General features: G+C 71.7%; 51 protein-coding genes and 1 pseudogene (1 of these 52 cut by a window edge). 27 read left to right on the top strand and 25 right to left on the bottom strand.

Annotation, left to right across the window (positions count from 1 at the left end):
* The 4 genes in view from ACGFI8_RS42135 to ACGFI8_RS42120 are tightly spaced (at most 19 nt apart) and all read right to left on the bottom strand, a layout consistent with a single transcriptional unit that may run on beyond the window.
* On the bottom strand, window positions 1-636 hold the 5' portion of the coding sequence (locus ACGFI8_RS42135; RefSeq protein WP_392813331.1) for a carbohydrate ABC transporter permease. The gene continues 288 nt to the left of window position 1, outside the view; 636 of the gene's 924 nt are visible here — the first part of the coding sequence; it begins with the start codon at window positions 634-636; the stop codon falls past the left edge of the window.
* On the bottom strand, window positions 633-1,904 hold the full coding sequence (locus ACGFI8_RS42130; RefSeq protein WP_392813330.1) for a carbohydrate ABC transporter permease: 1,272 nt from the start codon (window positions 1,902-1,904) through the stop codon (window positions 633-635). The genes ACGFI8_RS42135 and ACGFI8_RS42130 overlap by 4 nt, the downstream gene beginning before the upstream one ends.
* Window positions 1,905-1,915: 11 nt before the next feature.
* Entirely contained in the window at window positions 1,916-3,211 is a 1,296-nt protein-coding gene (locus ACGFI8_RS42125; protein ID WP_392813328.1) for an ABC transporter substrate-binding protein, read from the bottom strand.
* A 19-nt stretch (window positions 3,212-3,230) separates the two neighbouring features.
* Window positions 3,231-3,716, bottom strand: coding sequence for a TOBE domain-containing protein (locus ACGFI8_RS42120; protein ID WP_392813327.1), 486 nt, complete (start codon window positions 3,714-3,716; stop codon window positions 3,231-3,233).
* Window positions 3,717-4,106: 390 nt separating this feature from the next.
* Between ACGFI8_RS42120 and ACGFI8_RS42115 the strand changes: the two genes are divergently transcribed.
* The gene (locus ACGFI8_RS42115) at window positions 4,107-5,183 is read left to right on the top strand and encodes a uroporphyrinogen-III synthase (RefSeq protein WP_392813325.1); all 1,077 of its coding nucleotides are present in this window, start codon (window positions 4,107-4,109) and stop codon (window positions 5,181-5,183) included.
* Window positions 5,184-5,246: 63 nt separating this feature from the next.
* Here the strand turns inward: ACGFI8_RS42115 and ACGFI8_RS42110 are convergent, their stop codons facing one another.
* Complete coding sequence (locus tag ACGFI8_RS42110; protein ID WP_392813324.1) at window positions 5,247-6,371, bottom strand: glycosyltransferase; 1,125 nt, start codon at window positions 6,369-6,371, stop codon at window positions 5,247-5,249.
* 81 nt (window positions 6,372-6,452) lie between these two features.
* A complete protein-coding gene (locus ACGFI8_RS42105; protein WP_392813322.1) occupies window positions 6,453-8,891 on the bottom strand; it encodes an alpha/beta hydrolase family protein in 2,439 nt (812 codons plus the stop codon).
* A gap of 36 nt (window positions 8,892-8,927) precedes the next feature.
* On the opposite strand from ACGFI8_RS42105, the gene ACGFI8_RS42100 reads away from it, so the two are divergent.
* Window positions 8,928-9,086, top strand: coding sequence for a hypothetical protein (locus tag ACGFI8_RS42100; protein WP_392813321.1), 159 nt, complete (start codon window positions 8,928-8,930; stop codon window positions 9,084-9,086).
* A gap of 182 nt (window positions 9,087-9,268) precedes the next feature.
* On the opposite strand, the gene ACGFI8_RS42095 is transcribed toward ACGFI8_RS42100, so the two are convergent.
* Together ACGFI8_RS42095 and ACGFI8_RS42090 are read right to left on the bottom strand one after the other, a co-directional pair.
* Entirely contained in the window at window positions 9,269-9,844 is a 576-nt protein-coding gene (locus ACGFI8_RS42095; RefSeq protein WP_392813320.1) for a hypothetical protein, read from the bottom strand.
* Window positions 9,845-10,146: 302 nt separating this feature from the next.
* Entirely contained in the window at window positions 10,147-11,043 is an 897-nt protein-coding gene (locus ACGFI8_RS42090) for a DMT family transporter (protein ID WP_392813318.1), read from the bottom strand.
* A gap of 280 nt (window positions 11,044-11,323) precedes the next feature.
* On the opposite strand from ACGFI8_RS42090, the gene ACGFI8_RS42085 reads away from it, so the two are divergent.
* The 4 genes from ACGFI8_RS42085 to ACGFI8_RS42070 all read left to right on the top strand — a co-directional run bounded on the left by ACGFI8_RS42085 (window position 11,324) and on the right by ACGFI8_RS42070 (window position 17,900).
* A complete protein-coding gene (locus ACGFI8_RS42085; RefSeq protein WP_392813316.1) occupies window positions 11,324-12,310 on the top strand; it encodes a YihY/virulence factor BrkB family protein in 987 nt (328 codons plus the stop codon).
* 49 nt (window positions 12,311-12,359) lie between these two features.
* Window positions 12,360-13,262 carry a DMT family transporter gene (locus ACGFI8_RS42080; RefSeq protein WP_392813314.1) on the top strand — a complete coding sequence of 301 codons (903 nt, stop codon included), beginning with the start codon at window positions 12,360-12,362 and terminating at the stop codon, window positions 13,260-13,262.
* Window positions 13,263-13,362: 100 nt separating this feature from the next.
* Window positions 13,363-16,008 (top strand): glucosidase, encoded by a 2,646-nt coding sequence (locus ACGFI8_RS42075; RefSeq protein WP_392813313.1) that lies wholly within the window; start codon window positions 13,363-13,365, stop codon window positions 16,006-16,008.
* A complete protein-coding gene (locus ACGFI8_RS42070) occupies window positions 16,005-17,900 on the top strand; it encodes an amylo-alpha-1,6-glucosidase (RefSeq protein ID WP_392813312.1) in 1,896 nt (631 codons plus the stop codon). Before ACGFI8_RS42075 ends, ACGFI8_RS42070 begins: the two co-directional genes overlap by 4 nt.
* Window positions 17,901-17,913: 13 nt before the next feature.
* Here ACGFI8_RS42070 and helR read toward each other — a convergent pair whose 3' ends face one another.
* From helR to ACGFI8_RS42050, 4 genes are all read right to left on the bottom strand, one after another.
* Window positions 17,914-20,052, bottom strand: coding sequence for an RNA polymerase recycling motor ATPase HelR (helR, locus tag ACGFI8_RS42065; RefSeq protein ID WP_392813311.1), 2,139 nt, complete (start codon window positions 20,050-20,052; stop codon window positions 17,914-17,916).
* A gap of 143 nt (window positions 20,053-20,195) precedes the next feature.
* Window positions 20,196-21,617, bottom strand: a complete 1,422-nt coding sequence (locus ACGFI8_RS42060) for a serine/threonine-protein kinase (RefSeq protein ID WP_392813309.1) — start codon at window positions 21,615-21,617, stop codon at window positions 20,196-20,198.
* 151 nt (window positions 21,618-21,768) lie between these two features.
* Window positions 21,769-22,467, bottom strand: coding sequence for a response regulator (locus ACGFI8_RS42055; protein ID WP_392813307.1), 699 nt, complete (start codon window positions 22,465-22,467; stop codon window positions 21,769-21,771).
* Entirely contained in the window at window positions 22,464-23,696 is a 1,233-nt protein-coding gene (locus tag ACGFI8_RS42050) for a sensor histidine kinase (RefSeq protein ID WP_392813306.1), read from the bottom strand. Before ACGFI8_RS42050 ends, ACGFI8_RS42055 begins: the two co-directional genes overlap by 4 nt.
* A gap of 164 nt (window positions 23,697-23,860) precedes the next feature.
* On the opposite strand from ACGFI8_RS42050, the gene ACGFI8_RS42045 reads away from it, so the two are divergent.
* From ACGFI8_RS42045 to ACGFI8_RS42035, 3 genes are read left to right on the top strand one after another with little or no spacing between them, the layout of a single operon-like run.
* Entirely contained in the window at window positions 23,861-24,283 is a 423-nt protein-coding gene (locus tag ACGFI8_RS42045) for a DUF6220 domain-containing protein (protein ID WP_392813304.1), read from the top strand.
* On the top strand, window positions 24,280-26,271 hold the full coding sequence (locus tag ACGFI8_RS42040) for a multicopper oxidase family protein (RefSeq protein ID WP_392813303.1): 1,992 nt from the start codon (window positions 24,280-24,282) through the stop codon (window positions 26,269-26,271). The genes ACGFI8_RS42045 and ACGFI8_RS42040 overlap by 4 nt, the downstream gene beginning before the upstream one ends.
* Window positions 26,272-26,281: 10 nt before the next feature.
* On the top strand, window positions 26,282-28,456 hold the full coding sequence (locus ACGFI8_RS42035) for an MMPL family transporter (RefSeq protein ID WP_392813302.1): 2,175 nt from the start codon (window positions 26,282-26,284) through the stop codon (window positions 28,454-28,456).
* 54 nt (window positions 28,457-28,510) lie between these two features.
* Here the strand turns inward: ACGFI8_RS42035 and ACGFI8_RS42030 are convergent, their stop codons facing one another.
* From ACGFI8_RS42030 to ACGFI8_RS42020, 3 genes are read right to left on the bottom strand one after another with little or no spacing between them, the layout of a single operon-like run.
* Window positions 28,511-29,089, bottom strand: coding sequence for a transcriptional regulator (locus tag ACGFI8_RS42030; RefSeq protein WP_392813300.1), 579 nt, complete (start codon window positions 29,087-29,089; stop codon window positions 28,511-28,513).
* Complete coding sequence (locus tag ACGFI8_RS42025; protein WP_392813299.1) at window positions 29,086-30,225, bottom strand: PEP/pyruvate-binding domain-containing protein; 1,140 nt, start codon at window positions 30,223-30,225, stop codon at window positions 29,086-29,088. The genes ACGFI8_RS42030 and ACGFI8_RS42025 overlap by 4 nt, the downstream gene beginning before the upstream one ends.
* On the bottom strand, window positions 30,222-30,617 hold the full coding sequence (locus ACGFI8_RS42020; RefSeq protein WP_392813297.1) for a DNA-binding protein: 396 nt from the start codon (window positions 30,615-30,617) through the stop codon (window positions 30,222-30,224). Before ACGFI8_RS42020 ends, ACGFI8_RS42025 begins: the two co-directional genes overlap by 4 nt.
* 333 nt (window positions 30,618-30,950) lie before the next feature.
* Here ACGFI8_RS42020 and ACGFI8_RS42015 point away from each other — a divergent pair, with 333 nt between their 5' ends.
* Together ACGFI8_RS42015 and ACGFI8_RS42010 are read left to right on the top strand one after the other, a co-directional pair.
* Window positions 30,951-31,445, top strand: coding sequence for a YcxB family protein (locus tag ACGFI8_RS42015; RefSeq protein WP_392813295.1), 495 nt, complete (start codon window positions 30,951-30,953; stop codon window positions 31,443-31,445).
* 73 nt (window positions 31,446-31,518) lie between these two features.
* A complete protein-coding gene (locus ACGFI8_RS42010) occupies window positions 31,519-32,856 on the top strand; it encodes a condensation domain-containing protein (RefSeq protein ID WP_392813293.1) in 1,338 nt (445 codons plus the stop codon).
* A gap of 19 nt (window positions 32,857-32,875) precedes the next feature.
* On the opposite strand, the gene ACGFI8_RS42005 is transcribed toward ACGFI8_RS42010, so the two are convergent.
* The gene (locus tag ACGFI8_RS42005) at window positions 32,876-33,625 is read right to left on the bottom strand and encodes an alpha/beta hydrolase (RefSeq protein WP_392813291.1); all 750 of its coding nucleotides are present in this window, start codon (window positions 33,623-33,625) and stop codon (window positions 32,876-32,878) included.
* 64 nt (window positions 33,626-33,689) lie between these two features.
* On the opposite strand from ACGFI8_RS42005, the gene ACGFI8_RS42000 reads away from it, so the two are divergent.
* Complete coding sequence (locus tag ACGFI8_RS42000; protein ID WP_392813289.1) at window positions 33,690-34,295, top strand: CGNR zinc finger domain-containing protein; 606 nt, start codon at window positions 33,690-33,692, stop codon at window positions 34,293-34,295.
* 36 nt (window positions 34,296-34,331) lie between these two features.
* Here ACGFI8_RS42000 and ACGFI8_RS41995 read toward each other — a convergent pair whose 3' ends face one another.
* Both ACGFI8_RS41995 and ACGFI8_RS41990 read right to left on the bottom strand, forming a co-directional pair.
* Window positions 34,332-34,895 carry an NUDIX hydrolase gene (locus ACGFI8_RS41995; protein ID WP_392813288.1) on the bottom strand — a complete coding sequence of 188 codons (564 nt, stop codon included), beginning with the start codon at window positions 34,893-34,895 and terminating at the stop codon, window positions 34,332-34,334.
* 51 nt (window positions 34,896-34,946) lie between these two features.
* Window positions 34,947-35,522: a hypothetical protein gene (locus tag ACGFI8_RS41990; RefSeq protein ID WP_392813286.1), complete on the bottom strand. Its 576-nt coding sequence runs from the start codon at window positions 35,520-35,522 to the stop codon at window positions 34,947-34,949.
* A 104-nt stretch (window positions 35,523-35,626) separates the two neighbouring features.
* Between ACGFI8_RS41990 and ACGFI8_RS41985 the strand changes: the two genes are divergently transcribed.
* The 6 genes from ACGFI8_RS41985 to ACGFI8_RS41960 all read left to right on the top strand — a co-directional run bounded on the left by ACGFI8_RS41985 (window position 35,627) and on the right by ACGFI8_RS41960 (window position 40,800).
* Window positions 35,627-36,052, top strand: coding sequence for a molybdopterin-binding protein (locus ACGFI8_RS41985; protein WP_392813284.1), 426 nt, complete (start codon window positions 35,627-35,629; stop codon window positions 36,050-36,052).
* Window positions 36,053-36,063: 11 nt separating this feature from the next.
* Window positions 36,064-36,864, top strand: a complete 801-nt coding sequence (gene modA, locus ACGFI8_RS41980) for a molybdate ABC transporter substrate-binding protein (RefSeq protein ID WP_392813348.1) — start codon at window positions 36,064-36,066, stop codon at window positions 36,862-36,864.
* A gap of 26 nt (window positions 36,865-36,890) precedes the next feature.
* Window positions 36,891-37,715: an ABC transporter permease gene (locus ACGFI8_RS41975; RefSeq protein WP_392813346.1), complete on the top strand. Its 825-nt coding sequence runs from the start codon at window positions 36,891-36,893 to the stop codon at window positions 37,713-37,715.
* Between the two features lie 26 nt (window positions 37,716-37,741).
* On the top strand, window positions 37,742-38,815 hold the full coding sequence (locus ACGFI8_RS41970; RefSeq protein WP_392813344.1) for an ABC transporter ATP-binding protein: 1,074 nt from the start codon (window positions 37,742-37,744) through the stop codon (window positions 38,813-38,815).
* Window positions 38,816-38,983: 168 nt separating this feature from the next.
* Window positions 38,984-40,384: an NAD(P)/FAD-dependent oxidoreductase gene (locus tag ACGFI8_RS41965; RefSeq protein WP_392813342.1), complete on the top strand. Its 1,401-nt coding sequence runs from the start codon at window positions 38,984-38,986 to the stop codon at window positions 40,382-40,384.
* Between the two features lie 26 nt (window positions 40,385-40,410).
* Window positions 40,411-40,800 (top strand): cupin domain-containing protein, encoded by a 390-nt coding sequence (locus ACGFI8_RS41960; RefSeq protein ID WP_392813282.1) that lies wholly within the window; start codon window positions 40,411-40,413, stop codon window positions 40,798-40,800.
* Between the two features lie 12 nt (window positions 40,801-40,812).
* On the opposite strand, the gene ACGFI8_RS41955 is transcribed toward ACGFI8_RS41960, so the two are convergent.
* Both ACGFI8_RS41955 and ACGFI8_RS41950 read right to left on the bottom strand, forming a co-directional pair.
* A complete protein-coding gene (locus tag ACGFI8_RS41955) occupies window positions 40,813-41,361 on the bottom strand; it encodes a nitroreductase family protein (RefSeq protein WP_392813280.1) in 549 nt (182 codons plus the stop codon).
* On the bottom strand, window positions 41,351-41,671 hold the full coding sequence (locus ACGFI8_RS41950; protein ID WP_392813279.1) for a DUF6092 family protein: 321 nt from the start codon (window positions 41,669-41,671) through the stop codon (window positions 41,351-41,353). The genes ACGFI8_RS41955 and ACGFI8_RS41950 overlap by 11 nt, the downstream gene beginning before the upstream one ends.
* 163 nt (window positions 41,672-41,834) lie before the next feature.
* Here ACGFI8_RS41950 and ACGFI8_RS41945 point away from each other — a divergent pair, with 163 nt between their 5' ends.
* Entirely contained in the window at window positions 41,835-42,389 is a 555-nt protein-coding gene (locus ACGFI8_RS41945; RefSeq protein WP_392813278.1) for a DUF488 family protein, read from the top strand.
* 79 nt (window positions 42,390-42,468) lie between these two features.
* On the top strand, window positions 42,469-43,113 hold the full coding sequence (locus ACGFI8_RS41940; RefSeq protein ID WP_392813276.1) for a cyclase family protein: 645 nt from the start codon (window positions 42,469-42,471) through the stop codon (window positions 43,111-43,113).
* Between the two features lie 24 nt (window positions 43,114-43,137).
* Here ACGFI8_RS41940 and ACGFI8_RS41935 read toward each other — a convergent pair whose 3' ends face one another.
* A complete protein-coding gene (locus ACGFI8_RS41935; RefSeq protein WP_392813275.1) occupies window positions 43,138-44,238 on the bottom strand; it encodes a cellulose binding domain-containing protein in 1,101 nt (366 codons plus the stop codon).
* Between the two features lie 198 nt (window positions 44,239-44,436).
* Entirely contained in the window at window positions 44,437-45,456 is a 1,020-nt protein-coding gene (gene yut, locus ACGFI8_RS41930) for an urea transporter (RefSeq protein ID WP_392813273.1), read from the bottom strand.
* A 236-nt stretch (window positions 45,457-45,692) separates the two neighbouring features.
* Between yut and ACGFI8_RS41925 the strand changes: the two genes are divergently transcribed.
* The 6 genes and pseudogenes from ACGFI8_RS41925 to ACGFI8_RS41900 all read left to right on the top strand — a co-directional run bounded on the left by ACGFI8_RS41925 (window position 45,693) and on the right by ACGFI8_RS41900 (window position 50,450).
* A complete protein-coding gene (locus tag ACGFI8_RS41925; protein ID WP_392813341.1) occupies window positions 45,693-45,992 on the top strand; it encodes an urease subunit gamma in 300 nt (99 codons plus the stop codon).
* Window positions 45,993-46,017: 25 nt separating this feature from the next.
* Window positions 46,018-46,314, top strand: a pseudogene (ureB, locus tag ACGFI8_RS41920) (urease subunit beta); the annotation flags it as partial.
* 122 nt (window positions 46,315-46,436) lie between these two features.
* Complete coding sequence (ureC, locus tag ACGFI8_RS41915) at window positions 46,437-48,155, top strand: urease subunit alpha (RefSeq protein WP_392813271.1); 1,719 nt, start codon at window positions 46,437-46,439, stop codon at window positions 48,153-48,155.
* Window positions 48,156-48,162: 7 nt separating this feature from the next.
* The gene (locus tag ACGFI8_RS41910) at window positions 48,163-48,885 is read left to right on the top strand and encodes an urease accessory protein UreF (protein WP_392813269.1); all 723 of its coding nucleotides are present in this window, start codon (window positions 48,163-48,165) and stop codon (window positions 48,883-48,885) included.
* Between the two features lie 33 nt (window positions 48,886-48,918).
* Entirely contained in the window at window positions 48,919-49,587 is a 669-nt protein-coding gene (gene ureG, locus ACGFI8_RS41905) for an urease accessory protein UreG (protein ID WP_392813267.1), read from the top strand.
* Window positions 49,587-50,450, top strand: a complete 864-nt coding sequence (locus tag ACGFI8_RS41900) for an urease accessory protein UreD (RefSeq protein WP_392813266.1) — start codon at window positions 49,587-49,589, stop codon at window positions 50,448-50,450. The genes ureG and ACGFI8_RS41900 overlap by 1 nt, the downstream gene beginning before the upstream one ends.
* A gap of 55 nt (window positions 50,451-50,505) precedes the next feature.
* Here ACGFI8_RS41900 and ACGFI8_RS41895 read toward each other — a convergent pair whose 3' ends face one another.
* The 3 genes from ACGFI8_RS41895 to ACGFI8_RS41885 all read right to left on the bottom strand — a co-directional run bounded on the left by ACGFI8_RS41895 (window position 50,506) and on the right by ACGFI8_RS41885 (window position 54,730).
* Window positions 50,506-51,522, bottom strand: coding sequence for a WxL protein peptidoglycan domain-containing protein (locus ACGFI8_RS41895; RefSeq protein WP_392813264.1), 1,017 nt, complete (start codon window positions 51,520-51,522; stop codon window positions 50,506-50,508).
* 79 nt (window positions 51,523-51,601) lie between these two features.
* The gene (locus tag ACGFI8_RS41890; protein ID WP_392813263.1) at window positions 51,602-53,179 is read right to left on the bottom strand and encodes a glycosyl hydrolase family 18 protein; all 1,578 of its coding nucleotides are present in this window, start codon (window positions 53,177-53,179) and stop codon (window positions 51,602-51,604) included.
* A gap of 288 nt (window positions 53,180-53,467) precedes the next feature.
* Window positions 53,468-54,730, bottom strand: coding sequence for an ROK family protein (locus ACGFI8_RS41885; protein WP_392813262.1), 1,263 nt, complete (start codon window positions 54,728-54,730; stop codon window positions 53,468-53,470).
* 256 nt (window positions 54,731-54,986) lie between these two features.
* On the opposite strand from ACGFI8_RS41885, the gene ACGFI8_RS41880 reads away from it, so the two are divergent.
* Entirely contained in the window at window positions 54,987-56,993 is a 2,007-nt protein-coding gene (locus tag ACGFI8_RS41880) for a glycosyl hydrolase family 18 protein (RefSeq protein ID WP_392813260.1), read from the top strand.
* Window positions 56,994-57,115 lie beyond the last annotated feature (122 nt).

The following is a 57,115-nucleotide window of genomic DNA, read 5'->3' as shown; positions in this document are numbered from 1 at the left end:
CTCGCCGCCGCCGTCCATCCGCGCGGCCTCGATGAGGTCCGCGGGGATCGCCGCGTAGAAGTTGCGGAGCAGGAAGATGGCGAACGGCAGCCCGAAGGCGACGTGGAAGGCCACCATCGCGGGGATGGTCCCGGAGACGCCCAGCAGGCGGAACACCCGCGCGTCGGGCAGGATCGCCACCTGCACCGGGACGGCGATGAGCGCGACGAGCGCCGCCGTGACCGCCTGCCGGCCGCGGAACTCCAGCCACGCCAGTGGATACGCGGCGGCGGCGCCGATGGCCACCACGAGCACCGTCGCCGGGAGCGAGATCAGCACCGTGTTCCACATGGCGTGGGTGATCCGGCCGTCGGCGAGCAGGTTCTGGTAGTTGCGCAGCGTCAGCTGGGCCGGCTCGCGAAGGACCGTCCACCAGCCCGTGTCGCTGTTGTCGGCCGGGCTGCGCAGGCTGGTGAGGGCGAGGCCGAGGGTCGGCACCAGCCACCACAGGCCGATGGCGAGGACGGCGACCTGGGCGGCGCTGCGGCCGAGCCGCCGCGCGGCGCGGACGGCCGGTGCCGGCCGGGGCGGTGCGGACGGCGGCTCGGTGCCGGCGGGCTGCAGTTCCGGCACGTCGACCGGGGCGAAGATGCTCACCGCTCGTTCCTTCGCAGGCGATGGACGTTGAACAGCACGCCGGGCAGGGCGAGCACGAGCAGGAGCACGCCCAGGGCGCTGCCCCGGCCGAGGTTGTCGAACGACGAGCGCCACATCTCGAGCGCGACGACGGACGCCGGGCCCTGTGCCGACTCGGGGGCGACGACCAGCACCAGATCGAACACCTTGAGCACGTTCACCGTGAGCGTCAGCAGGATGACCACCACGATCGGGCGCATCAGGGGTACGGTCACCCGCCGCAGGATCTGCCACTCGCCGGCACCGTCGACCCTGGCGGCCTCGATCGTCTCCTTCGGGATCGCCGCCAGTCCGGCCGTCACCAGCACCATCGCGAAGCCGGCCCAGATCCAGACGTACGTGCCGATCATCGCCGGGGTGACGAGGGACGGGCCGAGCCAGGTCAGGCCGGCGAACGGCTCGGTGAAGTTGCCGGCGGCCAGGCGCACGACGTAGCCCCGCCCGGTCAGTTGCGGCAGGGCGAAGGTGCCGTCCGCCTGGGTGCGGGTGCGGGCGACGACCGCACCGTCGCGCAGCACCTCCACGTCGACGTCGGGCAGGCCGAGCTCACCGGCGTCGACCGCGCCCGGCCGCCCGCCCGCCGCGGTGAAGTCGGACCAGACCACGCCGTGGATCCCGGTCACCGCGCGGCCCGAGCCGGCGGCCTGCGTCGCGGACTTCGGCAGCTGCCGGGGCGCCAGCCCGACCAGCGGCAGCAGCACGGTCTCGTCGTCGGCGACGGTGCGGCTGGTCTGCAGGCCGCCGTCGCGCGGCACGAGGCCCTGCCCGTCGCGCGCCCGCGCGCCGTGGTACAGCGAGGGCGGCACGAAGGCGTCGTGGACGCCGACGACGACCGCGTTGAGGAAACCCCGGTCGGGACTCTCGTCGTACACGAGCCGGAACGTGATCCCGGCGCAGACCAGCGAGATCGCCATCGGCATGAACAGCACGACCCGCAGGGCGGTGCTGCGCCGGATCCGCTGGGCGAGGACCGCCACCACCAGCCCGGCGGCGGTGACGAGGTTGGGCGCGACGACGATCCAGACGGCGTTGTTGAGCAGCGCACGACGGGTCTGCGGCGCGGTGAAGATGTCGAGGTAGTTGCCCGCCCCGACCACCTTGCGGCCGGCCGCGTCGTGGAGGCTCCACCACACCGTCTGCCCGATCGGGTACACGACCAGGGCGGCCACCATCAGCAGGGCCGGCGCGAGGAACCAGGCCGCGGTCGAGACCCGGCCCGTGCGAGCCATGGTGCGAGCCATCACATGCTCCCGTACGCCACGACCGCGGCGGCCTCGAGCCGGGCCGCCACGACGGCGGGATCGGTGCGCGGCGCGCCGAGGTACTGCTGCAGCAGCCGCCACATGCTCGCCCCGTTGCCGCCGCCGAAACCGCTCGGCGTCATGTCGGACAGGTCGAAGCGCAGCGTGGGCGCGTGCAGCAGGTTCTCGGCGAGCGCCCGGGTGGTCGCGTCGGGATAGGCGGCGGTGTCGAGGTCGAGGTTGACCGACAGGAACCCGCCCTGGCGGGCCATGATCGCGGCCGCCTCCGGAGACGCCAGATAGGCCATGAGCGCCATCGTCACCGGCCGGTCGGTGAATGCCACCGCGGCGTCGCCGCCGGCGATGACCGCGCTGTTGTCGCCGTTCACGGACGGCCAGGCGAAGTACCGCGCGCCGTCGCCGACCCGGTAAAGGCCGAGCTTGGCGATCTCCGTGGTGACGAAGTCCGCCTCGTACAGCATCGCCGACCCGGGCCGGCGGCCGAACACGTCGGCGACCGAGCGGGTGAACGTGGTCTGCAGCGCGCCCTCCGGACCACCCAGCAGGAACCGTGGCGAGGCCCAGTAGCGGCCCATGACGCGCAGGGTCTCCACCACCGTCGGATCGGTCCAGGGCAGCTGGTGCACGGCCAGCCGGTCGTACGCCTCGGTCCCGGCCAGGCGCAGGTAGACGTTCTCGAACCAGTCGGTGAGCGGCCAGCCGTCGGCGCCCGGCACGGTCATCGCCGCCGTACCGGAGTCGACGAGCGTCTGCGACACCGTCTCCAGTTGGGCGAGCGTCGTCGGAGGCGTGACGCCCGCCGCGGCGAACGCATCGGTTCGGTACCAGATGACCGACTTGTTCGCGGCCTTGAAGTACACCCCGTAGAGCCGCCCGCCGACGCTGCCGAAGCGCTGCCACTGCGGCGAGAAGTGGGCGCGGACCGCCTGCTCGGCCGCGCCGGTGACGGGCTTCGCGGCGCCGGTCTGCGCGTATCGGGCGATCACCCCCGGCTGGGGGATCATGGCGACGTCGGGGGGCGTGCCGCTGCCGACCCGCGCGGAGACCAGCACGTCGAGGTCGCTGCCGCCGGAGGTGTACCGCACCCGGGCACCCGTCCGCGCGGTGAAGTCGCGCAGCACCCGCTCGAAGTTCGCCTGCTCGGCCGTGGTCCAGCTGCCGACCACCTCGACCGACTGCCCCGCGTACGGCTTGCCCGCCGCCCCGGTGGCGTCGCAGGCGGCCGACATCGGCACGACGCAGCACACCAGCGCGGCGGCCCGGACGAGGCGCAACGACATCACCACCCCGGCCTCACCAGAGACTTCGGCCGCTGTCGGCGTCGAACATCATCAGGTGCTGGGTGTCCACCGCGACCATGATCGCGTCGCCGACGCCGGCGCTCGAGTGGCGGCTCACCCGGGCCACCATCGTCGGTACGGGGAGCTGGCCGCTGTCCACATCGGCCAGCTCGACGTGAACGACCCGGTGCGCGCCGTCGGGCCGCACCCGCCGGACGACCCCGTGGAGCACGAGGACGGCGGGCCCTGCGGCGGCGGGCCGCCCGACCAGCGCGTCCTGCAGATGCTCGGGCCGGACCCCGAAGACGACGGGCCGGCCGAGGTGCCGCCGCAGCGACGGGCGCAGCCGCAGCAGCCCCGGCACCGGCACCTGCTGGCCGCACACGGCGAGGACCGGGGTGCCGAGCCGTTCGACGAGCGCCGCCCGCACGAGGTTGACCGGCGGCTCGGCCGCGAGCAGCGGGCCGGCGTCCCGGACAAGCACATTGCCGATGCTCATCGGCCTCCCCTGTCGCGCGTACCGTCTGTCAGACGAGTGTTGGCCTCGACGAGCCCGCGCACCAGGGGCGGCCGCGACGTGTGACCGTTCCGCAAGACGCCTCACAAGATCGCCAAGGCCGCGTGCCCGGCGTGCCCCGCGTGCCCCGTTGTGCCCCGTTGTGCCCCGGAAGGCTCGAACCCGTGGGCGTGGCCTGCGCGGCCGTGCCCGCCGGCGGGACCGGCCCGGCCGAAGGTTGCCAATTGGTGGCCTGCGGCAGGACCCGGGACGGCCGAACGCGACTTACGATCCGGACCGAGACACCCCCTTCTCTCGCCCGTATAGGAGAGTGTGGTTCGACAGCGGGCAGGCACTGGCAGCACCGGCGACGCTGCGGTCGACCCTGCGCTCTTGGCCGGCTTCACCATCGCCGTGATCAGCCATCGCCGCCGACACCGTCTGGGTGACGTGCTTGAGCAGCACGGCGCCCGGATTGTGTCGGTTCAGGGCGTCCGAGCGGTGCCGCAGCCCGACCCGGAGGCGATGGGCCGGGCCACCGCCGCGGTCCTCGACGGGCAGGTGGACGACGTCGTCGCCGCGTCCGCGGCCGGGGTGCGGGCCTGGCTGAGCGCGGCGCCGGAACCGGCCCGGCTCCTGGCGGTGCTGCGCTCGGCCCGGCTCCTGGCCGCGGACGCCCGCACCGCCGATGCCCTGCGGGCGGCCGGGCTGCACGAGGTCATGTCGACCGCGGCCGGGTCCGCGAGCCAGCTGTACCGGTACCTGCTGACCCACGAGCCGGCCGGTCGGCGCATCGCCGCCCAGTTGGACGCGCCGGAGCAGGCCGAGGCGTGCCGGTCGTTACGGATCCGCGGCGCCGACGTGGTCGAGGTGCCCACATATGTCCCGCAACCCCCCAACGACGTGCTCGGGGTGCGCCGGGTCGTCGAGCTGATGAGCCGCCGGCAGCTCGACGCGGTCGCCTGGCTCGACCCGGTGGGGGCCGAGCACGTCCTGCGGTTCGCGACCGCGCACGGGCGGCTGCCCGCCGTGGTCGCCCAGCTCGGCGTGCACATCCCGGCCGTCTGCTTCGGCCCGCTCGCCGCCGCCACGCTGCGCGGGCACGGGATGGAACCGGCCCTGCCGCCGATGCCGTTCGACGAGGAGTCGGCCGCGCTGCTGGCCACGTCGGTCCTCGACCGGGTGGTGCGCGCCACCGTCGACGGCCTGGCCTTGGAGGTGCGGGGGCACGCCGCGATGGTCGACGGGCGGCTCTTCCCGATCCAGCGCGGCCCCATCGACGTGCTGCGGGTCCTGGCGCAGTCACCGGACCGGGTGCTCTCCAGCGCGGACATCCGGCGGCTGGTGCCCGGCCTGGCCGAGGTCGACGACCACGCGATCGAGATGGCCGTGTCCCGGCTACGCCGGGCGGTGCCCGGGCTCAACCTCGTCCAGACGGTGATCAAGCACGGGTACCGCCTCGCCACCTGAGCCGGTGGCGGCTACCGCAACGCCGCGCAGGCCCGGCCTAGTAACTCCATTGTGGACGGATGGTCAGGATCGGAGCCGGTCCCGCAGTGCGGACCAGGCCTGGCCGGCGTCGGGCGTGCGGCGGATCTGCTCGGCGATCCGTTCGGCGGCCGTGCGGTAGGACGTGTCGTTGAGGATCTTGTGGACCGCGCCGGCCGACCTGGCCGGTTCGTCGATGGCGATGCCGGCCCCGGCCGCGGCGACCCGCTCGGCGTTCATCGGTTTCTCGGCGCCCTTGGGCCACAGCACCATCGGGATGCCGTGGCTCATGGCGGCCAGCACGGTCCCGGCGCCGCCCGCGGCCACGACGCCCGAGACGCCGGTGGCGAGCAGTTGGGCCATGGGCACGAAGCCGACGAAGCGGACGTTGACCCGGGTGTCGGCCAGCGGACGTGCGGCGCCCGGCGCGACGGCGGCGAGCACGTCCACGTCGTCGACTGCGGCCACGGCGTCCACGAGGGCGTCGAGCATCCCGGTGTCGAGCAGGACGGTTCCCAGGGTGACGAGCACGCGGCGGCGCGGTCCGGGTCCGGCGAGCGGTGGTAGGTCGGCCGGGGTCGATCCGGCGTACGCCCGGGTCCGGATCGGCAGCCGGTCGCCCGGCGGTGACCAGTGCGGGCCGTGCAATGCCGGCGGCCAGGGGTCCACGAGGGCCAGGCGGCCGGCTCGGTCCAGGCCGCGTTGCGCGTAGCGCGGTGCCAGGAGGGTCTGCATGGCGGGCGCCAGCGGCGGCGGTGACACCGGCAGGCCGATGGCATGCTGGATCAGCGGCACCCGCAGCGCGGAGGCCACCATCGGGCCGACCGCGTCGTACTCGTCGGCGACGATGACGTCGGCGCCGAACCCGCGTGCCTGGGCCAGCGTCTCGTCGAAGGTCAGGTCGACCCGGGTGGCGGCGAAGAACGAGGCCACCGGGAAGACGTCCCGCAGGTCCGTCATGTCGGCCCCGCCGGTGCGGCGGGCGTTCTCCGCCAGCAGTTCGTCCGGGTCCGGGCCGGTGTGGCGCACCGGGAGTCCGTTGACCAGGTGCGCCATCGACGGTGGTACGGCGACGGCGGCCTGGTCGCCGGCGTCGGCCACCGCTTCGGCCAGCGGGAGCAGGGGCAGGAGGTGGCCGTAGATCGGGACTGCGGTGAACAGCACACGCATGGCGCCGAATTATCCGGCGTCGCCGGCGCGGCCGTCCACCCGCGGCGCCGTGGCCGGCGCTGCCGGCCACGGCCCGTCAGTTCAGGCGTCGTCGTCGAGCACCGTCAGCCATGCGAAGCCGTCACCGATCACGGCGCCGATGGGTGCCGAGATAGTGATCTTGTACCGCAGTGCGGCGGTGTTGACGACCGTATTGCCGACGATCGGCACCTCGATGGTCGCGGCGGTCGCCCCCTTGGGAAGGGTGACCGGGAACGACCCGAGCGGCACCTGCCCCGCCGAGGCGGACCCGCTCGCCGCCGTCTGGACCTGGATCGTCGCGTCCTGCTTGAGCTTGCCGCTCAGGTTCAGCCGCATCGTCGCGGTGCCCGGACCGTTCCCCTCCTGCACCGTCGCGTCGGCGATGCTGACCCGCACGGCCGAGGTGGCGACACCGCCGCCGACGCCGGGCGTGTCGAACGCGATGTCGGACAGGTACGCCCCACCCGTCCCGGTGGCGGGGCGCACGTTCACCGAGCGGACGTTGCGCAGGTCCACGCCGGACAGCGAGGCGAGCGGCACCCGCACGGTGCGCAACCACGTCTTGCCCAGGAGGTTGATGCCGTTCGTGGTGTTCGTCGACGACGGAAACCGGGTGAGTGCGGGACTGACGTCCCCGACGCGCACGGTCGCCGACCCGCCGTCCTTGTCGACGAGGGTGACGTCGAGGTCGACGTCGGCGGCCGACGATTCGTCGCGGGCCACCCGGAAGGTGAGCGCGTCGTACTTCGTGACGCTCCAGTCACCCGGTCCGAGGGCCACCCGCACCTCGGGGTTCACCGAGGACGCGCTCCACTGCAGCCGTAGCACCGGGCTGATCGGGACCGACGGGGCGAACGTCGCCGGCGTCCAGTGCGGGACCTTGGACGTCGCGGTGGTCGACGAGCACGGGGTGTCGCCGGGCCGCACTCGCGCCGCCACGCTGTAGCAGTACGCGCCGAGGTCGAAGCCGGTGACCGAGACGTTGCCCGCCGGGCGCTCCAGCGGGGCGAGGTCCAGCCGGCGCGAGCCGGGCTGCTGCGCCTGGGCGTACACGACAGCGCGACCGGCCGAGGGAACCGTGCCGTTCGTGCCGTCGAACAGCGGCAGGAACGCCGTCTCCCCACCCTGCACGAGCCGGAAGAAGCCGGCCATGTAGGCGGTGCCGACGGCACGCTGCTCGGCACTCGTCAGCCGGGTCGGTGCGCCGCCGCCGCACACCGCGTCGGTGGAGGCCGACCAGTCGTCGCTGGACGGCGCGACCGAGACGCCCGGCGTCCACTCGGTGTTGAAGAAGTTGTGGTCGGCCCCCATGACCATGAGGGAGGAGCGCAGCACGTCGTCCTTCACCGAGTAGCGGGTGTCGTCGTAGAAGTGCTGTCCCTGCTGGTTGGAGACGTCACCGTCGCAGTACGGCAGCATCACCAGCATGGGAACGTCCGGCAGCGTCGGCCGGCCGAAGTCGACCGGGGCGAGCGGAAGGACGGCGCGGATGCCGTACGGGTGCGCCCGGTCGGCGTTGAGCAGCGCGGCCTCGACCACGCCCTCGCCGCCCCGCGAGTGCCCCATCAGGCCGACGTTGCTCAGGTCCAGCCGGCCGGCCAGCGGGTGCTTGCCCGGACCGGTCTCGGCGCTCCATTTCGCCAGCAGGTCGAGGTGGTCCATGACCAGTTGACCGCGGGCCAGGGCGCCGTTGTCGTCGGTGAAGCTCGCGTCCTTGGCATTGATGCCGTCGGCGCTGACGGACACGACGATGTAGCCGTGGGTTGCCAGGGCCTGCGCGGTCTCCGTGTAGCCGAGGTAGCTGTCGATGGGCTTGAAGCCGGTCGCGCACGGCCAGTTGGTGTTGTTGGTCTGCCGGGTGGCCGGGTTGTAGCACGCCGAGTGCCGCCCGTGCAGGAAGATCACGACCGGGCGGGCGCCTTTCGCCCCGGCCGGTGCGTAGACCGCGGCGCGCAGCTCGACGGGCAGATCGCTGAGGCCGGACAGGGTCGTGGCGGTGTCGCCGAGGTCGTAGTCGAGCCGCTCGACCTGGAACGGCCCGGGCTGCGCGGGGTCGGTGTAGAGCTGCTTGCGGGCCAGCCCCTTCGGGGTGGTGGGTGCCGCGGCGGACTTCGGCGGCGCCGCCTGGGAGCCGGGCACCACGCCGTTCCAGGCGACGTCGACGCGCTTGGCGTCGGTAACGCCGGCGTCGGTGGTCTCCACGGTGAGGGTGAGACCGTCGGCGGACTCCGTGGCGGCACCGATGACACGTCCGTCGACGGCGATCTCCGGCACGGCGTCGCGGACCGGCAGCGGCTCGCCGAGGCGGAGCGACACCCGTGCGCCGCCGTCCGGGAGGTTTTCGACGGTGAAGCCGTCGGTGTTCACGGCCTCGTCGCCGGGATCGGCGCCGGCGGGCGTGGTCATGAGGCCGGATGCGGCGATGCAGCCGGCGAGCATCGCGGCCGGGAATGCGGCCGCCCGTCGGCGTCGACCCGGTAGCCGGGCGAAACGAAACATATGCGCTCTCCTTCACGCACTGAAATGTTTCAGTGCGTGACGGAACGTACGAGCGTCGTGTTCCAGGAAGCCGCCATCAATGCGACGGTCCTGTTACCGGGGCGCACGGAATTGTTTCCTGCCGCGCCGCAGAACTCCGATATTTCCACGTCGTGCCGCACGGCGAATGGCCAGGTGGCAGCTTTCTTCGAGTGACTTCGGAGTCCGCGAGCGGCGTTTCGGCCCCGGTTTGCCGGAAATCGGCGGAAGCCGCGCTCGGAAAACGCCTCCGGAGGTAACGCATGGACATTGCGATCCGCCTTTTATCGGCGGTGCCGCACCGCGTCCGCGGTGCGGCACCGATTCGAGCGGTCATTCGGGCAGTCAGTTCAAAGCGGTCAGTTGAACAGGCCGTAGACGGAGTCGGGGGCCGGGATCGCGTCGGTCGGCTCGGTGATGGGCAGGACCGAGCCGAAGCCGGTGAACGTCAGCTCCATCGCCAGGTCCGGATCGATTGACGCGCCCTGGATGTTGAAGGCGGTCAGGCGGCCCCGGTCGTCGATGGTGGCGGTGAAGGGGACGGATCTGGCCTTGGCGCCGGCCTTCTTCAGGACGTCGTCGGACGGGGTCAGCACGCTGTTGGCGGCGGTCACGTCGACCGTGCCGGTGAAGTGGGTGGCGTCGGTGCGCTCGACCTCACCGAGACCGTTCTTGAACAGCTCGGTGATGCCCAGTTCCGGTGCGCCGGTCTCGTCCTCGGATAAGCGCCGTCTCGCGCAGAACGTTGTCCTGCACTTTCGGAGAATGCCGCAATCGGGGAGTGATTGTGCACGGTTGAGTGCGGTCCATTCGGCACGTTCATGGTGCGACGTCGCGGCGGCTGACCGCCGGCGTCGCAACTCCGGCGCCGCCGGCACCTTCGTGGAACTGCCGGGCTCCCGCCAGCCGGGCCAGCTGCTCGACACGGCGGCCACCGGGCTGACGCGGACGTCCACCAACAGCGGCGATGCGGGCGTGCACGTCTTCCAGATCCGGCCGTCGACCGCCGGGACGGAGTGACCCGCGGGGAACGGCAGAGCCCCTGGCCGGCGGGTGACGCCGGCCGGGGGCCGTCGACGGGTCAGGGCGCGGCCGGGGTGAGCCCGCCGGTCGTGGCCCGCCGCGCGGCCTCCTTGTCCTCCAGGTAGCTCCGCCGCGGCCGGCGCGAAACCGACGACGAGCGTCACGCTCCAGCGCAGGACGGTGACGAGCTGACGGCCTGCCGGCGGCGCCGGGCTCAGCCGGGCCGCTCGGGCCGGGCACCGGTGGGCGAGGCCGGCGGCCCATTGCGGCCGTTGGCCTGGCTGATGGCGGCGAGCCAGATCCCGCCCGCCATGGCGAGCACGCCGACGGCTTGGAAGCCGATCTGCGGCCAGGCGGTGGAGAGGCCTTCGTGGAAGGCGGTCACGCCGATCAGCACGCTGGTAAGCGGGTCCAGGATGACGATCGCCGTGAGCGGCACGGCGATCCGGCCGCTCTGGAAGGCGTGCTGGTTCAGCACGACGGCACAGCCGCCGACGACGGCCAGCACGTAGACCTGCGGCGACGTCAACACCGACAGCGGATCGGTGGTGAGTTCCTCCGCGAGCGTCTTGAGCAGGGAGGCGCCGATGCCGAAGAGCAGTCCGGTGGCGATGCCGAGCAGGGCGCCGCGCAGCGGACCGGTCGCACGCCCGGCGGCCACGAGGCAGACGGCCAGGGCGGGGCCGGCCCACAGCGCGACGCCCAGCCAGCCGGCCAGCGACGGCTGGGGCACCCCCGGGCGCGGTTGCGCGGCGAGCAGGAAGACGACCAGCCCGCTCCCGCCGAGCGCCACGATGCCGAAGTCCCACACGTGCATCCGGCGCCGGTTGAGGGCGGCGGCCAGCGGGATGGCCAGGAAGAGCCCGCTGATGAGCAGCGGCTCGACGAACGTCAGCGGGGCGCGGCTGAGTGCGAGCGCCTGCAGGCCGGCGCCGACGGCTTCCGGGATCCAGCCCAGTAGCCACCTCGGCTGGTGCGCCAGCCGTAGGATCAGGCGCGGGTCGAGCGACCGCGACGTCTGCTCCCGCTTGGCCGCGCTCTGCTCCAGCGCGGATGCGACGGCGAAGCAGACGGCCGAGCCGACGCCCGCGAGCACCGCGACGAGGTCCACGGGCGCGTCCGCCGGCCGCCGGGCCGCCGGTCAGCGCCGCGCGGCCGGAATGCCGTTCCTCGTCGGTCGGACAGCACTCGTTGCGCGCATATGCGCTGTCCTACCACGATTCGCGCGGGTTAATCCTGCGGGCCGCCGCGGCGGGCCGGGCGGATGGGAGCCTGGTGCGCGACGGCGGAGTGCTCGGCGGATGAACGTCACATCGTCGAGGATGAACTCGCCCGGTTCACCTAATCGGCGCCGCCGAGCGTGATGCGGGATGGTGGGCGGGTAAGGCATCATGGTGGCCCTGGTCGCCCGGGTGGACCGTTACCAGCGCCGGCGCAGCTGGTTGGGGTTCCCCCTGGCGGTGATCTACAAGTTCTTCGACGACCGCGGCCCGTATCTCGCCGCGATGGTGACGTACTACGGGTTCGTCTCGCTGTTCCCGCTGCTGCTGCTGTTCCTCGGCGCGCTCGGCTTCTTCCTGGAGGCCAATCCCGGCCTGCGCGAGCAGCTGGTGCATTCGGCGCTGGCGGGCCTGCCGGTCATCGGGCCGCAGTTGCAGCGCAACATCACCGGGTTCAGCGGCAGCGGCACCCGCCTGGCGTTCAGCATCCTCGGGGCCCTGTACGGCGGGCTGGGGGCGATGCAGGCCGCGCAGGCCGGGTTCAACCAGATCTACGGCGTTCCGCGCAACGAGCAGCCCAACCCGGCGTTGTCCCGGCTGCGCAGCCTCGGGTTGCTGCTGGTGCTCGGCGGCGCGGTGTTGCTGTCGACGGCCGCCGCGACGCTGGTGGCGGCCGCCGACGCGATCGCCGGAGAGCTCGGGTTCGGCGTACGGCTGCTGGGCTACCTGCTGTCGTTCGCGATCAACGTCGGGCTGTTCACCGCGGCGATGCAGCTGCTGACCGCCCGGAACCTGCACATCCGCCAGGTCATCACCGGCGGGTTGATCGCCGCCGCCTTCTGGGCGGTGCTGCAGGCCGAGGGCGCCCGTTTCCTCGCCCACTGGCTCCGCCACGCCAGCGCGCTCTACGGCACGTTCGGACTGGTGCTGGCCGCGCTCGTCTGGATCTACCTGCAGGCGCTCGTGCTGATGCTGTCGGCCGAGATCAACATGGTGGCCAGCCATCGACTGTGGCCCCGGGCGCTGCTCACCCCGTTCACCGACGACGTCGAGCTGACCGAGGCCGACCGGCGGCTGTACACCATGTACGCCGCCGCGCACCGGTTCAAGGGCTTCGAGACGGTGCGGGTCAGCTTTTCCCGCCCGCCGCGGCGGTAAGCGCCGCGGCTGAGGTGTCCACGGCCGTGCCGCAGGGTAAGCCGGGGGCATGGTGTACGCCATGGCGGTCTGCGCCGCGGCACTGACGGGGATCGGCAACGCGATCCAGCAACGCGCCGCGGCCCGCGCCCCGTCCGCTTCGGTCCTGCACTGGCGGATATTGGGGTACCTGGTCCATCAGCGGTTGTGGCTGACCGGCATGGCCGTCGCGGTGGTCGGCAACATCCTGGCCGGCATCGCCCTCGGCCTGGGCAGCGCCGCCCTGGTGGAGCCGCTGACCGTGACGGGGCTGCTGTTCGCGCTACCCATCGCGGCGGTCTGGAGCCGGTACCGGGTCGGCCGGCGGGAATGGTCGGGCGCGATCGCCGTGGTGGTCGGCGTGGTCGCGTTCCTGATCGCCGGGGACCCGAGTCCGGGCCGTCGCGCGGACGCACCGGTGTGGCAGTGGGCGCTCGCCGCGGGGGCGATCGGCATCATCACCGCCGGCCTGGTGTCGCTCGCCCGGCGGATGCGGCCGCAGCACGAGGCGGCGGTGCTCGGGCTCGGCGCCGGCATGCTCTTCGGCCTGCAGGCCGCACTGACCAGCACCGCCGTGCGCCGGCTGTTCGACCACGGGCTGCTGTTGCTGCTGGCGTCGTGGACGCCGTACGCGGTCGTGGCGGTCGCCGTGATCGGCATCCTGCTCGCGCAGAGCGCGTACAAGCTCGCTCCGCTGCCGGTGTCCTATCCGCCGGTGGTGGCGGCCGAACCCGTCGCCGGCGTCGCCATCGGGATCGGGGTGCTCGAGGGCTCCCTGCGGATGGCGCCGCTCACGCTCGCCTTCGAGATCCTGGGGCTGGCGGTGATGACCGTCGGTGTCTACACCCTGGCCGCCACGCGCCTGGTCGAGGCGCACCACCGTCCCCATCACCTCCCGCACCTGCCTCATCTTCCGCACCAGGACACCAGCTGAGCAGCGGCGTCTGCTCCCCGGCGGGCAGCCGCACGGCGGCACGGCAGGTTCACGCCGCCTGGGTGACGCCGTCGCGCGACGATAATGATCATCTGGCGGCATGGATAATCCGGAGCGGGAGCGGGTGGCATCGTTCGGGCGCCCCGAGGACGGGCTGCTCGACGCGAGCCCCTGGTACCTGTGGGGTCCGTACCTCAGCGAGCGGGCGTGGGGCACGGTACGTGAGGACTACAGCGGCGACGGTACGGCGTGGGAGGCGTTTCCGCACGACCACGCGCGGTCCCGCGCGTACCGATGGAGCGAGGACGGCCTCGGCGGCATCTGCGACGCGCAGCAGCGGCTGTGTTTCGCGTTCGCGCTGTGGAACGGGCAGGACCCGATCCTCAAGGAACGGGTCTTCGGGCTGACCGGCAACGAGGGCAATCACGGCGAGGACGCCAAGGAGTACTGGTGGTACCTCGACGCGGTGCCGAGCCACGCCTGGCTGCGCTGGCGCTACCACTACCCGCAGCGGGCCTTCCCGTACGAGCGGCTGGTCAGCGAGAACCGCGGCCGGTCCCGGCAGGAGCCGGAGTTCGAGCTGCTCGACACCGGCGTCTTCGACGACGACCGGTACTGGATCGTCGAGGCCGACTACGCGAAGGCCGACCCGGCGGACGTGCGGATCCGGGTCCGGCTGACCAACGCCGGGCCCGAGGCGGCGACGATCCATGTGCTGCCGACGGTGTGGTACCGCAACACGTGGTCCTGGGAGGCGGACGGGTCGAAGCCGCGCCTGGCCCGCGTGGACGTCGCCGGCGGGTCCGCGATCGGCATCGAGCACGAGGGCCTCGGCCCGCTGGTGCTGCAGGCCGCGCCGGCGCCGGACGGAACGCTTCCGGCGCAGCTGTACTGCGAGAACGAGACCAACACGCAACGGCTGTACGGCAGCCCGCCGGTCACGGCATACCCGAAGGACGGCATCAACGACCACATCGTCCACGGCGCCACCACCGTCAACCCGGCTCGGGAGGGCACGAAGGCGGCGTTCTGGTACCAGCTCACGGTGCCGCCCGGCGAGACGGTGCACCTGTCGCTGCGGCTGGCGCCGGACGCCGACCCGGGCGCGTTCGGCCCGGCCTTCGAGGAGGTGCTCGCCCAGCGGCGAGGCGAGGCCGACGCGTTCTACGCCGCGCTCACACCGCCCGGCACCAGCGCCGAGGACGGGATGATCATGCGGCAGGGATTCGCCGGCATGATCTGGGGCAAGCAGTTCTACCACTACGACGTCGACCGCTGGCTCAGCGGCGACCCCGCGCAGCCGTCACCTCCGCCCGCCCGCCGGCTCGGCCGCAACGCCGGCTGGCGCCACCTGGACGCCTTCGACATCATGTCCATGCCCGATCCGTGGGAGTACCCGTGGTTCGCCGCGTGGGACTCGGCCTTCCACGCCGTCGCGCTCGCCCACCTCGACCCGGCCTTCGCGAAGTACCAGCTGGTCCTGCTCTGCCGCGAGTGGTTCCAGCACCCAAACGGCGCGATCCCGGCCTACGAGTGGGCGTTCGACGACCTCAACCCTCCGGTACAGGCGTGGGCCGCGCTGCAGGTGTACCAGATCGACGGGCGGCGCGACATCGCCTTCCTGACCCGGGTCTTCTCCAAGCTGGTCCTGAACTTCACCTGGTGGGTCAACCGGGAGGACGCCGGGGGCAACAACCTGTTCGAGGGCGGGTTCCTGGGCCTGGACAACATCGGCCCGATCGACCGTTCGCACCTGCCCGCCGGGTACACCCTCGAGCAGTCCGACGCGACCGCCTGGATGGCCTTCTACTGCATCAACCTGCTGGAGATGGCCTACGAACTGGCTCGGCACAACCCGGCGCTGGACGACCTCGCCGTCAAGTTCATGGAGCACTTCGCGCTGATCTCGGAGGCGATGCGCGGCGAGGACCTGTGGGACGAGGGCGACGGGTTCTACTACGACGTCCTTCGCGGCGCCGACGGCTCCGCCGTGCCGCTGCGGGTCCGGTCGATGGTGGGCATCATCCCGCTGTTCTCCACCAAGGTCCTGCGCGAGGAGGATTTCCAGCGGGTACGCCGGCGCTGCAAGGGCTTCGCGGAGACACCCGAGCAGCATGTCCTGAACCGGGCCGACGGCGAGCGGTTCGTCAGTGTCGGCGTGGCCGCGCAGGGCCGCGTGCGCCGCATCCTGACGCACCTGTTCGACGAGGACAGCTTCCTGTCACCGTACGGGTTGCGGGCGCTGTCCCGGTGGCACGCCGAGCACCCGTTCAGCGTGCAACTGCCCGGCTACACCGCGAGCGTCGGCTACGAGCCGGCGGAGTCGAGCACCGGCATGTTCGGCGGCAACTCGAATTGGCGCGGGCCGCTGTGGGTACCGCTGAACTACCTCGTGCTGCGCACGCTGGAGGACTACCACGCGCACCTGGGCGAGACGGTGAAGGTCGAGTACCCGACCGGGTCCGGGCAGCAGCGCACCGCCGGGGAGATCGCCGAGGACCTGCGCCAGCGGATGCTCTCGCTGTACCGCCGCGGGCCCGACGGACGCAGACCCGCGCACGGGTGGGTGCGGCGTCTCCAGGAGGACCCGCACTGGCGCGACAACCTGCTGTTCTACGAGTACTTCCACGCCGACAACGGCGCCGGGCTCGGCGCGTCGCACCAGACCGGCTGGACCGGCCTGCTGGCGGAACTCGTGGCCCGGCCGACGGCGGGGCGACCGGAGCGCCCGGGGGTGCGGCGATGATCGCCTTCGGCCGGCAGGTCTGCGGCGACCTCGACCTCGCCTCCTCCCGCGAGTGGCTGGTGACCGACGGGCTCGGCGGGTATGCGATGGGCACGGTCTCCGGTCTGCGCACCCGCCGGTACCACGGGCTGCTGGTGGTTGCGTCGCCCGGGGCGAGTTCCCGCCGGCTCGGCCTCGCGGCGCTCGAGCCCGTCGTGCGGGCCGGCGAACGACTGTTCCGGCTCGCCACCGACGAATGGGCCGGCGGCGTCGTCGACCCCGCCGGTCACGTGCATCTCGCGGAGTTCAGCCTCGAGCACGGCGTGCCGAGCTGGCGCTGGGACCTCGGCGACGTGGTGCTGCAGCGCGAGCTCGCGATGGCGCACGGCCGCCCCGCGGTCGGCGTCGTGTTCCGCCTGCTGCGGGCGCCACGCCCGGTCATGCTGGACCTGATCCCGTTGTGCACGTGGCGGGACGCGCACGGCGAGCGCCACGCCGACGGCGTGCCGGAGGTGACCGCGGTCGCCGGCGGCTTCGAGTTCGAGAACGCCTACAGGGTGACCGGCCCGGACTGGCAGCCCGACGGCGACTGGTACCGCGGGGTGTACGCCCGCGAGGAGGCCGCCCGCGGGCTGAACCCGGTCGAGGATCTCTGGGCGGCCGGACGGTTCACCGCCGAGCTGGCGCCGGGCGACACCGTGCAGATCACGGCGGCCGCGGCGCCGTTCGACGGCGTCCCGCCGCCGGCCGCCCGCATCGTCAACGAGGCACGCCGGCGGGCGCGGAAGCTCGGCCGGCAGGCCGGCGCCACCGACGCGACCGGACGGCAGCTTGCGATCGCCGCCGACCAGTTCGTCATCGACACGCCCGCGGGGCCCTCGGCCGTCGCCGGCTACCCCTGGTTCGGGGAGTGGTCGCGCGACCTGATGACGTCCTTCGAAGGGCTGTTCCTGGCCACCAACCGGCACGACGAGGCCCGCGAGGTCCTGATGCGGGCCGGTGCGACGGTGTCGGAGGGGATGCTCGCCAACACCGCCGACACCGGAACGCTGGAATACAACACCGCGGACGCGGCCCTGTGGTTTCTGCACGCGATCGGCCGGTACGTCGACGCGACAGGGGACCTGGACATCGTCGACGCCCTCGGCGGCAGCATGCAGGACGTGCTCGGCCACCACCAGCGCGGCACCCGCTACGGCATCGCGGCCGACCCGGTCGACGGCCTGCTCACGCAGGGTAGCCCCGGATTCGCGCTCACCTGGATGGACGCCCGCGTCGGCGGCCGGCCCGTCACCGAACGCCGGGGGAAGCCGGTCGAGATCAACGCGCTGTGGATCGAGGGGCTCGCGGTGACCGCGGCCCTCTTCGACCGCATCGGCCGGCGAAACGACTGGGGCGCCGCCGCGGAGCTGGCCGCGGCCTCGTTCCGGCGCCGCTTCCCCCGGCCCGACGGGCTGGGACTCTACGACGTCGTCGACGGGCCGGGCGGCGACGACCCGTCCGTCCGCCCGAACCAGTTGCTCGCCGTCGGCCTGCCGCACGCGCCGATCACGGACCCGCAAGCGGTGCAGGTGTGCCGTACGGCGCTGCTCACCTCGATCGGCCTGCGCTCCCTCGCACCGGACGCGCCCGCCTACGCCGGCCGGCACAGCGGCGGCCCGACCGATCGTGACGGCGCCTACCACCAGGGCACCGTCTGGCCCTGGCTGATCGGGCCGTTCACCGACGCGTCCCTGCGCGTCGGCGCCGACACCGGCGGCCTGCTCGACGGCCTGGAACTCCACCTCGGCGAATGGGGTCTGGGCTCGGTGTCGGAGACCGCGGACGGCGACGCGCCGCACGCCGCCACCGGCTGCCCGTTCCAGGCGTGGTCGGTCGCGGAGTTCGTCCGCGCGCGCCGCGCCGTTCGATGAGGCGATCGCGTTGTCAGGATCTCGTGAGGATGGCGAGTTGCTGGGTCGCCCGGGTCATCGCGACGTAGCGGTCGACCGCGCCCTCGATGCCGCTGCCGAACTCCTCTGGGTCGATGAGGACGACCAGGTCGAACTCGAGGCCCTTCGCCAGCTCCGGGGTCAGCGACCGGACGCGGGACGTCGCCTTGCATGCGGGGTCGCCGATGACGCAGGCGATCCCGTCGGCGTGCGCGGCGAGCCAGGTGTCGAGGATCGAGCTCAGATCGGCGGCGGATCCGTGTACGACGGGGACGCCGCTGCTGCGGATGGAGGTCGGCACGTTGGCGTCCGGGAGCACGGTCCGGATGACCGGCTCGGCTTCGGTCATGACCTCTTCCGGCGTCCGGTAGTTGATGCTCAGGGAGGCCAGGTTGATCCGGTCGAGCCCGATCCGTTCGAGCCGTTCCTGCCACGACTCCGTGAACCCGTGCCTGGCCTGGGCGCGGTCCCCGACGATGGTGAGGCTGCGGGACGGGCAGCGCAGCAGCAGCATCTGCCACTCGGCGTCGGTCAGTTCCTGAGCCTCGTCCACGACGATGTGCGCGAACGGGCCGGCGAGCCGGTCCGGCTCGGTGCCGGGCAGCGCGGTCTCGTCGATCAGGGCGTCGTGGAAGTCCTCGCCACGAAGCATCGTCACCAGGCCTACACCGTATTCGTCGTCGACGGAATCGATCAGGTCGTCCACGACCCTGGTCATGCGCTCGCGTTCGGCGGCGACGGCGGCGCTGTGCCGACGCTGGCGCCGTGACGCCTCCGGGTCGCCGAGCCGCTGCCGTGCGGCGTCCAGGAGCGGCAGGTCGGACACCGTCCAGGCCTGTGCGTCTTGGCGCCGCAGCTTCTGTACGTCGTCGGGGCCGAGCCAGGGAGCGCACCTGCGCAGGTACGCGGGTACCGACCACAGGTCTGCGACGAGGTCGGCCGCCTCCAGCAGCGGCCACGCTCGGTTGAACGTCGTGAGCAGCTCTCTGTTGCGCAGCAGCGACCGGCGCAGCAGGTCGTCCGGTTCGTCGCCGTCGTACTTGTCCATCAGGATCGTGAGCAGCTCCTCCCAGATCTGGTCGCGCGCCTCGTTGTGCGGGGTGCCGGGCCCCGCCGCCTGGAACGCGTCGGCCCAGTCGTCGGCGCTCAGCCGGATGTCGGACTCGTGGGTCGTGACCGTCATCGCCTTGGCGGGCGGCTCCTCGTAGAACCTGACGGCCGCCTCGATCGCCCGCACCATGTCGGCGGACGACTTCAGGCGGGCCACGTCCGGGTCGGCCTCGACGGTCGCCGAGGCTCCCTCGGCGACGAGGTCCCGCAGGGTGCAGGTCTGCACGCCCTCCTCGCCGAGGCTGGGCAGGACGTCGGCGACGTAGGCCAGGTAGGGCTGGTGCGGACCGACGAACAGCACGCCGCCCCGGCGGTGACCCAGGCGAGGGTCGCTGTAGAGGAGGTAGGCGGTACGGTGCAGCGCGACGACGGTCTTCCCGGTGCCCGGACCGCCGTCGACGACGAGAGCGCCGCCGGATCCCGCGCGGATGATGGCGTCCTGGTCGGCCTGGATGGTGGCGAGCACGTCTCGCATCCGGGTCGACCGGCTGCTGCCCAGGCTGGCGATGAAGGCGGACTGGTCGTCGAGCGCGGCGTGCCCTGCGAACCCGTCCGGGGTGAACACCTCGTCCCAGTAGTCGCTGATCAGGCCGCGGGTCCAGCGGTACCTGCGGCGGCTCGCCAGACCCATCGGGTTGGCGTGGGTCGCGCCGAAGAACGGCTCGGCCGCGGGGGAGCGCCAGTCGAGCAGCAGCCGGCGACCCGTGCTGTCCGTGAGGCCGAGCCGTCCGACGTACACGGGGTCGGGGTTGTCCGCGCCGACGATGTGCCCGAGGCACAGATCCAGGCCGAAGCGACGCAGGGCGCGCAGGCGGGCGGTCAGCCGGTGGATCTCCAGGTCCCGGTCCATCGCCTGCTGGCCTATGCCGCCGGCTGCCTTGCGCGCGGCATCGATGCGGTCGGACAGTTCGGCGATCGACTGCCCGAGGCTCTCCGCGACGGCCGCGAAATGCTGCTCGTCGCGGGCGATCAGCTTCGGGTCGGCCTTGGGGGAGAGGTGGTCGGGAAGGTCGAACACACGCATGTCGGGACTCCCCATTTCGTGGGCTTCCGGTCTCGGCCAGCGATTCTGCGGCACGACCCGGGTCTTGCCACAAGTCCCCCGGTGCGCTATAGGTTAAGAATGGAAAGAGATGTGTTCCTTTCCATGCTTTGACGATGCGTCGATCACGGCTGCGTCGCCGTCTGGCAGCGCACGCCGTTGAGGACGAAAGCGTCGGGAATCGTCCCGGCGTGCTGGCCGTCGATGTTGGCGCCGACGTCGGACACCGACGAGCCGGCTCCGAGGTCCAGATGGCCGTCGAGGCCGCTGACGGTCACCGCCGTGCCCTGCTGCTGCCACGTACCGTTCCAACCGGACGCCGTGCGCACCTGACCGTCGACGTCGAAGTTGAGGGCCCACGCCCGCAGCGCCGTCCGACCGGTGTTGGTGATCGACAGCGACACGGTGGCGCCGTTGTCCCAGGCCTGCTTCACCTGGTATGCGACCGAGCACGACCCGGCGGACGCCTGGCCCGCGCCGCCGCTCGGCGAACTCGTCACGCCCGCCCCGGGCAGGCTCGACGCGGACGCACCCGATTTGGGCCCACCGGACCCGGTGGACCACTGGAGCTCGCTGGACCCTCCGGAGCGCATCAGCCCGCCGGCCGCGGCGATCCCGGCAAAACCGACCACCACGGCCACGGCGCCGCCCACGACCACCTTCCGCAGCCGGCCGGACCGTGACCGCGGCGCGTGCTCCGCCGCCGTCGCCGGCAACATCCTGGTGCCGCCCAGGTTGGCGGTCTCGTCGTCCGACGGTTTGACGACGCGGACGTCGACGGCACCCAGCCGTACACCTGCCAAGGCTGCGAGGCGGTGAGCCAGTGCCGCCGAGGACGGGCGCATGGCCGGTTCGGCGGCGAGGCACTGCTGGTAGAGCGCCGCGACCTCCAGCGGCATCCCCGGGATCAGCGGGAGCGGCGCCGGTTCCGGGTTGTCCCGCAGCAACCCTGCCCGGCCCGCCGCCGGCGGGTGGCCGGTCAGCGCCGCGAACAGCACGACGCCGACGGCGTACACGTCGGCGGCCTGGTCCCGGGCGCGGTCCGCCGGACCGGACCGGCGCTCGGGCGCGACGTAGGCGGACCTGCCTTCTCCGGCACGGGCGCCCACGATCGAGGCGATGCCGAAGTCGACCACCTTGACGCCGACGTCGGTGAGCATGATCGTTTCGGGCGTGACGTCGCCGTGCGCCAGGCCGCGGGCGTGGGCCGCCGACAGTGCGGCGGCGACGTAGGCGCAGATCTCGACCGCGCCGCGCCACGGCAGCGGACCGCTGGTGAGCCGGTCGGCGAGCGAGACTCCGTCGACGAGCTCCATCACGATGAAGGCCTCGTCGCCGGCCACGCCGTAGTCGTAGACGGCTCTGACGTTCGGATGGTTCAGGACCGCGGCGGACTGCGCCGCGGCCTGCAGCCGCCCGTCGTCATGCGGCTTCGCGGCGAGCAGCCTCACGGCGACCCGGCGCCGGAGAATCTCGTCCTGCGCACTCCAGACGAACGAGGTGCCGCCTTCACGCACGCGTTCGATCAACCTGTATCGACCAGACACCAGTCTCGGCACCTCAACCACGCAAACAGTGTGCCACAGACATTCTTGTGCAGATGCCGGTGAATCTGGACAATATGCCGATTCCTGGCCGACTGCGATGCGTCACCGGCGGTGGCGAGCGGCCTGCCCTGCGGCGTAGCGCGCTGCGCGCTCACGCGTCGGGGCTGACCAGTCCCGTCTGGTAGGCGATGACGACCAGTTGCGCGCGGTCACGAGCACCCAGTTTCGTCATCGCATGGCTGACGTGGGTCCGTGCGGTGGCCGGACTCAGGAACAGCTCGGCGCCGATCTCGTCGTTGCTCAGGCCCCGCCCCACCAGGGCCAGCACTTCTCGCTCGCGCTCGGTGAGCACCGCGAGCCGGTCCTGCGCGGCATTGGCCGCCGTTCGCCGCGCGGTGAACTGGCTGATGAGCCGTCTGGTGATCCGCGGTGCGAGCAGGGCCTCTCCCGCGGCGACCACCCGGATGGCATGCAGGAGTTCGGCCGGTCCGGCGTCCTTGAGCAGAAAGCCGCTGGCACCGGCCTGCAGTGCTTCGAACACGTAGGCGTCGGTGTCGTAGGTGGTGAGGATGAGAATCCGGACGCGCTCCAGCCCGTGCGTCCCGGTGATCTGGGTCGTGGCCTGGATGCCGTCCAGCTTCGGCATGCGGATGTCCATGAGGACGACGTCGGGGCGGGCGGTGCGGGCACGCTCGACGGCCTCGGCCCCGTTGGTCGCTTCCGCGACCACGGTGATGTCGTCCTCGACGTCGATCAGCAGTTTGAACCCGGATCGCACGAGCCCTTCGTCGTCGGCGAGCAGCACCTTGATCGGAGCGGTCGTCGACGGTGACACGGACGCTGTGCTCATAGCCGCGACCCGGTCGGTGCGAGGGGCAGCCGGGCCGTGACCTCGAATCCGCCGCCCGGAGTCGGCCTGGCGTCGAGTTCTCCGCCGAGCAGCTGACAGCGCTCGCGCATGCCCAGGATGCCGCGGCCGGCCTTGGCCGACGGGTCCGTTCCGTTCCCGGACGATCGATCCGTGCAGTGGTCGTCGGACCCGGTGCGGCGGCCCTCGTCGGTCACCCGGATCTCCAGCACGTCGATCCCCGGGTTCAGCGCGACCGTCACCCGGGTCGGGCCGACGTGCCGGATCACATTGGTGATCGACTCCTGCAGAATCCGGTAGGCGGCACTGCCCACCGCGCTCGGCAACGGCGTCGCGGGCGAGGCCGCCTCGAGCGTGACGTCCAGTCCGGCGTCGCGTGCCTTGGCGGTGAGCTCGTCGATCTGTTCCAGGCCGGGGTGCGGCAGGCGGCCGTCGCTGTCGTCACGGAGCACGCCGAGGATGGCTCGCATCTCCCGCAGCGCCCGGGAACTGGTCTGCTCGATGGCCTGCAACGCTTCGCGTGCCCGTTCCGGTCGCTTGTCGAGCACGTGCGCGGTGACACCGGACTGGACGTTGATGATCGCGATGGCGTGCGCGACGGTGTCGTGGACCTCGCGCGCGATCCGGAGCCGTTCGGCGTCGACCCGCGCCCGCGCTTCTTCCTCGCGGGTCCGTTCGGCCCGTTCCGCACGCTCCTGAGCCTCGGCCGCGATGACCCGCCGGGACCGGACGGACTCGCCGAGGGCCGCGCTCATGACCGACGCGCCGATGCGGAAGAACACCCAGCCGATGGCGGCGTGTGGCTGGATGCCGTCCGCGTCGATCAGCCACCCGACGGCGAGCGCCGTGGTGCCCACACCGGCGATCACCAACGACCGGCGCCCGTCGCCGTAGGCGGCGAGGGTGTACAGGGCGACGAAGAGCCCGAGCCAGCCGGGCCCGTCCGGGAAGTCGAGACCGTAGTACACCAGGCTCGCGAGCGCGGCGGTGACGAACACCGGAACCGGCCACCGGCGGCGGACAGTCACGACCAGACCACTCACAACCAGGAGCGCGAATCCGAGGTTTCCGAAGTCGGTGAGCGGACGCGGTGCCCCCTCGGCGGCAACCTTGGCGACCGTGCCCTGCACCTGCATCACGGTGACGAAGAGCGCGAGCATCACGTCTTGCGCCACCGTACGCAGGGGGAACGGCACCGCGCGGCGTTTCATGCCGTGATCCTACTGTTCTGGCGTACCGGCAATCCTCCGCTCGCAGGCGCGGCCCACTACGCCGACGGGCGTAGCGAGACACGAATCGTCTACGCGCGATTGCGTAGACGATGCCATCCGCTGCCAGACGCCACGGCGGCCGCACCGGCGCGACGATCACCGTCATGCGTAAATTCTTCGCCGGCCTGGCGACCCTGCAGTTGCTGGCGGTCGTCGCACAGTTCTTCCTCGCGGCCAGCGGTGCGTTCGACACGGCGCCCAACGACGAGTCCTTCCAGCCGCACCGCACGCTGGGCGCCGGCATCGTCCTGCTCGCGGTCCTGGTCACCATCTTCGCCGCGACAGCACGAATGCCCGGGCGGCTCATCGGTATGAGCGGCCTGGTCGCCGGGCTCGCGGTGGTCCAGGCCGTGATCCGGGAGATCGCCTCGGCGTTCGACGGCACCGGCGGCAGCACGACCGCCGGCGAGCTCGTCTTCGGTCTGCACGCGCTCAACGGTCTGGCCATCCTGGCGGTGGCCGTGCGGATCGTCCGCCAGGCCCGGCAGCTGTCCAGGCCGGCCACACCCGTGCGACAGGCGCCATGACCACCGGGCTGTGGATCATCCTGGACCACGTCGTCGCGCTGCTGAGCATCGCCACGTGGTTCGCGGCCGGCGTCACGCTGGCGCTGCGTCGCACCCGGCCGGCCCTCGCCGCCCTCGTCGCGGCGGTGCTCGTGACGCTGGTCCGGGTGGTCACCGTGGCGATGCTGGCCGGCCGGGGCTGGTGGTTCGTCCAGGAGAAGGTGCTGCTGGGGCTGCCGATGCTGGGGGCCGCGGCGGCCGGCGCCGTGCTGCTCGCCGGCCCGCGGCTGCTCGCGGCGAGGCGGGGGCGGGGCGACGGCTGGTCGGCCGGCGGCGTGGTCTCGGTGCTCACCGCGGCCTACGCGGCGCTGGCCGGTCTTGTGGCGACCTTCCTGGCCGGCTACCCGCTCACCCTGGGCACGGCCTTGGTCACGATCTCGGTCGTGGGCGCCGGCGCGTTGCTGACCGCGCGTGTGGTCGCGCCGCCCGCCGAGATCATCGCCGATTCGGGCGTCGCACGGGCGCCGGAGGGCCGGCGCGCGATCTCGCGCCGCCGGTTCATCGGCTGGACCGGTGGCGCGGTCGTGGTGACCGCGGCCGGTGCCGGTAGCGGTCTGTCGTCGCGGCCCGCCGCATCGGTGACCACGGGAGGCGGCCCCGGACGCTCGTCCCGGGCGGCCGTGTCGGTGGCCGACCTGCGGGGCTCCGGCTCACCGGCGCCGGGCGGCACCGTGCGGCGGCACGCGCTCACCGCGAAGAAGGCCACCGTACGGCTTCCGTCCGGACGGGAGATCGCCGCATGGACCTACAACGGCGAGGTCCCGGGTCCGGCGATCACCGCGACCCAGGGCGACCTGATCGAAGTGCGGCTGAGCAACGCCGACATCGAGGACGGGGTGACCCTGCACTGGCACGGCTACGACGTACCGTGCGGCGAGGACGGCTCGCCCGGTGTGACCCAGACGGTCGTGGGACCCGGTGCGGACTTCGTCTACCGGTTCCCCGCCGACCAGGTGGGCACCTACTGGTACCACACCCATCACGCGTCCCACGTCGGCGTGCACAAGGGGCTGTACGGAACCCTCGTCGTGCGACCGCGCGACGGAGAGCGAGCCGGCTCCGCGGCGGAGCAGCTGGACCTGACCCTGCCCGTGCACACCTTCGACGGCACCGTCGTGATCGCCGGCGGAGACGGTCGAACCGAACAGCTCGCACCACCCGGTACACCCGTGCGGCTGCGATTGATCAACACCGACTCGGATCCGCACCGGATCGTCCTCGCCGGAACCCCGTTCCGGATCGCGGCCGTCGACGGCCGGGACCTCAACCAGCCCGGCGAGGTCAGCGACGTCGGCCTGCGCCTGCCCGCGGGCGGCCGGTACGACCTGGTGTTCCTCATGCCGGACACGTCCGTGGCGCTCGTCGTCGACGGCGATCGTGACGGCGGACTGCGCCTGCGCCCGCACGGCGATGCCCCCGGCGCGGCCCGCATCGAGGACACCTCCGGCCTGCCGGAGCTCGACCTGCTGCGGTACGGAGCCGCGGCCGCCGTGCCCTTCGACCCCCGCCGTGCCGACCGGCACTTCACCATGGTCCTCGATCGCGGAGTGGCCATGGTCGACGGCCGCCCGGCATATGCGCACACCGTCAACGGCCGAGGCCACCCCGCCATCCCCGACCAGCTCGTCGCCGAAGGCGACATCGTCCGGTTCACCGTCGTCAACCGAAGCCTGGGAACGCACCCCTGGCACCTGCACGGCCATCGCGTGCTGATCCTGTCCAGGGACGGGACGCCGTCGACGGGCAGCCCGCTGTGGGTGGACACGTTCGACGTCCGGCCGGGCGAGACGTGGGAGGTCGCATTCCGCGCCACGAATCCAGGGATCTGGATGAATCACTGCCACAACCTGCCCCACGCGCATCAGGGCATGATGCTGCGGCTCCAGTACGACGGCGTCACGACGCCGTTCGGCGGCTCGCACGGCGCAAGCGCGGGCCATGTTCACTGAGGAGAAGTTGATGACAACCGAGGCTCCGCGTACGGATGGAGCGCTGGCGGGACTGGCCCGGTTCTGTTATCGGCGCCGCCGCCTGGTCCTGCTGACCTGGATCGTCGGCGTGATGGCCGTGGCGTTCATCGGTTTCCGCTACAGCGCCGCGTCCGACAACGATTACGCCGGTGGAGACTCCGATTCCGCCAAGGCGCAGGCTCTGATCGCGAAACACTTCCCCGAGCGGCAAGGGGACACGCTGACGCTCGCGATCAAGGTGGAGCGCGGGATCGACGACCCCGCCGCCCGGGAGAAGATCGAGAAGGTCATCGCCGATCTGGGCGCGTCACCCGTTGCCGGGCCGATAACCTCGCCGTACGAGGACGAGAACCTGGTGACGAAGGACCGTCGTATCGCCCGTACGACCATCCCGCTGACCGACAAGGATGTGCCGAAGTCCGAGGTCAAGCCCCTGGTGGACACGGTCAAGGCCGCGTCCGGCGACGGCGTGACGCTGGGGCTGGCCGGGGACAAGGCGGAAAAGGCCGAGACGCCCCCGCAGGGCCCCGCCGAGGGCGTGGGCATCCTGACGGCGGCGGTGATCCTGTTCATCGCCTTCGGGTCGCTGGTGGCGATGGGCCTGCCGCTCGTGACGGCACTGATGGCGCTCCTCGGCGGCATCGCCCTGATGAAGCTCGTGGGGCACGTGGTCCCCTCGCCGGACTTCACCGTGCTGGTCGCCGTGTTGATCGGGCTCGGGGTCGGCATCGACTACGCACTGTTCATCGTGACCCGCTACAAGGAGAGCCTGCAGGAGGGCGACGAGCCCGAGAGCGCCACGGTCAAGGCCATCACCACCGCAGGTCACGCGGTGCTGTTCGCCGGCACGACCGTCATGATCGCGCTGCTGGGTCTGATCGCCATGGGACAGAAGATGATGACCGGCGTGGCCATCGGCGCGTCGGTGGCCGTGCTGGTGACGATGATCGCCGCGGTCACCCTGCTGCCGGCGTTCCTGGGCTTCACCGGCCACAAGATCAATTCGCTGCGCCTGCCCCGTCGCGCGTCCCGCCGCCGCGAGGCCGACGGTGTCCCGTCCCGGGAGCGCCGCACCCCCGCCGAGCGCTGGGCCGGCGTGGTGCAGCGCCGGCCTCTGCTCGCCGCGGTCCTGGCCGGCGCGAGCCTGCTGCTGCTGGCCGCCCCGGCGCTGTCGATGCGGCTGAGCCTGCCCGACGCCAGCGTCCAGCCCCACGACCGCAGCAGCTACACCTCGTACCGGATCCTTTCCGAGGGCTTCGGCCCCGGCTACGGCGCACCCCTGATCTTCGCCACCGAGGTCGGCTCCAGGAATGCCGATCTGCGTCCCGTCGTCGAAGCCGTCGGGGAGACCGAGGGCGTCGCCTACGTCACGCAGCCCCGGGTCAGCAAGGACGGGCAGGCCGCCACCTTCATGGCCTTCCCCAGGACCGGGTACCAGGATCCGGCGACCGCGGACCTGGTGCACAGGCTCCGCGCCGACGTGCTGCCCCGGGCATCCGGGGGTGAACGGGTTTACGTCGGCGGCCCGAACGCCGGCGCGATCGACTTCGCCGAGGACACCGGCTCGCGCCTGCCCCTGATGATCACGGTTGTCATCGTGCTGTCCCTGGTGCTGCTGATCGCGCTGGTCCGGTCGGTCACGATCGCGCTGCAGGCCGCCGTGATGAACCTGCTGTCGATCGGCGCCGCCTACGGCGTGCTGGTCGCGATCGTGCAGTGGGGATGGCTGGGCCCGGCCCTCGGTTTCCCCGTCGCCATGCCGATCACGACCTGGGTGCCGATGATGATGTTCCCGCTGCTGTTCGGCCTGTCGATGGACTACGAGGTCTTCCTGATCTCACGGGTCCGCGAGGAGTACGAGCGCACGGGCGACACCCGCCGGGCCGTCACTCGCGGGCTGGCGCGGACCGCCAAGGTCATCACGGCCGCGGCCGCCATCATGATCGCCATCTTCACGACCGCCCTGCTCGGCCCCGACGTCTCGATCAAGCAGATCGGCCTGGGCATGGCCGTCGCCGTGCTCGTCGACGCCACCATCATCCGGATGGTTCTCGTCCCCGCGGTGATGGAACTGTGCGGCAAGGCCAACTGGTGGATGCCCGGACGCCGGGCATCGGAGGCGACCTCGGCCTCGCCGGCCAGGGTCGGGGCAGACGCACGTTGACCGGGACCGCGGCGGCGCGGCGGTCGGCCGCGCCGCCGCGCGCGATCTCGCGGGCTACCGGGTGATGCCGAGCGTGGCGATCAGGTCCTCGTGGAGCTCGAACCAGACCCGGTGACACGAGTCGACCTCGATGCCGGTGATCCACGCCGGGTCGTGGCGGGCCCGGGCCAGCGCGGCGGTGAACCGGTCGTGGTAGCCGGCGAACCGGGCCAGGTGTGCGGCCAGGGGCAGTTCGAGGTCGCGCAGCTCGTCGGCGAGGCGGTCGAGCTGGTGGAAGGTGCCCGCGGGACCGCCGGAGTCCAGCTGCCACGCGGTGAAGATCTGGGACGCTCGGGCGTTGAGCGGCAGGAACTGCTCGTGGACGGCGGCGACGGTCCCGTGGGCGCCGGCGCGGTCGAGCTCGTCGCGCAGTTGTGCCTCGTTGTGCCGCCGCCCGGTGCCGGTGAGCGACCACCCGGCCAGGTCGGCGAAGGACGACCTGCTGACCCGGCCGTGTGCCTGGGCGTCGAGGAGGTCCTCGCGGGTCTGGCCGGTGTCGAGGCCGAATCGGGCGGCGACGGCGGCGGTGCCGGCGAATCCCTTGAGTCGCACCGCGTGGAGGACCAGCAGGTCGGTGGGGGACGGGTGGGTCATCGGCCACATCCTGCGGTGATCGTGCCGGCGGTGCCGTCGACGGTGACGGGTGCGCCGTCGGTCAGGCTGGCCATCGCCTCGCCGGCGCCGACGACGGCGGGGATCCCGAACTCCCGCGCGACGATGGCGGCGTGGCTGAGGACGCCGCCGGTCTCGGTGACGACGGCGGCGGCGAGGCGGAACAGCGGGGTCCAGGCAGGGTCGGTGGTCCGGCACACCAGGATGTCGCCGCGCCGGACGCGGGAGAAGTCGTCGATCGAGCGCACGAGGCGTGCCGGTCCCCGCGCCCGGCCCGGGCTGCTGGGCACACCGGTGACCAGTGAGGGAGCCGAACCCCGGCCACCGGCGGCCGCCGGGGCGCCGAGGGCGGTGATCGGGCGTGCCTGCAGCAGCCAGATCCGGCTGTCGCGAGCCGCCCACTCGACGTCCTGGGGCCGGCCGAAGAGGTCCTCACATCGCCGGCCGAGCGCGACGAGCCGGGGTACCTCGTCGGGTGTCACGCAGCCGCGGACCCGGTCCGATGCGGGGACGGGCGAGCGGACCAGCCCGTGCTCGCGCAGGTCGAGCCGGGTCTGTTTGGCCCCGACGGTGACCCGGACGGTGTCCGCCGGCGCGGTCACGACGACCTCGTCGGGGACCACCGCGCCGGAGACGACGGACTCCCCGAGGCCCCAGGAGGCGTTGATCACCACCGCGTCGGTGCCGGTGCGGGGGTCGCGGGTGAACAGCACGCCCGCGTGGTCGGCCTCGACGAGCTCCTGCACGAGCACCGGCGCGGCGGGCTCGTCGTCGAGGTCGAGGTGGGCCCGATAGCTGCGCGCCCGGTCCGTGCGCGGCGAGGCGGCGCAGCGCCGGAGCGCGGCCAGGACCTCGTCGAGGCCCCGGGCGCCGAGGACGGTTTCCAGCTGCCCGGCGAAGGACGCCGTCGCGGAGTCCTCGGTCAATCCCGACGACCGGACCGCGACCGCCCGGCGGCGCAGCCGGCCCAGGTGCTCCGCGACCACCCTGGGGTCGACGGCCGGGTCGGTGACGACGAACCCGTCCGGGACGGGAAGACCGGCGCGCAGCAGTGTGGCGAGGCCGTGAGCCTTGCGGCCGCACGCGGGGCCGGCGTCGATGAGCGGGACGACGCTCACGAACCGGCGTCCTCGCCGAGCCGCGCCAGCACGCGCTCGTGCCGCTGCTGCGCCGCCTGGGCGGTCCGCAGGCCCAGCGGGCGCGCGACTTGGGCCCAGGTCAACCCCTCGGCGCGAGCGACGAACAGCAGGCCCGCCTCGAGCTGGTCGAGCTCGGCGCGGGCGGCGGCCAGCAGCGCGATCGCGGCCAGCAGGTCGTCGGGCAGCTCCAGCGTCCCCCGGTCGGTGTTGGCTCGCCACAGCGCCTGTCGGATCAGCGTGAACGCGTCGTGCGGCTGGCCGTCGGCCAGCCAGGGCAACCGGGGCAGGTCGGTGCCGCCGCGGGCGGACAGCCGGTCCCGCGCCCACTGTTCGACGGCCCCCGCGGACTGATCGTCCGATCCTTCATGCATGCCCCCAGCGTGTCCTTCAACAATCTGTTTGTCAACAGACTGTTGAAGAAGCTACCGTCGTACCGCACCGGACCGGCCGATTGGATATCCGCCATGCACACCGCCCTCGTACTCGACATCGACGGCGTCGTCTGCCCGGCGTCGTCCTGCACCCGATCCGCGTCGCGCCGGCACTGTGCGCCGCGCTCACCGGGCGCCTCGAACGCTGGATCGGCCCCGGCGGCACCCGCTAACGGCGGGCACGGCGCGTCCCGGCCCGCCGTCCGAACCGATGAGAACGCGGCCGATCCGCCGGGCGCTGCCAGGCGCTGCCCGGGCGTTATCGTTTCTGGCGTGCACATCCGATTTGACGTCCCGGCCGATCCCGCTTACCCGGGCCGGGTGGCCGCGGTGCTCAGCGGTGTTCGGCTGCGCAGGTACGGCCACATCGGCGCGGTGCTGTTCGCGGTCGGGGCCATCGGTCTCGCCGTCGCGCATGTGGTCGGCTGGGGCGAACGGATCTCGCAGCTGTACGTCGCGATGGTCGTGGGCGGCCTGCTCTCGATGCTGTACTCGCCGTGGGTGCGGTCCAGGGCCCGGCGCCGCTCCAGTGGCTATGCCGTCGAGGGCAGCTACGACATCACCGACGACAACATCATGATGCACAGCGGCTCCGAGTCCGGTGGCATCGCCTGGGACGGGGTCGACCGGGTGGTGGACACCCCCGAGTTCTGGATCGTGTACGTCGGGCGGATGCCGGCAACCGTGATCCCGCGCCGCTTCATGTCCGCCGAGGACGTCGAGACGCTGCGAACCTTCATGGTGGAGCGCGGGCTGCTCGGCGCCTAGAGCAGACCTACGCCGTAAACTGCCTGACGTCGATGCGTCGGGTGGGCCAGGGGGCGGAATGCCGGATTCGATCATGGTTCCGTTCCACGGTGCCGGCAGCGGCGTCGACGAGTTGAGCTGGGGGCAGCGCGAGCTGTGGGGCGGGATGGTCCGGCAGCGGACCTGGATGCCCATGGGGATCGTGGTGCCGCTGCCGGAGGGCAGCACCCTGGACGCGGTGGCGGCCGAGCTGCGGTTCATCATGGAGCGCTTCCCGTCGATGCGCACCCGGCTGCGGCTGCGCCCGGACGGGCCGCCGCAGCAGGTGCTGTCGGCATCCGGCGAGCTGCCGCTGGAGGTGGTCGACGTCCCCGCCGGTGGGGATCCGGCCGCGGTCGCCGAGGAGGTCAGCCGCCGCCTGCACGAGACCGGCTTCGACTTCGAACGGGACTGGCCGGTCCGGACCGCGGTGATCCGGCACCGGGGCGCGCTGACCCACCAGGTCACGGTGGTGTGTCACCTCGTCAACGACGGTTTCGGCGGCATGGTGCTGGCGGACGAGGTGGCGCGATGGCATCGCGCCGGGCGCCGGTCGGACACCGAGCCGACCGCGATGCAGCCGCTCGAGCAGGCCCGGTGGCAGCGCTCCGCGGCCGGGCAACGGCAGTCCGCCGCGGCGCTGCGGCACTGGGAGAAGGCGCTGTTGGCCATCGCGCCGCGCCGCTTCCCCGGCCCGCTCGATCCGCGCCGGCCACGACACTGGCAGGCCGGGTTCGCGTCCCGTGCGTTGCATCTCGCGGCGCTGGTGATCGCCCGGCGTACCGGCACGGACCGCACGACGGTGCTGCTGACCGCGTTCGCCGTCGCGCTCGCCGCGGCCACCGGCATCCACCCGGTGGTGGTGCGGGTGGTGGTCAGCAACCGCTTCCGCCGGCCGCTGGCCGACACCGTGAGCCCGGTCAGCCAGCCCGCACTCTGTGTCCTGGACGTCGCGGACCTGCCCTTCAACGAGGCCGTGACCAGGACCGGGCAGCGGGCGCTGGCCGCGTACAAGCACGCCTATTACGACCCCGACGACCTCGACGCACTCCTCGAGCGGGTGAGCCGGCAACGGGGCGAGGAGGTGGACATCGCCTGTTATTTCAACGACCGCAGGCCGCCGAGCCCGGCCTCCGCCGAGCCGCTGCCGACCACGGATCAGGTGCGCGCCGCGCTGGCCGGGACGGCATTCCATTGGATGTCCCGGCAGGACCGGCCCAACGAGCGGCTGTTTCTGACCATCAGCGACAACCCGGACACGGTACAGCTCGACATCTGCGGCGACACCCAGCACCTGCCGCCGGCGGCGCTGGAGGCCTGCGTCCGGGGGATGGAGGCGGTGACCGTCGCCGTGGCCACCGCCGGCACCCTGGGAACGTGGTCATGCGAATGAATGTCGTACATCGCAGCCGTTACGAGGACGCGGTGTGGATGTCCAGAAAGTCCGTCAGCGCTGGTGTCACGACCGACCGGGAGTCCCCGCTGAGCAGCGCCACGCCGTGCTTGTCGCCGGGGACGACCAGCACCCGCTTCTGCTTGGCCGGCATGAGCTTGGCCAGTTCGTCCGCGACATACGCGCAGCGCATCGGGTCATCCTGGGCGGCGATGAACAGCACCGGCACGACGACCTGCCCGGCCGCCTCACTGACCGGCCGGGCGTCTTTTCCGGCCACGTACAGCACGTCCTCACCGGAGAGCCAGGCCAGGCCGTCCACCGGCGGGCTTACCCGGGCCGCCCCGAAGGTGGCGATGTTCGCGCCGTTGGATGCGCCGACCAGTACGACATGGTTCGCGCCGGCTGCGCGCAGCACGCCGGTGAAGTAGCCGATCTCGGAGACCGGGTCGAGCCCCGGATCCCAGATCAGCACGTGGTACCCCTGGCCGGCGAGCGTCCGCCCGAACGGCAGCCACTGGCAGATCGTGCCGCCGTGCTCGGGGGTCAGCACCACGCCTCGGGTGCCGGTCCCGAGCATGATCGCGGTCACCGTGGTGATCTCGCTTTCCCGCAGCTCCGCGGGCACACCGTCACCCGGGTTCACGCAGCCGTCGAGCTGGGAGGGGGATGGTGACGGGGAGGAGACGGCGATGGCCGGGGCCGGCCGGCTGGCACACGCCCCGAGCAGGAGCGTCAGCGTCACACCTGCAACGAACGCGGTTCTCATGGCCGACATGGTAACCGATGTATGGCTACAGTGGTTACAGTCTCGGGGAGGGGATAATGGGCCGGTGCCGACTGCCCGACGCCCCGCACACGCCCCGAACGATCTGGACCTGCTGCGCGACTTTGCGAACGCACCCGAGGCCGGCTCGGCGGCCGCCCTGGAGCAGTGGCTCGCCGCGCACGAATTGGGCTGCGCCGGGCTCACCGATGCCGACGTCGAACGCGCCGGTACGTTTCGCCATGCCGTGCGCGGGCTGCTCGCCGCCAATGCGGAGCTGGGCGAGCCCGGCACGCCGCTGCGCGAGTTCAATGCGACGCTGGACTGGCTCGGTGCGGTACCAAGACTGGTTTCGGCTCGGCGTACGGGCATCACCACCGACACCGCAGGAATCCGCGCCGCGCTCGGCCGGCTGGCCGGCGTCCTGCTCGACGCGGTGAATGCCGGTACGTTTCAGCGGCTGAAGCTCTGCGCCAACCCGACGTGCGGGCGGGCGTTCTACGACCACGGGCGCAACGCCGCTGGGCGCTGGTGCGACATGGCGGTGTGCGGCAACCGGGCAAAGGTGGCCGGGTACCGCAGCCGCCGCCGGACCCAGACCGGACCGATCGAGCAGCCGCACTCCATCGACGAAGCCCTCACCCGTCTCGCCATCCGCGAGCCGCGCAGCTGAGGCTGTTCGACGGCGCAGCGGCGAGCGCTGGCCCGGTTACTCGACCAGGTCCATCAGGCGCGCCACCCGCGAAAGGGTTTCGCGGACGTTGACCTCCGTCGTGGCCTCGTACGCCTCGGGGATGGTGAGCCAGCGCAGCGGCGCGTCCGGGCTCTCCGGGCGGGCCGCGTCCGGATCGGCGGTCGCGAGCACGAAGCGCACGTCGGCGTGTTCGTGCGCCGGTTCGTCACCCTTGGCGGGCACCTGAACGACGGCCACATGGACGACGGCCGCGTCGGGCCAGGGCGCCAGGTCGGTCAGGCCGGTCTCCTCGCGGCCCTCCCGCAGCGCGATGCCGACCGCGTCGGTCTCGCCCGGGTCGCCGTGCCCGCCGACCTGCAGCCACGCCTGCTGTCGCTGGTGCCAGCGCAGCAGGACCCGACCGGTGCCCGGGTGCACGATCAGCGCCGACGCCGTGGCGTGCAGCGGTATCGAGCGGGCCCAGGGGTCGTCGACGGTCCGCAGCAGCTCGAGGACCCGGGCCACGTCGGCCGCCTCGGCCGGGTCGTCGGTCCGGTATCGGGGCAGCAGCTCGGCGAGCGATCGACCGGCGGTAGGCATGGCGAGCAGCCTATGGTTCCCGGCGACGCGGCGCATCACAGTTGTCGCGGATCAGGTGCGTACGGCCATGGCGTGGAATCGGTGGGCCGGGTCGTCGTAGCTGGTCAGGTGCCAGCCGGTACGAGCTGCCGAGGGGCGCAGTACGGGTTCGGTGCGGTACCACGAGTCGCCGGACGCGAGCGCCGGGTTGAGGTGGCGCAGCACCGGCCAGGCCGGATCGTGCAGGTCGACGACGGCGTCGGCGTGCTCGCCACCGTATCCCCTCTGCGCCGGGCCGGCCGGTGGGGTGCGGACCCAGACGGTCAGGTGCCACGCGGTGGCCGGCAGCCGGTCGCCCGAGCGGACGCCGTCGGCGATGACGACGGCGCCGGGGATGCGGGTCTGCCAGCCGTCGTCGGTGGCGCATGTCTCGGCGGTGAGTCGTACGCAGTGCCGGCCCGCGGCCCGCAGCCGGGCGGCGAGCTGATCGGCGAACACACCGGCGCCGCCGTCGAAGCCGTCGACCGCGACCCGGGCGTCGTCGTCGGGCAGTGCGGCGATGAGGTGGGCGAGCACGGTCGACCACCGATGCTGTTGCTCGCCGCTCAGGGCGGCACGGACGGGTGCGTCCCCCGGTTCGCCGACCATGACTCAATCATGCAGATGCGGCAGTGTTAAGGCCAGCAGCGGCCGTGGATGCGGGGCGAAAAGCCTATTCGCGGTCGCAAATGCCGGGCGGTAGGGTGGTCCTCGTGACGGTGTTCCGGATCGGGGAAGCGGCCGAGCTGCTCGGGGTCAGCGCAGACACGGTCCGGCGGTGGGTCGACGCGGGCCGGCTGTCGGCGACGCGGGACGAGCACGGCCATCGCACGATCGACGGCGCGGAACTGGCCGCGTTCGTCCGAGGTCAGGGTGGTGAGCCGGACGAACGCACCGAGATGTCGTCGGCGCGCAACCGGCTGCGCGGCATCGTCACCGCCGTGGTGAAGGACACCGTCATGGCGCAGGTCGACATCCAGGCCGGGCCGTTCCGGCTGGTGTCGCTGATGAGCCGCGAGGCCGTCGACGAGCTTGACCTGCAGGTCGGTTCGGTCGCGGTGGCCGTGATCAAGTCGACCACGGTCATGGTGGAACGCGCCACGCCCCCCGTGGCGCCTCGAGGGAGGACCACAACGTGAGACCACATCGCCTGCGCGTCGCGGTGACCGCGGTGGCGGCCAGTGCACTCGTGGCGCTGACCGGCTGCGGCGGCAACGACACCGCCACGACCGGCCCGACCGGCGCCGCGACCGGCGGCAGCGCCGCCACCGGTGTCACCGGCACGGTGAACGTCTTCGCCGCGGCCTCGCTGACCGAGTCGTTCACCAAGATCGGCAAGGATTTCGAAGCGGCGAACCCCGGCTCCACGGTGAAGTTCAACTTCGCGGGCAGCTCTGCCCTGGCCACCCAGATCAACCAGGGCGCCCCGGCGGACGTGTTCGCCTCCGCCGCACCCGCGAACATGAAGACCGTCACCGACGCCGGCAACGGTGACGGCACCCCGACCACGTTCGTGAAGAACCAGCTCGTCATCGCCGTGCCGAAGGGCAACCCCAAGGGCGTCAAGGGCCTGGCCGACCTGACCAAGCCCGGGGTGAAGGTCGCGCTCTGCGCCGAGCAGGTCCCCTGCGGAGCGGCGGCGAAGAAGGCGCTCGACGCGGCGAGCGTCAAGCTGACCCCGGTCACCCTGGAGCAGGACGTCAAGGCCGCCCTGTCCAAGGTGAAGCTCGGCGAGGTCGACGCAGCGCTGGTGTACCGCACCGACGCCAAAGCCGCCTCGAACAACGTCGACGGCGTGGAGTTCCCCGAGTCGGCGGGCGCGATCAACGAGTACCCGATCGTGGCGCTCAAGGACGCCAAGAACGCCGCCGGGGCGAAGGCGTTCGTCGCCTACGTACTGTCGGACAAGGGCAAGGCGGTGCTCACCGAGGCCGGCTTCCAGGCCCCCTGACCGTGACCGGCATCGACCAGGCCGGGGTGGCGCGGCCGGACGCCGTGCCGCCCCGCCGCGGGAGGCTCGGGCAGCGGGCGCCTGCCGGGCTGCTCGTACCGGCCGCCCTCGGACTGCTGTTTCTCGTCCTGCCGCTGGCCGGGCTGCTGATCCGGGCGCCGTGGACCACGCTGCCGCAACGGCTGACCGACCCCGGCGTGCTCACCGCCCTGCGCCTGTCCCTGCAATGCGCCACCCTCGCCACCCTGCTCTGCCTGGCGCTCGGCGTGCCCCTCGCCTGGCTGCTGGCACGGGTCGACTTCCCGGGCCGGCGGCTGATCCGCGCGCTCATCACCGTCCCGCTCGTGCTGCCCCCGGTCGTCGGCGGTATCGCGCTGCTGCTCGTGTTCGGCCGCAGGGGGCTGCTGGGCGCGTGGCTCGACCGCACCGTCGGCGTCACGCTGCCGTTCACCACCACCGGCGTCGTGATCGCCGAGGCGTTCGTGGCCATGCCGTTCCTCATCATCGCCGTCGAAGGCGCCCTGCGCGGCGCCGACCGCCGCTACGAGGAAGCCGCCGCCACCCTCGGCGCCGGACGCTGGACCACGTTCACCCACGTGACGCTGCCGCTGGTCGCACCCGGCATCGCCGCCGGCGCCGTGCTGGGCTGGGCCCGGGCACTCGGCGAGTTCGGCGCGACCATCACCTTCGCCGGCAACTACCCCGGCATCACCCAGACCATGCCGCTGGCGGTCTACCAGACCATGGAGGGCGGCGACCTCGACGGAGCCGTGGTGCTCAGCCTCGTGCTGCTCACCGTCTCCGTGGCCATCCTGGCCGGGCTGCGCGACCGGTGGATCACCGCCCCGTGACCGCCCCACCCGAACCCACCACCGCGCTGCCGGCCGAGGCGGGCGCCCCCCTGCTGGATGCGCACGTGGTCGTCGACCGTGGCGCGTTCCGCCTCGACATCACGCTGCGCATCGCCGCCGGCGAGGTCGTCGCCCTGCTCGGCCCGAACGGCGCCGGCAAGACCACCGCGCTGCGCGCCCTCGCCGGCCTGCAACCGCTCAGCGACGGCCACGCGACCCTGGCCGGCACCGACCTCGACCGCCCCGCCCGCCGGACGTGGATCCCGCCCGAGCACCGCCCCATCGGCGTGGTCTTCCAGGACTACCTGCTGTTCCCGCACCTCACCGCCGTCGACAACGTCGCGTTCGGCCCCCGCCGGCACGGCCTGGACCGGCGGGCCGCCCGCGCCCGGGCCCAAACCTGGCTGACCCGCGTCGGCCTCGCCGAACACGCCCGCCGCAAGCCACGCCAGCTGTCCGGCGGGCAGGCCCAACGAGTCGCGCTCGCCCGAGCCCTCGCCGTCGCCCCCACCCTGCTGCTGCTCGACGAGCCGCTCGCCGCCCTGGACGCCCGGACCCGGCTGGACACCCGCGCCGAACTGCACCGCCACCTCACCGACCATCCCGGCGCGACGCTGCTCGTCACGCACGACCCGCTCGACGCGCTCGTGCTCGCCGACCGGCTCGTCATCGTCGAGGACGGCCGGGTCGTGCAGGACGGCGACGCCGCCGCCGTCACCGCCCGCCCCCGCACCGACTACGTCGCCCGGCTCGTCGGGCTCAACCTTTACCGCGGACGCGCCGACGGGACCGCCGTACACCTCGCCAGCGGGTTCACCCTCACCTGCGACGACCGGCTCCACGGCGACGCCTTCGTGGTCTTCCGGCCCGCCGCGGTCGCGCTGCACCCGAACCAGCCCGACGGCAGCCCCCGCAACACCTGGCCGGCCACCATCGCCGGCATCCAGCACCACGGCGACAACCTGCGCGTCCAGCTCGACGGGCCGATCACCGCCGCCGCCGACATCACCCCGGCCGCCGCCGCCCACCTGCACCTCGCCCCCGGCCAGCCGGTATGGGCCGCGGTCAAGGCCACCGAAACCCACGCGTACCCCGCCTGAACCCGCCCGTATTTGAATCCGGGTTCAGCTTGGTCGCCAAGGCTTGCGCTGGCCAGTGACATCATGAGCCGTCAGAGTTGACCTTCGTTTCAGGATTGGCTTGTGCGGACCATGCCGCCTGCGGCATGCTCATCGACGTTGACGGCGGGGAGAGGAACGATCGTGACCATGGTCAGCACCCGGCGCACGGACCAGTTCTCCAACGGCGGGATTTCCTTCTGGTACCGCCAGATCGGGCAGCCCACCGCGCGGCCGGCACTGCCGGGCAGCCTCGACGTCGACGTCGCGATCGTCGGCGCGGGCTACACCGGCCTGTGGACCGCCTACTACCTCAAAAGGGCCGACCCGTCGCTACGCATCGCCGTGCTCGAGCGGGAGTTCGCTGGATTCGGCGCGTCCGGGCGCAACGGCGGGTGGCTCTCCGGTGAGCTCTCCGGCTCGCGCCGCCGGTATGCGGCCAGTCACGGCAAGGAGGCGGTCGTCGCGCTGCAGCGTGCGATGTACGACAGCGTCGACGAGGTGATCTCGGTCGCCGCGGAGCTGGGGATCGACGCCGACATCGTCAAGAACGGCCTGCTGCGCGTCGCCCGGAGCGAGCCGCAGCGGGCCCGCCTGCTCGCTGAACTCGACGATGATCGTGAGTGGGGCATGAGCGAGGACGACATCCGTCTGCTCGACCCGCGCGAGGCCGCAGGGCGGATCCGAGTGACCGGTACCCTTGCCGCTACGTGGAGTCCGCACTGCGCACGGATCCAGCCCGCCAAACTCGTCCACGGCCTCGCGGCCGCCGTCGAGCGGCTCGGGGTGACGATCTACGAGCAGACCCCCGTGACTGCGATCGAACCGCACGCGGCGCTGACCCCTGCCGGCACGGTACGGGCAGCGCATGTCCTGCGCGCGACGGAAGGCTTCACCGCGGGCATCGCCGGCCAGCGCCGCGCCTGGCTTCCGATGAACAGCTCCCTCATCGCCACCGAGCCCCTACCCGACCACGTGTGGGAACAGATCGGCTGGGGCGGGGCAGAGCTGCTCGGGGACTGGGCGCACGCGTACATGTACGCCCAGCGGACCGCCGACGGACGCATCGCCATCGGCGGCCGTGGCGTCCCGTATCGCTTCGGCTCCCGCTGGGACCGGCGCGGTCAGACCCCCGAGGTGACCGTCGCCGCGCTGCACAGCCTGCTCGGCCGGTTCTTTCCCGCGGCCGCCGGCGCCCGGGTCGACCACGCCTGGTCCGGAATCCTCGGTGTGCCACGCGACTGGTGCGCGACCGTCCATCTCGACCAGCGGACCGGGACAGGTTGGGCCGGCGGGTACGTCGGACACGGGGTGAGCACGGCGAACCTCGCCGGACGCACCCTCACCGACCTGGTGCTGCGCCGGGACACCGACCTGGTCCGGCTGCCGTGGGTCGGCCGGCAGGTCCGCCGGTGGGAACCCGAACCCGCGCGCTGGATCGCCGTACGCGGCCTCTATGCGGCCTATCGTGCCGCCGACCGCCGAGAGGACGCCGGCCTCCGCCACACCTCGTGGATCGCGCGCACCGCCAACGTCATCTCCGGCCGCTGACCCTCGCACACCCCTTGGAGAAGATCATGGATTCCCACGCCGGCACACCCGTTGCCGTTCAACTTCCCGCCGCCGGCACCGCCGAGCTGGGTCCGGCCGTTCTCAAGCCGACCAGCCGGACCGGTCAGCGGGAGCGCACGCTCGAGCTGTGGACGGACAGCTCTGGGGCGGCGGAGGCCGGGGTCTGGGAGTGTGAGCCAGGGGAGTTCACCGCGCGGCGGAACGGTTACACCGAGGTCTGCCACATCCTCTCCGGCAGCGCGACGGTGGTCGATGCCAATGGACACCGGACCGACCTGCGACCGGGCGACCTGCTCGTGCAGCCGGACGGCTGGGAGGGGACCTGGACCGTGCACGAGACGATGCGCAAGACGTACGCGATCATTCCGGCTGGCGGTACGCCGCAGTCCGGGTGAGGCGCCGCCAGTTCAGGCGCCGTCCGTGGTCGTGAGGCGACCCCAGTGCGTGAGGTCGCGCCAGGTGCGCCGCCGCCCCAGGGCCATCGGCGGCGGCTGCGTCGCCGCGGGACGGCCGAGGCACACGATGAGCTCCGGGCTCCACCCTGGGGGCAGGTTCAGCACCGCGCTGACGGCGGCCTTGCTGAACGAGGTCACCGGGCCGGACCCGAGGCCGAGCGCGTGGGCCGCGAGCAGCATCGTCTGCGCGGCGGTACCGACGTCGATGTACAGGCCGCTGCTGCCCGCCCGGAAGCCGTACTCCACGGCCAGCGCCGCGTCGACGCAGATCACGACGACCGCCGCCGGGCGCTGCAGCATGCCGGGCGAGACCATGCGCAACACGCGCAGTGTCGCGCCGTCGTCGACGGCGACGAACCGCTGGAAGCGGCGGTTGCCCGCGCTCGGCGCGTGCGCGGCGGCGTCCAGGACGCGCTCCAGCAGGTCCCGAGGGACCGGCTCGTCCGTCATGGCCCGCACGACTCGGCGCGTCCGGATGACCTCGAGGGCGTCACGGCTCATCGTGGCCACCCCGGTCGATGCCGTACCGCGTGACGAGGTGCTCCCCGAGCGCCCGGCACACGCCGTCCAGCGTCGCGGTGTACCCGTCCCGGTCGGCCGAGCTCGTCGCAGTCGCGGGTACCCGCTGGATGGGCCCCTCCAGCAGCGCCCGCGTCTCCGGCGCCACCCGTGGCGCCATGTACCCGGCGAGGCGCTGCGCGGCGGTGAGCAGCCGCAGCGGGCCGTACTCCGCGGCCTCGTCGAGCTGGGTCCGGGCGGCGGTGACCAGGTAGGCGAGGAGCTCGATCGCCTCGTCCTCGGTGAGCACCATCCTCGTTCCCCCCGGTCGCCGCGGCGCACGTCGCATGCGCGCCGGGTGAGCACTACCCGCGGACGCCGGTCTACACCCGCGCCACGGGTTCTGGGCCCGGCTCGGGCCGAGCGCCTTTGGCGATCGCGGCGGCCGATCCGGTCCCAGGGCGCACAATGACCTCGTGCAGGCGGGGAAGCCTCGAGTACTCACGGTCGGGCACGGCGCCCGACCGATCGGCGATTTCATCGCCGTGCTCAGCGCCGCGGAGGTCACGGAGCTGATCGACATCCGCCGCTTCCCCGTGTCGCGCAGGCATCCGCACTTCGCCCGCGAGCCGCTCGCCGCCGCGCTCGGCAGCGAGGCCATCGCGTACCGCTGGCAGGGCGACGCCCTGGGCGGCCGCCGGTCACCCCGCCCCGACTCCCGGCACACCGCGCTGCGGAACCGTCAATTCGCCGGATACGCCGACCACATGGACACGCGCGAGTTCCGGTCCGCGGTCGACGCGCTGGTGGAGCGGGCCGCCGCTGAGCGGCAGGCGATCATGTGCGCGGAGACGGCGTGGTGGCACTGCCATCGGATGCTGGTCGCAGACGCGCTGACGCTGCGCGGCGCGGAGGTCGTACACCTGATCACGGTTGGCCGGTCAGAAGTTCACCGCCCGCACCAGACCGTGCGACGCGGCGCGGACGGATGGCCGGTCTACGACGTTGCGGACACCATCCCCGGCATCTGAATGCCGGGAATGCCCGCCGGGATCATCACCGTCGCCGGCACGGTTCGCGAATCCGGTACGGCTGGATGCCGTGCTCCGTATGCTGCGACGTGTGCTCGTGGACCTCTCGCACGAGATCGTCGCCGGGATGCTCACCCGCGCGGACGTGCCGAGTCCGCACCTGACGGTCGCCGTCCCGCGGGCGGTCTCAGGCGTGTCGTTCGAGGTCGAGTCGCTGACCCTGGTGGGCAACACCGGCACATACCTCGACGCGCCGTACCACTACCACGAGGACCGCGCCGATCTGGCCCGCCTGCCGCTCGAACGCCTGGTCGGCGTCCCGATCACCGTTGTGCGGGCCTTCGGCAGGCAGGCCGTGACCGCGCTCGACCTCGGCGACCCGGACCGGCTGTGGGGGAGTGCCGTCCTGGTGTACACCGGCTGGGCGCGCCACTGGGGAACGCCCCGCTACCTCAACCTGGACTGCTCGCACCTCACCGCCGGCGCCGTGGACGCGCTCGTCGACGCCAACGCCGCGCTTGTCGGCATCGACTCGGTCAGCATCGACGACCCGGACGACCCGGCCCGGACCGCCCACGCCCGGCTGCTCGGCGCCGACATCCCGATCATCGAGAACCTGACCAACCTCGATGCCGTTCCCGACACCGGAAGCCGCCTGACCGTGCTGCCCGCACCGGTGCGGGCGATGGGGTCGTTCCCGGTCCGCGCCGTCGCGGTGGTTTGACCCGCCGGTGGCCCGGCGACGGGGTCAGCCCGTGGTGCAGGCGGTGCCGTTGAGCTTGAAGGCCGTCGGAGACGCGTTGGTGCCGCTGTACGTGCCCTGCACCACGAACGAGGTGCTGCCGTTCGCCGCGATCGACCCGTTGTACTGGGTGTTGGCGGCGGTCACCGCGGCGCCGTCCTGGGACACGTCCGCGGTCCACGCCTTGGTGATCTGCTGGTTTCCGGCGAACGGGAACGTGAGCTTCCAGCCGTGGACGGCCGTCTTCGACGTGTTGGTGATGGATACGGTACTGGTGAAGCCGTCGTTCCAGCTGTTCGGTGTGTACGTCACTCGGCAGCTGTCCGGCGCGGCTGCCGTCGCACCGCCGCCGACACCGTTGACGCTGGCGGCGAACGACGTGAGAGCGAGGCCGGTCCCGCCCACCCACGGCTCGAATCCGGCCTGGATGCTGGTCAGGTACCACGCGTCGGTGACGCTGCTGCGCTTCTGGATGTCGGTGATGAAGTCCCGGACGCTGAAGTTCCAGGAGGTGATCGGGGACGGCGCGACGTACGAGACGACGTCGTTGGATCCGTTGTTCCCGGTCCAGACGTCCCAGGTGCGCCCGCCGATGGTCACGCTGCCGGTCCGGGTTCCGACCGGCTGGACCTGGCCCTGCCGGTTGAACCAGATCATGAGCTCCTGCTGGTTCACCCCGTCCTCCCTGGGTGCCGGGTCGAGCCAGATGTCGTAGGCGGCGTCGTAGACCCCGCTGTTCGGGTACGAGTACGTGACGCTGCTGGTCGCGCTGTTGATCTCGCCGACCCGTATGGGCAGGTTGGTGCCGTTGGAGCAGAAGTTGTAGTGGCAGCCGAAGTAGACCGCCGGGTACGAGGCCGGCGCGCCGTCGGTGCGCTTGCTGTGGTCGGCCGTGACCGAGAAGCCGCTGTCCGTGACGTCGAGGCATTGCGCGGTGTCGGCGCCCCAGACGTTGTTCATGACCACGTAGGCGTCCTGGATGGTCGTCGTGTCGACCTTGCCGCAGGTGGGGGTGCCGGCGTGCGCGGGGCTGCTGACGGCCACGGCGGCTGCCGAGGCCGCGAGCAGCAGGCCGGCGGCCGCCAGGCAGTGCGAAAGACGTGCCACGGTGCTCCTTCGTGCTGGGGGTGCAGCTCTGGGAGCGCTCCCGAAGAATTTCGGGACGTTAGCACGTAAGCCGCCAAACGGCATAGTTTCGCCATAGCCGCCAAAATCTGTACGATCCGGCGCGCCGCCGTGGTGTTGCGGTGCGTTACCGCCGGCCGGGGCTCGACCGTTCGCCGTCTGGCGGGACGCGGCATCGGGTCATCGGGTCCTGAGCATGTCGTGCTCGGGCAGCTCGTGGTGCTCGGTCTGGACCAGGTCGCGTTTGGGCAGCAGGAACAGCCAGGTCGCGAACACGAACGGCGCCGTCAGCGTGGGAATGCCGACCGGGGCCAGCGCGGTGCCCAGCGCCGCCTGGATGACGACGGTGAAGACGATGCCGAACAGCATGTACGGCACGAGGCGCCGGGACGGGTGGTAGAAGACGCCGCCCAGCGCGACGGCGGTGAGCACCGCGCTGAACCCGTAGAGGCCGACCGCGACAGCACTGGCGCTGGCGCCGACCCACACCGCGAAGAGTGTGCTCACCACGGCGCCCGCGATGGCCGAGCCGGCTGCCCATCGTGAGCTGACCGCGAGCGCGACCAGGATGAGCGCGCCCGTGACCCAGTTGCCGAGAAGGAACACCTCGGAGACGTCCTTGAGCATGCTCGGTGTCAGGAAGGCGGCGGTCACATGGACGTGGGCGGCCCTCTGGTCCAGGGTGTGCGGCAGTGCCGGCCGGCCGATGGCGATGTTGCCGAGCCGTGCGAACTGGTAGGTGGCCAGCAGCAGAAACCAGGTGGTCAGGACGAACGGGAAGGTCAGTGGCGGCACACCCCAGGTCTTGAGGACCGCGCCTGTCGCCACCGTCACCACAGTGGTGACGACCGCGCCGATCACCAGGTAAATCCACATGAGTGCGCCAGGTCGCAGGTAGATCGAGATGGCGACTCCCGTCAGCAGCGGATTGAAGCCGAAGAGTCCCTCGCGGACGGGGGCGTGCGGGATTCTGAGCAGCAGCGCGGTGGTGGTGCCCACGACCAGCCCGGCGACGGCGCCGATCGCCGCCCGCGGGGTCTGTGCGTCGACCGCTCCCCAGCACACGGCCACGAGGATGATCAGTCCGGTGGCCGGGTTGTTCTGCAGCAGGACCTGGGACGCACCCCGCAGGTTCGCGTCGATGAAGGCGACCAAGGCGTACCGCTGCGTGGCGTCGTGCCACGAGCGGCCGACATCCATTGTGTGCACCGCATGCCTTCCGCGGCTCATCACATGCGTTTGTCGGTTGTGGTGCCCGATCGGTGCGCGATTACGCCTCGGGGGCTGCCGTGACGTGCGCATGGTTTACCACTCGGGGGAGGGGTAGGAGATGTGTCGGTTCGCTTCCGCCGTTGAAGGAGGCCTCGATGAGCCAGGAGCGGAGCGCCGCCGGTACCTCGTCGACCCCCGGTGCCGAGACGTGGATCTCCTCGCTGATGCTCACGCCGCGGGAGACGGAGAAGCTGGTGATCTACCAGGTCGCGGAGCTGGCCCGCCGGCGCAAGGAGCGAGGGCTCAAGCTCAACTTTCCGGAGTCGATCGCGCTGATCTGCGAGGCGTTGCTGGAGGCGGCCCGCGACGGGCGGAGTTTGGCGGAGGTGCAGCAGCTCGGCAAGCAGGTGCTCACGCGTGACGACGTGATGCCGGAAGTTCCCGCCATGGTGACGCTGGTGCAGGTCGAGGCGACGTTCCGGACCGGCACGCAGCTGATCTCCGTGTCGAATCCCATTCCATGAGAGCCGCCGTGATGGGGTGCTGGCCATGATTCCTGGCGAGTGGCTGCTGGGCGAGGAACCGGTCGACATCAACGCCGGGCGCCAGACGGTGCGGTTGCGCGTGCACAACACCGGTGACCGGCCGATTCAGATCGGCTCGCATTACCACTTCTTCGAGGCGAACCGTGCGCTGGACTTCGACCGGACCAAGGCGTTCGGGATGCGGTTGAACGTCCCGGCGGGCAATTCGGTCCGGTTCGAGCCTGGTGACGAGAAGGACGTCGAGCTCGTACGGTTCGGCGGGATGCAGCGCATCGTCGGCTTCGACGATGTCGTCGGCGGCGCCATCGGCGCCGAACGCACCGCCCGGCAGGCGATGCGCCGAGCCAAGGAGCGCGGATACCGGGGAGCGCGGGAGTGGGACGCGCCCCCGGGTGCCCCGGGTGCGCGGCGGGAGGATTCCTGATGAGCAGCATTCCGCGCCGCACGTACGCTTCGCTCTACGGGCCGACCGCCGGCGACCGCTTCCGCCTGGCCGATACCCAGCTCGTCGCGCAGGTCGAGGCCAGCCTGCTCACACCGGGCGAGGAGCTCGTCTACGGCGGCGGGAAGACCGCCCGTGACGGCATGGGCCAGACTCCCGGAGTACGCAACGAGGACGGCGCCCTCGACACGGTGATCACGTCGGTGGTCGTGATGGACCCGATCCTCGGCATCGTCAAGGCGGACATCGGCATCAGGGACGGCCGCATCGCCGGGGTAGGCCAATCCGGCAACCCCTACACCCAGGACGGGGTGGACCCGCGCCTCATCGTCGGGGCCGGGACGGAGGTCATCTCGGGTGAGGGGCTGATCGCGACCGCCGGCGGCATCGACGCGCACGTGCACTTCCTCACGCCCGACCAGATTCCCCACGCCCTGTCCAACGGGATCACCACCCTGCTGGGCGGGGGTACCGGACCGGCCGATGGCTCCAAGGGCACGACCTGTACCCCGGGGCCGTTCAACATCGCCCGGATGCTGGAGGCCACCGCCACGCTGCCGGTGAACATCGGTCTGCTGGGCAAGGGCGTCAGCAGCCGGCCGGAAACGTTGGCGGAGCAGATCGAGGCGGGGGCGTGCGGGCTGAAGGTGCACGAAGACTGGGGCGCCACCCCGTCGGTGATCGACTGCGCGCTGACCGTCGCCGACGCGTACGACGTGCAGGTGGCCATCCACACCGACACGCTCAACGAGAGCGGCTACCTGGCGGAGACCATCGACGCGATCGACGGCCGCACGATCCACACGTACCACACCGAAGGCGCCGGTGGCGGTCACGCGCCGGACATCATGGCGATCGCCGGCCTGCCGAACGTCCTTCCGTCGTCGACGAATCCGACCAGGCCCTACACGACGGACACGACGGACAACCTGTTCTACATGGTCACGGTCACCCATCACCTCAACCCGCGCAACCCCGAGGACGTCGCGTTCACCCAGTCGCGGATCCGCGGCGAGACGGTGGCGGCCGAGGACGTGCTCCATGACCTGGGTGTGCTGTCGATGTACTCGTCGGACGCGCAGGCCATGGGGCGCATCGGTGACACGGTGTCGACCGTGTGGCGCACCGCGGACAAGCTGCAGCAGCAGCGAGGCAAGCTGCCCGGCGATCCGGCCGAGCACGACAACAACCGGATTCTGCGCTACCTGGCGAAGTACACGATCAACCCGGCGATCACCCATGGGATCGCTCATCTGGTCGGCACGCTGGAGCCGGGCAAGGTCGCCGACATCGTGCTCTGGCCGACCAACACCTTCGGCGTGAAGCCGAAGTACGTCCTCAAGGGCGGCTTCGTCGCCTGGTCGATCATGGGCGATCCCAACGCGTCGATCCCGACACCCGAGCCGGTGTTGCTGCGGCCCATGTTCGGAGCCTGGGGCAAGGCGGCCGGCCGTACCTCCATCACCTTCCTGTCGCGGGCCGCCGTCGACGCGGGCCTGCCGGACGCCCTTGGGCTGGACCGCTGGATCGAGCCCGTCCGCGGCTGCCGCAGCATCGGTAAACAGGAGATGGTGCGCAACGACGCCACGCCCGACATCACCATCGATCCGGAGACCTACCGGGTGTACGTCGACGGGGAACTGGCCAGCGTGCCGCCCGCCGACCATGTTTCGCTCGCCCAGCTGTACTACATCGTGTGAGACGACCGTGGCGCTTGCTCTCCAGCCGTTCCTCGCGGCGGTACAGGTGGCGGACTCGGCGTTTCCCTGCGGCCGCTACACCCTCTCGCACGGCCTGGAGTCCTTCGTCCAGGCCGGCGAGGTGACCGTCCGCAGCGACGTTCGGGGCCTGCTGTCGTTGCTGACCGGCCAGCTCGAGCACGGGATCGCCACCTCGGACGGTGTCGCCCTGGCCTGGGCGCACAGGGCCGTCTCCGCGGCCACCGGCCCCGGACGGTTCGACGAACGGCTGGCGCTCGACGCCGACCTGCGGTTGACCTCGGTGAAACTGGCCCGGGAGGCGCGTGAGGCCTCCGCCCGGACCGGGCGTGGCGTGCTCGGCACCGTGGTGGGCTCGTTCGCGGGGCCGGCGCTCACGGCGTACGCCCGCCTCGTGGACCGCGGCGCGGCGCCGGGCAACGGCGCGGTGGTGACCGGGATCCTCGCCGCCGAGCTCGCGGTACCCCTGCAGCACGCGGTGGCAACCGAGCTCTATACGTTCGCGGCGGGATGGCTCAACGCCGCGGTGCGCCTGGGGGTGGCCGACCACCGCATGGCCCAGGCCGTACTGCACCGGTGCAAGCCGGTGACAGAGCGTTCGGCGCGTCGCGCATCCCGGACGGGACTGGATGACATGTCCAGCTCCACGCCGCTGGTCGACGTGATGGGCATGCGGCACGAACATGCCGCGCTGCGGCTGTTCATGAGCTGACCGATCAGTGGAAACAGATCCAGAGGAAGCAGGATGAACGGAGCGGGTCTGCAGCGGCTCGGCGGCCCCGTACCGCGGGTAGGCATCGGCGGACCGGTGGGTTCGGGGAAGACGGCGTTGATCGAGGCTCTGGTGCCCCGTCTCGTCGCCGGCGGTCACCGGCCCGTCGTGGTGACCAATGACATCTTCACGCAGGAGGACGCGCAGCACGTACGGGCCACGCTGTCGGGCGTACTGCCGCCGGAGAAGGTCGTGGGCGTGGAGACCGGTTCCTGCCCGCACACCGCCGTGCGCGACGACCCGACGATGAACCTGAACGCGGTGAGCGAGCTGACCGGCCGTTTTCCGGACACCGACGTGGTGCTGCTGGAATCGGGCGGGGACAACCTGACCCTGACCTACAGCCGAGCGCTGGCGGACTTCTTCATCTTCGTGATCGACGTGGGCGAGGGCGACAAGATCCCGCGCAAGCGTGGGCCGGGCATCACCTCGTCGGACCTCCTGGTGATCAACAAGATCGACATCGCGCCCCACGTCCACGCGGACCTGTCGGTGCTGGAACGTGACGCCAGCGCGGTCCGCGCCGGACGCCCGTTCGTGTTCACCGACTGCTTCTCAGGCCAGGGGATCGCCGAGGTGCTCGCACACCTGCGGGCCGCGGGCATGCTGGCGCGACCGGCGTCGACCGGACCCCGGCGCTGATGCCGCCGTCCGGGGCCGGCGACGGGCCGCCGGGCACCGTCGGGCTGCTCGACCTGCGGTTCGCGTCGATATCCGGGGTGACGCGGGTGACGCAGCAGTTCCAGCGGACACCGCTGTACATCTTCCAACCCATCTACCTGGACCCGCGGCGGCCCGGAATGGCCTTCGTCTACCTGCAGCACCAGGGCGACGGCATGCTCCAGGGCGACCGGTATCGGATCGACGTCGAGGTGGGCGAGGGCGCGGAGGTCCACCTGACCACCCAGGCCGCGACGAAGATCTACCGCATGGAGTCCGGCCACGCCGCACAACTGGTCAACCTCACCGCCGGGGCCGGCAGCCTCGTGGAGTACCTCCCCGATCCCGTCATTCCGTACCGTCACTCACGGTTCATCGGCCGGCTCGACGTCACGGCGCATCCGCAGGCGACGGTGCTGCTCGCCGAAACCCTGCTGCCCGGGCGGGTGGCCCGCGGGGAGCGGCACGCCTACGACCTGTACCGCGCGACGACGCGCATCCGCCGCCCCGACGGCCTGCCGATCGCCGCCGACGCGCTGTCGTTCGGCGGCGCCTCCGGCCGTGCCGACACACCCGCGCGCCTTGGCCGGCACGCGGTGCACGCGTCCTTCTTCACGCTGGCGCCCCAAGAGCGGACGCGCGGCCTGCACCCGGCCTTGCGCGCGTGCCTCGACGACAGCCAGGACATCATCGCCGGAGTCAGCACACTGCCGTTCGGTGCCGGCCTCGTCGCCCGCATCCTCGGACCGTCGGCGATTCCCGTGCGGTACGCCCTGCACGCCGCGTGGGACACCGTACGCCGCCACCTCACGGGATCGCCGGCTCCGGACCTCCGCAAAAGCTGAGCCCGCGTCGCGCGGCTGCGCCAGCAGCTCCACGCGGCGCGGGCACGCTGCCCGGTCAGCGGTTGCGGCGAAGGATGCTCAGGTAGCCGGTGCGGAGCATGCGGCGACCGGGCCAGGCCAGCAGGAGAACGACGACGGCGACGGCGAGCAGCCACGGCACCGCCCATGTCGTGGCGGTCTCGCGCTGGTGCGGGGTGTCCAGCGGCACTACACCGGGCGGGTTCACACCGTCGAGGTCCATCCGGGCGGTTACTCGGCCGGCCGGCAACGCGCCGCCGATGGTGGCGGTGGCCGTGAAGGATTCGCCGGGCAGCAGCGGCGGTATCGACACCGGCTGGGACTTCGCCATCCGGGCCCCGAACGGTGCGAGCAACGAGATGGTTCCGGTGCCGCCGAGCCGGATGTTGCCGCGGTTGTGCACCGTGTACGTGACTGTGGCATCCCGGTTGCGGAACGGGTACATGGCTGCGCCGTAGTCGACCGACAGCTTGGTGATGGACAGGGCAGGGTTCAGCGCACCGTTGACGCGCACGTAGACGCGCGTGCCCACGCGCTGGTCGACCGCGAGGCGGGTGTTGCCGTCGGCCGAGCCGGAAACCTGACGGCTGGCGACGATGCCGGCCGCGTGATCTCCGGGTGTGGCGTCCTTGGGCAGCGCCATGCGGAACGGCACCTGGACCGTGGTGCCCGGGGCGATGGTGACGGTGGGCGATTCGAAGCTGATCCAGCTGCCCAGGTCGACAGGTCGCTGGTCGGCCGTCAGCAACGTGAAGCTGCCCTCCGGCGTGGTGAACGCGTCGGTGGCGTAGACGGCGAGGGTCAATGCCTCGGTGCCGAGGTTGCTGATGGCGACCCGGTCGGTGATCTCGGTTTCCGGCGGGAGGGTGTAGTCGATGGTGGAGCGGGCTTCGCCGCTGGCGGAGGGGGCCGGGCCGACGGCCCATTGAATGGCGTCCTCAGCGGGTGCGGCCGTGGCCGGTATGGCGGGCCATACGTTGGACAGGGCCAGGAGGAGGCCGGCCGCGACCATCGCACGGCCGGATCGGATGCGGAGACGGGCAAGCTCGGTCACGGTCGCTCCTGTTGTGCAAGGCGCCGGGCGCCAGGGATGGTGGATCACCACCCTGACGCCCGGCGGGCGGATCGGCGGGTCAGACGAGCGTCAGAGTCAGCACGCCGGTGTAGGTCCCCAGCGCTGCGTTGTAGGGCACGCCCAGGTTCAGGGTGGCCCCGCAGTCAAACGTCCCGGTGCTCGCGCCGGCAGCGGACGAGCACAGTGCCTGCGGTGTGGACAGGCCAGAGCCAGGTACCTTCGCGGGCCCTGCCGTGACCACCGAGTCGTTGGTGGTGCGGACCAGGTTCATGCGGCCCGGCACCAGGCCGGCGGTCGGTGCCCAGCCGAGGTTTGCCGCGGCGATGGTCTGGTTCCCTGCCGGTGACCGGAAGTCGCTGACCTGCCCGGTCAGGCTCCAGCCGGCGTTGGTGCCCCGTGAGTCGACCACCGTGACGTGGCCCAGGGGCCCTGTCGCCACCTGGTCCTGGCCGTTGAGCGCGACGGCCGGAAGCGCCACCGGCGACATGTCGCCGACGGCGAGGCTGAGTGGACCACCCGTCACCGTGGCCGTGATGGCCGTCTGGGCCGAGTTGTCGCCATGTGTGAACGGCGCGAAGGTCTGCGTGTACTGGTACGGCTTCCAGGTGTACGTCCGGGCAGCACCTCGCTGATCCCGTTGCAGTGACCAGAACGAGATGCCGTGGATGTTCTTCTGGATGGCCCAGTTGAGCACCTTCACGGCGTCCTGGGTGGTGAACGTCTCGCAGTCGCCGAAGTCGGACGGGCCCGGCATCACGATGACGCCGATCATGCCCCACAACTGGGCCGGGGTCTTCTGCGGGTAGAGCCCGTGGAGGATGTCGTAGGTCGCCTGGGTGGCCTTGAACGTCTCCGCGGCCATGTCGTGCGCGGGTCCGGTCTTCGCCTTGCACGCGTCCGAGACGTCGTCGTAATAGTTGAAGGTCATGAGGTGTACGCCGTCGATGCGGGCGCCGTTGTTGACCGCGTTCTGCAGCAGGAACATGCTGCCGTTGTTCAGGCCGTCGGTGAAGGTCGGCTGCGTGTAGACGAACTCGACCGTGCGTCCGGTGGCCTTCGCCCAGTCCTGAACGATCTTGATGGCCTTGTTGCGCCGGTCGATTCCTGGCCAGTTAACGGGGTTGGCCAGCGACTCCTCTTCGATGTCCAGGTCGATGCGGGTGAAGTTGTACGCGGTGATGACACGCTTGAACTCGTCCGCGATCGCGTTGACGTCCTGGCAGCTGTCGGCCAGCTCGGTGAGCGACCCGGAGGTGGCCGCGGATCCGCCGAAGGAGGGGTAGACGTCGCCGCCGGCGGCACGGATGGCCGCGATGCCGGCGGCGTAGGTCGATCCGATCGGCGAATCGGCGCGGCCGTTCCAGTAGACGGTGCAGTCCCCGTGCTTCAGGGTCTGCAGGAAGGCCAGGGTCAGGTACTTGGCGCCAGAGTCCTGGCTGGCCTGGTACAGCGTGTCGGTGGGGGAGTTGCTGTAGAAGTACGGGGCGAACACGTGCGGGGGGATCGGTGTGCCCGGCGCGGTCGCCGCCGCCTGGGCCGGCGCGGCAAGGACGGCACCGGTCGCGGCGCCGAGCGTGCAAGCGAGCAGCGTGACCGCGCCGAGCGCGCGTAACCGCTGCGACAGGGGTGTCTTCATAGGTGACTACTCTCCGTTATTCGAAAGCTCCCTTTCTATTGGGCGAGAACTTAGCGCACCCGTGCTCGACCGTCCAGGGCAAGATCTTAATTGCATCGACGGAATCAGGCCGTCAACTCGCCCGCGCAGCCAGTGCCGCAGATGACGGGAGCGTCCCAGGCCAGGCGCTTCGGCAGGTCAGCACCGCGAGCATGAGCACCTGGCCGCGTTCCCTGTTCGCGCAGCCGGTTTCGTCAAGGTCGTTGTGAATCCAGCGCCGGTCGGCCGAGGCGGACGGTCCCAGGGGCGCTACCAGGCGAGTTCCGCGCCGCCGTTGGTCGCTGCGCGCTCGGTGTACTCCGACAGCTCCAGCTTCTGTTTGGCCGCGGCCAGGCGCCGTTCCCAGGTGTGCTGCCGGGCCAGCTCCACGCTGCCGATGACCACTGTGTGCTCCGCGTACTCCGACAACTCCAGCTCGGGCACCCAATACGTGCGGGCCTGCAGATGCCGCCTGAGGTGCTGCAACAGGACGTCGCCGGCATGGGCGATGCCACCGCTGATGACGAGGATGTCGGGGTTGAGCGCGAGGATGACCGGGCTGAGGGCGCGGGCGAGGATGCCCGTGGTGTGGTCCAGCACGGCGACGGCCCGCTCGTCACCCTCGGCCGCGGCGCTGAACACATCCATTGCGGTGAGTTCGCGGTATGAGTGCAGTCGCGTGGTGGGCAGGCCGGAGAACTCGTCACGGGCCAGATTGATCATTCCCGTGCTACCGATCCGGGCCTCCAGCGGACCACTGCCGTCCCGGTCGAAGGCCAGGTTGTCGTCCAAGCTGATCAGGCCGACCTCCCCGGCGGCATTGTCCTTGCCGCGATGGAGCATTCCGTTGATCACGATGCCCGCGCCGAGCCGCGCACCCCACTGGATCGCGATGATCGTGCGGCCGGGCAGCCGGCTCGCCGCCGCCACCGCCGCCAGGTTGGCGTCGTTCTCCAGGTGGACCCGGCAGCGGAACTCTTTCTCCAGATGGCTCGTGATGTTGAAGGTCTCCCATCCCCGCATGCTCGGGGCGAGCCGCAGCCGTCCGGCGACCGGGTCCACCACTCCCGGGGAACCGACCACCACGTCGGCGATCTGCGCACTGTCAAGATTCGCGTCGCGCAGGCAGGTGTCGATGACCCGGCGCACCCCGGCCAGCACGGCCACCGCGTCGTGAGGCCGGGACACCGCCCGAGCCGATGCGGCGAGCGTATTGCCGCCCAGGTCGCTCACCCGGGCCTTCACGGCGTGCGGTCCGAGGTCGATGCCGAGTACGGGATCGACACCTGGGCGCAGTTCGAAGACGGCGGCCGGCCGGCCCTGGCGGACCCCGTCCGGACTGTCCGTGGACTCGACGACGAGGCCACCCGTCTTCAGTTCTTCGATGGCCTGCGCGACCGTCGGCCGAGTTAGTCGAGTGACGCTAATTATCTCGCTGATGCGCAGCGGGCGCCGCGCCTGGCGCACCGCAGCGAGAACCAGCGAAGTGTTGAACTGCCGCAGCACCGCGGTACCGGCGGGTATGTCGGCCAACAGCCCAGCCTGCCTTCCGTATGTATGTCCGGAATTGACGATACCCCGGAAGCTCAACCCGGGCATGACCGCAGACGGGCCAGCAGCGGGCGTCCCGGTCCGTGCTCCTCCGCCCCCTTGACGCGATCATGGACGTGCCGTAGGAATAGGAAAGAACGTTTCGTTTATCTCCCCCACCCCCATTGAGCACTGCGGTCTTTGGATCGCAGGAGGGAAGAGTATGCAACCACCCAGCACCCGCAGACCCGGTCGGCGGATGGGCAAGCTGGCCCGCGCCGGACTGGTCGGCCTGTTAGCGGCTGGTACCGCGATCGCCGCCGCAGGGTCCGCCGCCGCGGAGCCGGCCACCTCCGGCGAGACGGTGCCAGCGCCGACCAGCCCGATGGTGGGCGGGTACCTGCTGCAGGCCACGCCGAACTTCAGCTCCATCCAGATGGGTCTTGTGACCCACTTCTACTGGGCGTTCTCCACCATCAGCGGCGGCAAGTGCACCACCGCCTCCCAGGCCGGCATCAACGCGGTGCTCGCCCAGCGGCAGAAGCAACCCAGCCTCAAGGTGATCCGCTCGCTCGGCGGCTGGGGCGCCCGCGGCTTCTCGGACGCGGCCGCCACCGACGCCAGCCGCAAGACGCTCGTCGCCTCGTGCGTCGACGCCTTCATCGCCAACGGGGTGGCCGACGGCATCGACATCGACTGGGAGTTCCCCGTCAGCGGCGGGCTGAACAACATCGGCTACCGCGCCGAGGACCGGGAGAACATGAACCTCCTGGTCGACGAGTTCCGCACCCAGCTCAACGCCTACGCGGACGCGCACGGCAGGAGCCGCCGCGACTTCCTCGTCACCGCCGCGCTTCCGGCCGGCCGCTGGCAGGACTCCGGCGACAACGTGCACGGCGCGCCGTACGACGTGCTGAAGAGCTTCGACCTGGCGACCCTGGGCCGGACGCTCGACACCATCAACATCATGACCTACGACATGGGCACCGGCTACTCGCCGATCTCCATGTTCAACCAGCCGCTCTACAAGCACCCCCTGGACACCAGCGGCGATCCCTACAACAGCATCGACGCGGCGGTGAAGCTCTACCAGGCCCAGGGCGTGCCGGCCAACAAGATCACCCTGGGCGCGGAGTTCACGCTCAGCCGCGGCTTCCTGGTCACCGACGACAAGAACAACGGCCTCTACCGGAACTGGACGGCTACCGGCTGCGGCTCGGCCACGATGGCGAACGCCCTCAAGGCGGGCACCACCGCCCTGGTCAACTGGGACCCGTACGCACTGTCGCCGTACGTGTGGGACCCGGCGGCATTGCGCCTGTGCAGCTTCGAGAATGCGCAGTCGCTCGGCATCCGGGCGCAGTACGCGAAGGAGCATGGCCTCAACGGCATGTTCACCTGGGAGCTGACCGGTGATGCGCAGAACAGCCAACTGCGCGCCATCGCCCTGCCCTTCGAGCCGGAGAAGGTCGTGGCCGCGCCGGCCCCGACCGTCAAGGGCGCCTCCATCATGGCCGGCCAGGGCACCGCGTTCAGCGGCGAGGTCGCCCGGGTCACCGGCAGCTCGGCCGCGTCACTCACCGCCGAGATCAACTGGGGCGACAACACGCACAGCGCGGCGGTGGTGCTGCCGCTGGGCAACGGAGCCTTCTCGGTCACCGGCACCCACACGTACGCCAAGCCGGGCGCCTACACGCTGACGGTCGCCACCATCGACCCCGACCCGATCAACAGCCGCATGGTCAACGCCGTAGCCAGCGTGGGCAGCGTCGACCCGGGCCAGCAGACGATCGTCACCGAGGTCACCGGCGGCGCGCTGAGCTTGAGCGTGGCGGACAACACGCCCATCAACCTGGGCCAGGTCCAGCTCAACGGCCAGGACCAACTCGTCTCGGGGGCCCTCAAGTCGATCACCGTCGTGGATCCGAGGGGTAACAACGCCGGGTGGAGCCTCACCGGCCAGGTGAGCGACTTCCGCGGTGCCGGAACGGCGACCATCCCGGCCGCCGACCTCGCCTGGGCGCCGACCGCGGCGGTCGTACCGGGCTCGATGAACCTCGAACACAGCACCACGACCACCCCGACCGTGGTCGCCGGCCCGGCACTGACCCCGGGCAAGGGCCTCTCGACGGCACACACGCTGTGCTCGGCCAACCAGGGCGCCAGCACCGGCAAGTTCACCTGCGGCGGCGGCCTGAACCTCGGAGTCCCCTTCGACACCCCCGTCGGCGCCTACACCGCGGTCCTCACTGTCACGCTGATCTAGCCCTACCCGTCTCTCTCCGCACGCCGGGGGGGGGGGGGGGGGGGGGGGCCCCCCGCCCCCCCCCCCCCCCCCCCCCCCCCCCCCCCCCCCCCACACCCAGGGGGGGAAGCACAAAAACACCC

This window comes from Dactylosporangium sp. NPDC048998 (assembly GCF_043197855.1).
In the GTDB taxonomy this organism is placed as follows: Bacteria; Actinomycetota; Actinomycetes; order Mycobacteriales; family Micromonosporaceae; genus Dactylosporangium.
The sequence above is the reverse complement of the archived record's forward strand: the minus strand, read 5'-3'. Positions and strand labels throughout refer to the sequence as shown.

Coding starts and splice junctions, on each gene's coding strand:
- ACGFI8_RS42070 (WP_392813312.1), top strand. CDS start 16,005: ATGATCGCCTTCGGCCGGCAGGTCTGCGGCGACCTCGACCTCGCCTCC.
- yut (WP_392813273.1), bottom strand. CDS start 45,456: ATGGATGTCGGCCGCTCGTGGCACGACGCCACGCAGCGGTACGCCTTG.
- ACGFI8_RS41995 (WP_392813288.1), bottom strand. CDS start 34,895: ATGCCTACCGCCGGTCGATCGCTCGCCGAGCTGCTGCCCCGATACCGG.
- ACGFI8_RS42040 (WP_392813303.1), top strand. CDS start 24,280: ATGACCACCGGGCTGTGGATCATCCTGGACCACGTCGTCGCGCTGCTG.
- ACGFI8_RS41940 (WP_392813276.1), top strand. CDS start 42,469: ATGCTGCGACGTGTGCTCGTGGACCTCTCGCACGAGATCGTCGCCGGG.
- ACGFI8_RS42035 (WP_392813302.1), top strand. CDS start 26,282: ATGACAACCGAGGCTCCGCGTACGGATGGAGCGCTGGCGGGACTGGCC.
- ACGFI8_RS42005 (WP_392813291.1), bottom strand. CDS start 33,625: ATGAGAACCGCGTTCGTTGCAGGTGTGACGCTGACGCTCCTGCTCGGG.
- ACGFI8_RS42030 (WP_392813300.1), bottom strand. CDS start 29,089: ATGACCCACCCGTCCCCCACCGACCTGCTGGTCCTCCACGCGGTGCGA.
- ACGFI8_RS42085 (WP_392813316.1), top strand. CDS start 11,324: ATGGTGGCCCTGGTCGCCCGGGTGGACCGTTACCAGCGCCGGCGCAGC.
- ACGFI8_RS42055 (WP_392813307.1), bottom strand. CDS start 22,467: ATGAGCACAGCGTCCGTGTCACCGTCGACGACCGCTCCGATCAAGGTG.
- ACGFI8_RS42080 (WP_392813314.1), top strand. CDS start 12,360: ATGGTGTACGCCATGGCGGTCTGCGCCGCGGCACTGACGGGGATCGGC.
- ACGFI8_RS41965 (WP_392813342.1), top strand. CDS start 38,984: ATGGTCAGCACCCGGCGCACGGACCAGTTCTCCAACGGCGGGATTTCC.
- ACGFI8_RS42110 (WP_392813324.1), bottom strand. CDS start 6,371: ATGCGTGTGCTGTTCACCGCAGTCCCGATCTACGGCCACCTCCTGCCC.
- ACGFI8_RS41960 (WP_392813282.1), top strand. CDS start 40,411: ATGGATTCCCACGCCGGCACACCCGTTGCCGTTCAACTTCCCGCCGCC.
- ACGFI8_RS41890 (WP_392813263.1), bottom strand. CDS start 53,179: ATGAAGACACCCCTGTCGCAGCGGTTACGCGCGCTCGGCGCGGTCACG.
- helR (WP_392813311.1), bottom strand. CDS start 20,052: ATGCGTGTGTTCGACCTTCCCGACCACCTCTCCCCCAAGGCCGACCCG.
- ACGFI8_RS41925 (WP_392813341.1), top strand. CDS start 45,693: ATGCTCACGCCGCGGGAGACGGAGAAGCTGGTGATCTACCAGGTCGCG.
- ACGFI8_RS41990 (WP_392813286.1), bottom strand. CDS start 35,522: ATGGTCGGCGAACCGGGGGACGCACCCGTCCGTGCCGCCCTGAGCGGC.
- ACGFI8_RS41900 (WP_392813266.1), top strand. CDS start 49,587: ATGCCGCCGTCCGGGGCCGGCGACGGGCCGCCGGGCACCGTCGGGCTG.
- ureC (WP_392813271.1), top strand. CDS start 46,437: ATGAGCAGCATTCCGCGCCGCACGTACGCTTCGCTCTACGGGCCGACC.
- ACGFI8_RS42105 (WP_392813322.1), bottom strand. CDS start 8,891: ATGTTTCGTTTCGCCCGGCTACCGGGTCGACGCCGACGGGCGGCCGCA.
- ACGFI8_RS42120 (WP_392813327.1), bottom strand. CDS start 3,716: ATGAGCATCGGCAATGTGCTTGTCCGGGACGCCGGCCCGCTGCTCGCG.
- ACGFI8_RS42020 (WP_392813297.1), bottom strand. CDS start 30,617: ATGCATGAAGGATCGGACGATCAGTCCGCGGGGGCCGTCGAACAGTGG.
- ureG (WP_392813267.1), top strand. CDS start 48,919: ATGAACGGAGCGGGTCTGCAGCGGCTCGGCGGCCCCGTACCGCGGGTA.
- ACGFI8_RS41950 (WP_392813279.1), bottom strand. CDS start 41,671: ATGGTGCTCACCGAGGACGAGGCGATCGAGCTCCTCGCCTACCTGGTC.
- ACGFI8_RS42075 (WP_392813313.1), top strand. CDS start 13,363: ATGGATAATCCGGAGCGGGAGCGGGTGGCATCGTTCGGGCGCCCCGAG.
- ACGFI8_RS41955 (WP_392813280.1), bottom strand. CDS start 41,361: ATGAGCCGTGACGCCCTCGAGGTCATCCGGACGCGCCGAGTCGTGCGG.
- ACGFI8_RS42010 (WP_392813293.1), top strand. CDS start 31,519: ATGGTTCCGTTCCACGGTGCCGGCAGCGGCGTCGACGAGTTGAGCTGG.
- ACGFI8_RS42050 (WP_392813306.1), bottom strand. CDS start 23,696: ATGAAACGCCGCGCGGTGCCGTTCCCCCTGCGTACGGTGGCGCAAGAC.
- ACGFI8_RS42130 (WP_392813330.1), bottom strand. CDS start 1,904: ATGGCTCGCACGGGCCGGGTCTCGACCGCGGCCTGGTTCCTCGCGCCG.
- ACGFI8_RS41880 (WP_392813260.1), top strand. CDS start 54,987: ATGGGCAAGCTGGCCCGCGCCGGACTGGTCGGCCTGTTAGCGGCTGGT.
- ACGFI8_RS42045 (WP_392813304.1), top strand. CDS start 23,861: ATGCGTAAATTCTTCGCCGGCCTGGCGACCCTGCAGTTGCTGGCGGTC.